This window comes from Alteromonas profundi (assembly GCF_010500865.1).
Taxonomy (GTDB): Bacteria; Pseudomonadota; Gammaproteobacteria; order Enterobacterales; family Alteromonadaceae; genus Alteromonas; species Alteromonas profundi.
This window is the reverse complement of the sequence record NZ_JAAAWN010000030.1, coordinates 1-45,987: the sequence shown is the minus strand read 5'-3', so window position 1 is coordinate 45,987 and position 45,987 is coordinate 1. Positions and strand designations below refer to the sequence as shown.

The window sequence follows — 45,987 nt, the reverse complement described above, 5'->3', positions numbered from 1 at the left end:
TTCTAATTTGATTGCAGCAGAATACGTTGCACGTTTTAATTTCGTCATTTTTTCACCCAAATTTGTATGCTTATTAGCATAACATTTCTTTCTTAATGGGTGGCCAAATTAACTATGCCACTACAATTTTGCTCTGGCTAGAGTTCAAATAGAGGAACCCTTTACAAAAGACGTTTGGCAACTGCTAAGCAGCCGCGTATATGTTGAACATGAAGCCACTTGCCGCTCAGTTTTACTCAGAGCATTGATTCATCTCGGCTCTATATCTTCCTATCATTGGGTAAAAATTGAAAAACTTTTACCAGAGTTACTGAAGAATGCAGAACCGGAAATACTAAATGAGATATCAAATATAGTCGCGTTTGACACAGCAGATCTGCCTGATGTTGTATTTTTTCTGTTAGTGAAGGAATTAGAAAATATCTCCGCTGGAGATATAGGAACCATAAATAATTTAGAGCATTTGCTAGTAAACCTGTTAGAAAGTAGACGAACAACTACTGCTGTAAGGTTGTTAGAGTCGTTTGTAATCAGTGGAGTGGCACTTACCTCATTAAATTACTTTTCAGATGAGTTATTCGACAAATATCCAGATCTTTACAGTCATATTCTCACGAAGTGGCTTTTAAGTGGGGATTCATCACTTTGTCATGCTGTCTTTGACTTGCTCAATCATAGTTCTGACTATGGCATCAACCTAACCGCAGATAGCACATTGCTAACCAATGAGCTGGAGGAGATGTTTGTTGTTCATAGAGCCATAGGTTGGCTATTCACTCTGCCGATAGCTTCCGCGAGCTTCATACTGTCAGTTTATGAGAGCGCTGCACCTGCTACTCGTGAAGAAATAGAGCAGAACCTTTACGATCCCTTGCTACTCAGTTATCCAGGAAAGCTAAAGGAGTTCTTTCGTTCTCTGATTGATAACGAAATTCAAAAACCCCTACTAGAGCGCCTTCTTAAAAGATTTCACGACTATAGTGCTGACCTCAATAGACTATCTGGACTAAAAGAATTGTCGGCTCCAAGAGAAAATGTCGATAGTTATTGGAAGCGGTTTAGTAAAGATGTAGCTGAAGCTCATGAGCAAGCATCGAAGTCTTCTTTATTTCTTCAACTTTTCAACACCGAGAAAGTACTATATGGCAACAGTTCGATTTTCTACGTCAAACGAGGTGATGGGAATGAACTGAGGCAAGAAGTAAACATGCATTCTTCTTCACATTCTTCGGAACTACCAACACTAAATGTTTTAGATCCTGAGCGTTTGGACTACAAGTTGAGATTTTATCGTCACAGGAGTAAGAAATAATGAAGTTGATATTTAAACAATACTTAGCTTCATTGAAAGAGCGGCAAGAACTAGATGCTGTTTTACCTGACCTATTAAGTAGTATGGGCATGAACGTCTTTATCTCACCTACTCGCGGAGTGAAGGAGTATGGTGTTGATATAGCAGCAGTAGGCCAGTTAAAGGATCAAGAAGAAAAGATATACTTGTTTTCTGTTAAGTCAGGAAATCTTACTAGAGAAACTTGGAACGGAAATGCAGATCAGGCCCTCAGACCATCCTTGGATGAGATTCAAGACTCTTTCATTCTTAGTCGAATTCCCCCAGAGCACAGGAGTAAAAAAATTGTTATCTGCTTATGCTTTGGTGGTGATATAAATTCTGGGATTAGACAGGAAGTCTCAGGCTACGAGAAGCGCAATACAACTGAGGATGTTAGTTTTGAAGAATGGAATGGCGATAAGCTATCAGAGTATATTCAAAACTTTTTGCTAAAAGAGGAGCTGCTACCCAGCTCAAGCCAAGCGCGACTGAGAAAATCCCTAGCTTTACTTGAAGAACCAAATAGCGCTAGCAATCATTTTTTCAAATTAATTGATGAAATACTTGCTGAGACACCCAATGCCGATTCAGTTGCATCGTCAATAACGCGAGTTAATGTTTGTTTATGGATATTGTTTTCATGGTGCCGAGAAAGTGAGAATTTAGAAGCTGCATATCTTTCAGCGGAAAGAGCACTTTTGTCAGCATGGGACAGCGTTAAAAACGATTACACAGGAAAAAACAAACCTTCAAAATCATTCCTTAGCATTCTAGATACATATCACCAAATCACCGATTGCTATGTAGATAGCTGCCTGATACCAAACGTTAATCTAAAGTACGGCCTATCCCATGCAGTGAATTCACCATGTGCTATCGATGTCAATCTAAAACTATTTGACGTACTGGGACGACTAGCTGTTAAAGGGCATTGGGTATTGGACTCGCTAGAACGAAGTTACCTTGAATCTCCGCCGACTAATGGGAATAGTGAAGACCAGGAAGCATTGATTCAGCGCTTAAACCTTGTAAAAAACACAATAAAGCTACTGGTGAAAAACAATCCATTGCTTTTGTCTCCTTATAAGGACTCGCAGGCTATAGAAATTGCATTAGCGATAACCTTGTTAGCTAGCGACTCTCAAGCGGATGAATTTGTTCGAAGTTGGCTTGTCGAAGTTGTTGAAAGCTGTATATTTGCTTTTGAAAGTAATGGTATGTATCCAGTAGTCCACAATACATACGAGCAACTGCTAGAGCACAGGCATAAAGATAAAAAAGACAGTGGTTATAAAAACAAAGCGACTCAGGCTAGCATTTTATACCCTGTATTAGCTGTCTTTAGCTCGTTATACGAGGTCGAATCTATTAGCCAGAAACTGGAAGAGTTTGCAACAGAACATCTTTCACATAGTACTTTACAGTACTGGTATCCAAACGAGTTCAGTGAAGAAGTCATGTATTCTAACTCCGATACTCACGGCTCTGCTACGACACGCTTTCCAATGAATAAAGACTTAATAATAAAGCACATAGTAGAGGAATGCGTTAACTCCGACGCATTTCGAAGAATGTCGGCCGTTATACAAGATAAGGCCCCTTTAGTGCTAACTGCCTGTAGGATTTACCGTTACCCTGTTCCATTTCACTATATCGAAGATTGGTTGAAAATTTGTGAGTAGCAAAGCCGCGCTCTGGGGGACAAAAATTTCTCAAAGCCAGTAGCTTTCTGAATAAGCACAGCAATAAAAGTGATAAAAATCAATAATGAATCACTAATCCACTTGCGTTGTGTTTTTATTTGAACATAGTTTCACTAATTATCTAGTTCTCTCGACAGTATCACAACGACTTTAATAAGAGCATCTCGCTCTTCTGACTGTTTTACCAGTCGCTCTTCTAGCTTTCTCATAATGAACCGATCTTTGCAGCCAGTCTTCACTACCTTCTCGGTTTTAAGCCAACGATAAAGAGTACTTTTCGCTATTGAACAGTCTCTAGCAACATCTGAAACAGAATGGCCGTTGATTGTGCATGTACCGGCCCATTCCGATCACCCATTTCGGTTCAATCCGATCGCCTATTTCGGCGTTATCCGATCAAAAATGACGTTTTTCCGAAATCACTGATCGGAATACCGAAATCTTCTTCTTTTTCTCACTAAATCAATTGGTAAGTTCAACTTCATCACTTTATTGAAGGAACGAGCAGCCATGGCGAGAAAGAGAACCGATATGAGAAAAATTAAAGACGTCCTGCGTCTCAAATTCGAAGTAGGATTAAGCCATCGAGACATCGGCCAATGCTTGAGTCTCGGCCCTTCAACCGTGAGTGAAATTCTCTCACGCTTTAAATCCAGTGAGCTATCGTGGCCGTTGCCGGAAGCGGTAAACGATAAAACGCTCGAAGCGCAGTTGTATAGCACTGGCCCAGCTCAGCGCCAGAAACGGCTGCCTGATTTTATGCTTATGCAGCAAGAGTTGAAGCGCAAAGGCATGACGAAGCTGTTACTGTGGGAAGAATATTGCGGCGAAGATAGTGCATCAGCTTATGGGTACACGCAGTTCTGCGAGCATTATCAGCGGTGGCTTAAAAAGCAGAAGCGCAGTATGCGTCAGCATCACATCGCGGGCGACAAGTTGTTTATTGACTACTGCGGGCCGACAGTACCTATCGTTAATCCTGATACAGGCGAAGTGCGTTATCATGCACAAATCTTCGTGGCGACCTTAGGCGCAACGAACTACACGTATGTTGAAGCGGGTCGTTCTCAACGTGAGGAAGACTGGATAATGGCGCACGTAAGAACGTTCCGCTACCTTGGCGGTGTCCCCCGTTTGCTTGTGCCGGATAACCTGAAGTCAGCCGTTACCAAAGCTCACCGTTACGCGCCCACGATGAATGAAAACTACGCCAAAATGGCGCGGCATTACGGCTGCGCTATCGTTCCGGCAAGACCTTACAAACCGAAGGATAAAGCCAAAGCTGAAAATGCGGTATTGATTGTTGAACGCTGGATACTAATGCGATTGCGACGGGAGTGCTTTTACACCTTAGCGGGCCTCAACGCACGTATCAAAGTATTAATGGAAGAGTTAAATAATCGGCCGCAGCGCTTACATCCAGGCTCTCGCCGAGAGCAGTTTGAACTGCTCGATAAACCTGCGCTAATGCCATTGCCTGGCACCACGTATGAGTACATCGACAGTAAACGAGCCAAGGTGGGGCCTGATTATCATGTGTTGTACCAAAAGCACGCTTACTCTGTACCGCACACCTTAGTAGGCAACACGGTGACCATTGAGGCAAGTGGCAGCGTGGTAAGCATCTATCATCACAACCAACTGGTGACACAGCACGCTAAATCAGCAAAAGACGGTGGCTTCTCTACTCAAAAAGAACACATGCCGGACAGCCACGTAAAACAGCGCTTCAGTGCTGAACGCTTACTGCACTGGGCTGAGAATATTGGTGTGGGTACGCGCGGTGTGGTGCAGTGGCACATCCATAGCCGTAAACATCCTGAGCAAGCGATTAAAAGCTGCCTTGCCATTTTAAACCTCACTAAACAGCATGGTGCCGCGCGGCTTGAAGCCGCTTGCCAAAAGGCGTTACTGCTAAAACGCCCGCACAGAAGCGTAGTAATGAACTTACTCAAACATCATCAAGAAAGTGTACCAAGCACGGCGGTCGAGCAAGATGAACAACCTGTTACCCACCACAACATCCGCGGCCAACATTACTATCAATAGGACAACTCATGACACAATCTCAACTACAAGAGCAACTGCGTAGCTTACGGCTTGGGCACTTCGCTCAAGCGTTACTGCAACAACAAAGCCAAGCGACAACCTTTGATGAGATGAGCTTCGAAGAACGCTTAGGATTACTGGCACAACACGAAATTCACTGTCGGCAAGACAGCAAAGTGAAGCGATTACTGCGCCAAGCAACCTTGCGCTTAGAGGCTCACGCCAGCCGATTGGAATACCGCGCAGAGCGCGGTCTACGCAAAGATAAAGTCGCCACACTGTTGGGCGGCCAATACTTACATCACGCCCATAACATTATCGTTACTGGTGCAACAGGGTGCGGTAAAACATACTTCGCTTGCGCATTAGCCAGGCAAGCCTGTGAGCAGCATCATACAGTGCGATATTACCGACTTGGGCAACTTCTTGATGAGCTGAATATCGGTCACGCCGATGGCAGTTATCGACAACAGCTTGCCCAACTCGCTAAGAAAAAACTGCTCATCCTGGATGACTGGGGAATGGAAAAACTAAATGCACGACAGGCCAATGACTTACTCGATGTAATGGAAGAGCGCTATCAAAACACCAGCACTATCATAGCGAGCCAACTACCTGTTACCGAGTGGTACAAACTCATCAGCAATCCCACTGTAGCAGATGCATTACTCGACCGTTTACTGCACAACAGTCATCGAATTGAACTGGCTGGCGAATCGATGAGAAAACTAGACCAATCCGATCACTTAAGGTAAAACTGGCAATGACGAAAAAGAAGAAGAAAAAGTGATCGGATAAAACCGAAACGACCGATCGGATTCACCGAAATACGCAGATTGTCAGCTTGCTCAGCACAGACTTTTTAAAGTCAGAGGAATAAGGCATAAAATAATACACGAATTGACACTTAGTTTTCCTAAGTATACATGATAGATTCAAACTTAGAGAATCTAAGTATTGGTTTGCTAATTATGAAACACTATTGGAATTCAAAAGTCCGCTCCCGTTACGTCTTAAAGAGGCGAGAAACAAAGCCAAAATATCTCAGGTGGAGCTGGGGATCAGAATTGGGTTGGAACCTAGCTCTGCGAGCGGGCGCATGAACCACTATGAAAAAGGCAGACACACTCCCGATTTACAGACATTATCAAGAATAGCATCTCAACTTGACGTCCCACTTAATTACTTTTTCTGTGAAACTGAGGAGTTAGCTGAGATTAACTTACTACTACACAGACTATCAGAAAATAAGATGAATTCGATTTTAACTTGGATTAAATCCCAGGGTTACCTTGATGATGATTTTTGAAGAAAGAAATCTCGATTCTCACCCAGCATCTTAAAAATTATAATACAATAAATGATCAGAGTGTTTCTAAAAAATCTCCAAAATCGAAAGTATTAAAAGTTAAAAAGGATATCTCGTAACCTGTTTAATATCCCTGCTTTTTGTACCGCACTATTTGAATCTATGTACTCATTCATTTGATGAACTATTTCTTCATCGTTTACAAATTCTTCATCAACATCAAATTCATGAAAGAAGCGATTGAGCTTACAAACACCGATTGTAAATGCTCCTTTAGCGGACTTATCGATATATACGCGTCCTTTTTTCAAAATATGTTCATCATAATCATCAAATAATGGATGGACTATTTTAAAAGCACGAGAAGATCTTGGGTATCGAATCACGTTACTGGCAAATGTATCAGTGACTCCGTTAATGACCTCCTGATTTCTTTTTATTTCATTGCAATCAGCGCAAATTACACAAAGGTTTTTAGGTTCAAACATAAAACGGGCATATAATGACTTGGGGGCTATGTGCTCGACATGTGCGTTATTTGCGGACCTTAAAGACACATTTTCTTTGCAGTAAGCACAAACTCCATACTGTTCATTCCTATAGAATCTTCTAATTCTACTTCGTATTGGCTGTAGATCTTCTCCTCCCCAATCACAATGAGAGAAGCTATCTGACTGAATTTTATCTTCGATAGTTAAATTTTCATCTTCCGTGAAAACAATTATATTATTGATGAGAGGCATAGTGGTTTACTATCTCCTCAACCGACTCAACCAATTCGTATGTTGGGTCATCACGATCTATTTCTTCACGCAATGAAACCAATTTTTTCATTTCTTGGATCTCTTTTAAACCCACTGTTTTAGTCTTCTTTAACTTGGATAACAAAGAAAATGCCAATCTAGTTACATATTCATTCCTTGAACCTGGAGCATCAAAAATCTCCGCCAATTGAAAGTCAGATGACCTTTCGTAGAAATAGGACGATGGAAAAATTTCATTATTCGATAAAGATGTAACAAAACAGTTATTTCCATCCAACTGAGATACTATCTGAGGTGAGTGTGTAGCAATAAAGAACTGACATTTGCGAAACTGAGAAAATGTTTTAATTAATAAGGGCATGAAATCTTCCTGCCACTTCGGATGCAGACTAATCTCAGGCTCATCAATAAATATAAGTGAAGAGTCATTAATATGCCCCGCTATACCTAGTATCATAACAAGCATACACTGCTCTCCCGAACTGGCACGTCGCAAAGACATATCGCCATACTCAACCTTATGAAGCTTCATGTCCATGAGGCGAATCAAGTCATAATTTAACAATATTTTAAAACTTTCTAAAATTTCAAAATTATGGAATTTCTCATTATTTACACTAAATTCATTACCATGTGAAAAATCAATATCAACTGACAAGCTTTTACCATCAATAAAATGATAATGAAGGTTTTCAACGGCAGCTCTTATCCTTCTCGCTTCAGACTCATTTATTTCTTTCAAAATATCAATAACTTTTGCGCTAAGCCTTATATTAAAATCCATTAGCCAATCAAAATCGGTCTGGTTATTCTCAAAGCTACTAAGTTGTATATTTCTAGTGCTTGCTGTTGAATTGAATATAGACTTAAATATGAGCCGAACCCGCGGGGTAAATCCCAACGTGTGGAAGACGTCGTTTAGCCTGTCGTAGCTGTCGTTTTTTAAAAACCTTTCCAAGACTCCCTCTGTCGCAGAGGATATTAATGAAATTGACGATATACTATTCATACCGCCTGATCTCATTCCAACATATCTATAATTGGTCTTTATAACGTATTCTTTGGTTCGACTCTTTGGCGGCAACATGAACTTATCAAACGGACTTGTAGATACAGCAATGATTCGCCCTCCACCTATATCGTTTGAATCAAATTCAATTAGGCTTTCATTTTGAGACAACCGTTCGGTTACCACATAATCACGAACCATGTTAGATAGTAAACGACTCTTACCTACACCGTTCTTTCCCACGATAACTGTATAAGTATTCTCACTGTAATTGCTTTCATGCGGAATGGTAAGTGGGACCCTCCTATGCTCATGCTGAAATGTCGTTATTGGAAAGTTATCCCTCGAAAATTTCTTCATCCCTTTACCTTATGCCGCTTATAGCTTCACATAAAATTATTATTAACTAAATAATGTTAACGCGGACGTACAACATAATTGATGGCATACTAGTTTTCTATAAAAATGTACTAAGAATTTATAACACAATGCCAATCAATACTTAATCACCCTCGTAGGATATAAGTATTCCATATTTTGATTTTTCAGGAGAAAACCTATTAACCTTTAACAAGTTGATTTTCGGATTCTCAAATGAATACTTTGCGTAGGAATTTATTAAAAGCTACTGTCTGTAAGTATTCTTTCAGTTACTCTTCTGAAGTCTTGCCCCAACGCTATACGTATATTTATATCATCTCCCAATTGCTCTAACTCTTGAGATACTGAATACAGCTTTGATTTAGAATCATTGCTCAAAGTAGCTTTTTTGGGGGCCCAGACACTCACCTCTAAATATTTAAAATCCGCCATCCCCAATTTATTTAAAGAATTAAGTTCTGTTGCCTGTCTAATTATTCTATTAGATTGTAATGAGAAGGTAGAGCTATCAGGATCTAGAGCGCCAAAATTAAACGCTACATTGTTACCAACATACCCGATGTTCGCTCCTTTAGCGCCTTTTCTAAATTTAAATTCACGATTGAAGTTATTTGAGAGCGACTTTCTTCTACTGAGTGTCTCTTCTCTGATTTTATTAGCCCAAATCTTCGCCTGAGATTCAGTTCTATTTTTTACTACTATTTCTTCACCATTCACATAAAGCGCTGAAAATACTGAGCAATTTTTCCTAATTTGATAGATTATTGAATCGAGGTTTTTATCAAAAGTCTCTACTGGTTTCCCAATATAGACCCCTTTTATATTTGGAGTAAAATTTTCAAATTTATTTGTCGAAATTAAATGATTCCGAAAACTCACCAAGACCATATCAGCTATTGAATGCAAGTCACTACCCTTACTACCAAAAACTTTATTCAATGCATCTAAAGGTAGTGTATTTACAACTTTTATTGTTCCATCGATAGTCCTAAAGGCTAACCCGATAGTAATACGTTCACCAGAGAAAGTAATAGGCTCAAGATATATGGGTACCCAAAGAGCTGAAAAATCATTTGAAAAATCTGGCAACCTATACCCTAAAGGAGTTGAGGTATTCCCAATTTTTGACATAATAGCTTTACCGAATAATCAATTCTTTCGTGAAGGAACTTTGCGATTTCCTTGACATTAACATCACTGTCGATCATTTTATAAAAATCGCTAGAATCTAAAGTGTCTAAGTCTACATTGTGAGCCTTACTCATTAATGCAGTCGCCTTTTTCTTCATTTCATATTTTTCATTAAGCTCTTTTTGGTGTGCGATGCTCTCGTATAGAGCATTATGCGTTTCTACCTTCGTATCATGAAGAGCCCAGTTTGGCATATAATTCCCTGTAAGTGCACTGCCATGATCTATAAGCCAGAAATCACTGTCTGCAGGTGAAAAAAGGTAGTTACACATGGTTCTGTCAGGATTTGCTATCCACTCATCGAACGCTATAACGAGATCTAAATGTTCCCATGCATCGAATAGTTCGTTTGCTTTATCATTATCAGCAATAACTAGTCGCTCAAAACTCATAACATCAGGGTCAGGACTTCCGCTGGCAAAAGCTAATATTTCGCCTCGATTCGCAAACATCGACTCCCTCTTCACCTCTTCAGGTAAATTGTCAGTGTTAACATACACTAGATAACAGTCTGGAACATTTAAACCTAATGCCTTTCCTACTTGCGCACAAGCTAACTCTGCAATTGTCTGGCGATAATTTTTAGTCAACTTGACATAAGCGTTGACCGAGCGCGGTTCCGCTCTCAGTGCAACTTTCCAAGTTTCAGCTTGTGATCCAGAATTCTCTCTGCCAAAGTATGTTGAAACAACGGTATATGGAACATTTTTCAATTTGATTTTTTTTGTCATCTAATTATGAACTCCATATTCTTATAACGCCTTTTAGTGAACGCTTTGCAGCTTAAACCATGTCGCACAAGAACTCAGATTTTTAAATACTATATCATATCAGAAGCTTACTCTATTTTTTGCTGTGCATTCCTCAGAATTTCTGGTGTGTTTCTGAAAAGTGTTCATAATTCATTTACCAAAATTTGACGATGCCTGTGTGCGATGGACGCTACGAGCCTATATACCATTTTTAAGAGGTTTATTACGGATACTTCTAGGTAATTGTAAGAGAAAAGAATAAACAGGTAGGGCCTTCGAACCCCCCCAATTTCTATCCTATCTAGTTGTTCTATAGCCGACACAGAGCTACAGTTCGACGTTTAAGTTATTAAACCAGATTTGACACATAGTCGTTCGTGAGTGGTCCCTTGAAAAATTTGACTAGAATTTAATAGCCATTCATCCATTCCAGCTATATTAGATTGGAGCTTGATTAATAAGTGTTAAATGATATTAAAATCGTTTATTACTTTCTCTTTTCACTGACCCAAATCGTTATCGTACCTTCAACAACAACATTTCCTTTTAAATCATATGCTTTTACAACAACTGGCAAATCACCTGGTTTCCAAGCACCATTGGGGACTTCTGCGACACACCTGATATCTGTGTCAGCTTTTGCCGGATATTTAACCTCCATACCTTTTGGTATCCAACGTAGATTTTTTGGGATAGATGCCTCACACATGAACCCCATTGCCATTTCGAGGCCGTTACAAATCGCTATAACATGCACCGTGCCAATGTGATTTTGTAATAATTTTCGCTTCCTGATCATCACTTCACAATGGTCAGGTCTAAGTTCTGTGATCAGGGGGGATATTGTTGAGAAATACGGCGCTCTTCGCGCTGAATACCAGCTAAAAAGCTTTCTACCAGATGGAAACTTTAGGAACTTTTTATATATATTCAGTAAATAGTTGTCGGTCATACGTGTCTCTATTTATGATATGCAGTCATGTCAACAAATGATTTGTTGACATGCAAATTTTAACTTTCACTACTTTGTTACTGCTTGATAATTTATGAATTTTTAAAACTAATCTGCTGTGGTCAACAAAATTACCCCAGATAAAACGTTGCCAATATGATTTTGCACCTTCTTGTAATTTTTCTGCCGAAAGGTTACCGACTTTAAATCTGTCTCTACAATATCAATACTTACTGTACCGGTGAGTTTCACCTTGTAACGAAACATCCATGTCAGCAGTTTCTGACGAATCCAAGTAGGGTAAGACATTGCTTTTTTAGCGAAGGCACGTAACGGATTAGCTGCGGGCATAACTCTCTTCTCTTTTGTATAATCGTTCTGGTTAGACCAGTTAGCTTAGGCTGAGCGCTCGTAGGTTGCAAGGCTTTTAGCCATTATCTAATAGTGCTTGTAGCGCAAGAGTATGAGCCTGATAGTGCCGCCAGCGACCCACGGAACGAGTATTGATTGGCTCTCTTACTTGCACTTTACTTGCGGTTGATACGGGCAACCGATTTTCTTCTACCGATAAACACTGTTCTTCCCAGGGTAAATCACAATAAGCGAGTAACGCCTTAACTTCAGACTCTGGGTGGCTAACTAAACGTTCGTAGGATTGCATATATATAGCATCTGGGTGCTGTGCACTGAACGCGCCCACCCAATTATTAAAATGCTGATAAAAGCGGCCTATCGTACCTAAGTCGTAAGCGTACGCATAGTAAGGGCTGTGTATAGAAAACAATTGCCTAAAGTTGCCCACACAGGTGTCCATGGCATCACGCTGAAGGCAAATTACCTTTGCTTTTGGTAGAGCACGGCGAATAAGATCTATATAAAAAAAGTTGAACGGGAGCTTATCAACGAAACGGGGCGAGTGTGCGCGTAAAAAAGCGGTACGTTCAATATAACGTTGCCCTATTACTCCCATATTGCTCTTATAGGCACACGTTAATGTTTTTGCATCCAGTACCCTTTGGCTTTGGGTATTAACCGTCTCTTTCACTGCTACACCAAAGTCTTGCAACTCTCCCCCTGACGCCACGTGGGAATGGTGGCTCAATATACGCTCAACAAGGGTTGTTCCACTACGTGGCATACCAACTACAAAAATAGGTGCATTATTTTCTACCCCACTAATATCCCCGTGTTTTCCTAACTGCATATGTAGAATTTCAAAAATGCTTTGGTAGTCGCGTAACGCGTTTTCACTGCGTTGACGCTGGGGTAACTTTGCATGTGTTAAAGCATTAAACGCCTTATCATAGCTGCCAAGCGCCTCATACTCTTTGGCAAGCGCATGGCCTATATGAAGCCTGCCTTCTGGATGGTTAACTAGCTGTGAAGACAGTGAAACTAAACGCGCAAGATGCGTTTGCTGGTTTTCGTGATGCCCTAGGTCGGAGAGTGCGAAGTACGCTTGATAAAAATTAGGGGCGTTTTCAATGGCAATCTCAAAGTGTTTGCGCGCTGTTTTAAACTGGCCGGCAAACTTTGCACTTACTGCATAATTGTAATGAAACTGGGCATTGTCCGGGGCAAAGTGAAGCGCGCGCTTGAAATAGTCAGCAGCCTGCTCATGTAACCCTACTCGACTGAGGGACACCCCTACAGTATCAAGGTCTAAGGCGCGTTCTAGGCTGTCTACTGGTGCCTGCTTAGCCATTTCTAAGGCTAACTGCATATCACCTTTTAATGCATAACACTTAGCTAAATAGGCATAGCAGATAGGGCGGGCAACGAGGCTATTGGCACGCTCTAACAGCTTAATTGCTTTTTCAATTTGGCCTATTTCAATATGAATGATGCCAAGCAAAAAATAAGCATGTGGATGATGCCCATGCTGCTCAATCACATTCACACACGCTTGATGAGCCTTAACGTAATTACGCTCGGATATGTATTTTGCTGCTTGCTCTAAGCCTATAATATTTTTCGTCATTATTACTTTTCAAAGTAAAAAGGCGCTTATACCCCAGCATAAGCGCCTTTTCTCGGTGATATTTTTAACTATATTACATACCGAACTGGTAGTTGAACATAAGGCCAACTGTGCGCGGTGTTAACACATAATGCCCATAGTTTCGCTGCAGCTCCGTACCGTTAGGCTGCAATTCGGTATTAAACTCGCCTAAACCAATATCTCCAACATTTCGACGGGTAGAAGTGAACGCATATTTATCGAACAGGTTATCGATATATAGCGTTACCGACCACTGTTCATCGGAAATAGAGGCATTAAGGTTGCTTACCGCATAGCCAGGCAAAGCCTCACCATCTTGGCGTAGACCCACGGTGGTATATATATCGCTTTGCGCAGTGATACCATAGTTAACGTTTAGCATTTTGTCGCCGAATACTTCTTGGCTATAGGTTACACCAAACGAAAATTGATGCTCAGCAGTGCCCGGTAAGCGGTCACCGTCTTTGCCATCATAATAATCTTGTAGTTCGGAGCCTTGTTCGGCTATAACACCAAACAGGTAGGGCGCATCGGCGGTTAATTCAGCCTGGGTAAAGGCATAAGTGGCGTAGGTCGTAATGCTATCGCCGATAATCGCGCGCATAGAGAATTCCGCCCCTTTTGACTCGGCACCTTCTGCATTTACCACTATTGGCTGCTGGCCGTTTACCGTAGCCCCCGACACCTGTGGGTCTTGCCAGTCTACATAGAACAAGGCCGTATTTAGCTGTAGCTTGTTTTTAAAGAAGCTCGTTTTTACACCTATTTCATAGTTTTGCGTGGTATCTGCCTCGTACAGCTGTTCTTCTTCTATGGCACACACTATTTGGTTATTTAGCTCATCGATATTGTCGGGACAAGCTACAACACTATTTGCACCGCCAATTCTAAAGCCTTCGCTTAGAGTGAAATAACCCATGGTACGGTTGGTAAATTGATAGCTTGTATTCAATTTAAGTAGCGTACCGCTGTCATCTGCAGACGTTTCGCCATAATCAAGCTCAATTGAATCTGAGGCGCGCCCTTTATAGACAGAGTAATAAAGCGGTAAGTCTACCGCTGAGCGTGAAAACACATCGTATTGATACGCCCTTAAACCTACGGTTACATCCCAATCGTCGGTAATTTCATAGGACAGTTCACCGAACAACGCTTTTTCGGTAGTTTGCGTTTCATCAACTGAGTAATATTCGAGATCATCAGGTCGATAGTTGCCTTCCTCTTCCCATACGTCAATCGCATACTCATCGAAGTTTGGCGTAAACTCCTTACTGGTACCATCGGTAATAACGTCGTAGTAAAACCCGCCCACAATCCATGACAAAGGGCCTGAATCTTGCGAAACCAACCTTAACTCTTGCGTGAATATATCGCGTGATTCAACTTCTTCTGTATAAGATGAAAATGCAGGAAATTCTTCGTAACTATAATCTAAGCGGATAAGAAGGTCGGTTTGATCGCGCTGTCCATTGGCGTCAAATTTCGACAATCCAGTGGCCGCCACTAATTCGGCGAAGCCTAAATCTGCTTTCATCTCTAAACTAAGTAGTTCATCTTCTTTCTCACGAGGCTCTTCATAGCGGTAGGCAGATTCATACTTCCCTATTAAATCGCTTAGCCCATTATCGCTTGAGAGTGCGTTGTAATGTGAAATTGAACGACCTTCCACATCTTGCTTTTGATAGAAGTAAGTTAGCGTACTTTCAAACTCATCGGTTGGCGCCCAGCGAAGCGCCACGCGCCCCGTTATTGTGTCTTCTCCGTTCGCATCGGCAACACTTTTTAAGTTATCTTCTATAGCATCTGCATCCGTCCAATCAGGATCGGGTAGAGACACCCCACCCTCTCGAACCACGTAGTTGTAATCTAAAAAGCCGGGGTTGTTAAAGTAATTAAGAGAAGCTCGTACCCCTAACTCACCTTCGATAATGGGAGCATTAAAAACAAAACTTGCTTCACCACCGAGTGAATCGCTTTCGCTAACACTAAACAAATCACCCGAAACTTCTCCAGACATAAAGTCTAAATCTACTTGTTTAGGTATGTAGCGAATTGCGCCGCCAAGCGTTCCCGCACCGTATAAGGTTCCCTGAGGACCAATAAGTACCTCTACACGGTCTACGTCAACTAGGCGCATATTTAAAAAGAGTGGGATATCGCCGAAATAGGTAGCGACAGTACCGCCATCCGAACTGGGCCCTGAGGAGTTAGTATTAAGGCCGCGTACAATAATGGGGGAATCTTCCCTGCCGCCCTGATCGGTAACAGTGAGACCGGGCACCCATCTAGCTACACCATCTAAATCTTCAATGTTTTGCTGATCGAGTACGTCAGATGTTAGCGCTGAAATATTAATCGGCACTTCTTGTAATGAGCCACTACGGCGAGTAGCGGTAACTTCAACGGTTTCAATTTGTTTTTCATCTATTTCTACAGTTTGTGCGAGTGCACTTTGGCTTGTGCAGGCAGCAAGTACCGCGCCTGTAACAGCAGACAAATGAAAAGGGGCGCTTTTCTTGAACATTTTATCTCTCTTTACAAAATGGATGTCCATGAATCACTAACTACCAATCCATCTGGGAGACAGAGTCCTTCTGAGGGTTACGTTTCACGAGTTTTAAGTGTTTATCCGGCTAAGTGGAAGCAACTAGATTGACTTCGCTTATCATCAACGGGGAGTTGAGCAGAAAACGTGCCGGATTTGCGTGCTATTTTACTATAAAAAAGAGAGAAAACACGCCTCTTCCTAAATATTTATTCAGAAAAAGTGAAAATACTTTCAATTTAACCAAGCATTCACAATTAGTTAAAATTCATTGCATTAGAATGAGGTTTTTAACCACATGCTCTCGCTTAGTTTTTTAAAACAAAGACCAAACAATCTCAAAAATGCACGATTAATGTGCGCGGCATTAAGAATATTTACCCGTGAAGCCCGCGTAATTTGATCGATATGTTGAAAAAAACGCGAATTAGCTGCTTACAGCTATACGATTAAAGCGCATGTACGAAAGAAGAATTTGGAGCGGGAAACGAGATTCGAACTCGCGACCCCGACCTTGGCAAGGTCGTGCTCTACCAACTGAGCTATTCCCGCATAGAGTCGATGCATGGCATCTAATGGACTTCCTAGTCTTGATACTAGGTTAAATTTGGAGCGGGAAACGAGATTCGCCAACTGGCCGACACTCGGTCGTGACCCCACGGGGGTCGCGCTTTCACGCTCACTAGTAAAAGAATAAACATTACTAGGTTTAATTTGGAGCGGGAAACGAGATTCGAACTCGCGACCCCGACCTTGGCAAGGTCGTGCTCTACCAACTGAGCTATTCCCGCAACAAAATTTAGGCACTTCGTTTGAAGTGGTGCGCATTTTACAAAAATATGTCAGTAACGCAACCATTAATTCTGTTTTTTTTCGAAGAAGCTAACGAGTGGCTAAATCGTAAACACTTTCTCTCGATAGTAGCGCATTTCTTCAATTGACTCGCGAATGTCGTCTAGCGCTAAGTGCACCCCTTTCTTTTGGAATCCATCAAGTACTTCAGGTTTCCAGCGGCGCGCGAGCTCTTTTATGGTACTTACATCGATACTACGGTAGTGAAAGTATTCTTCAAGTTCAGGCATATATTTCACCATAAAGCGTCGGTCCTGCCCTATAGTATTGCCGCACAAAGGTGATTTACCTGCATCTACCCATTGCTGCAAAAACGCAATCGTTTGCTGCGCGGCTTGCTGTTCATTAATCTTACTTTCACGACAGCGCTTGGTAAGGCCGCTTTCACCGTGCACCCGGGTACACCACTCATCCATGTTATCTAATACATCATCGCTTTGATGTACCGCGATGACGGGCCCTTCTGCCAAGATATTCAGTTGGGCATCTGTAACTATGGTAGCAATTTCCATTACCACACATGTTTCAGGATCTAACCCGGTCATTTCCATATCAATCCACACTAAATTGCTATCGTGTTTACTCATATCGTTCCTCTTAGCACTACAGACATGGCAACCATGCCCTACAAACGTTATTATTGTCACAGTATACGTGAAATTAGATAGAAATCGTGGCGAAAAAACCAAAACTTACCCATAAACAAAGACGTCAAGTTGCGGCTAACCGAAGCAAGCGACTGCAAGACAAAAATAGCCCTAGCACCAAAACAGTTGATGAAAGCCCACTCATTCGGGGCACGGTTATCGGTCGCTTTGGAAAACATGCCGATGTGGAAGACGACGCAGGGGTTGTATCCCGTTGCCATATACGCAGAACGGTAGACTCTGTGGTATGCGGCGATAAGGTATTATTCAGTAAAGGAGATGACGCGGAGTCTGGGGTTAAAGGTGTAATCGAAATTGTTAATGACCGTCATTCGGTATTAACCCGGCCAGATTTTTATGACGGCATTAAACCTATAGCGGCCAATATCGACAATATAATTGTTGTTAGCGCTATTCTTCCTAGTCTTTCTACCAATATAATCGACCGCTACCTGGTTGCTTGTGAGGATATTGGTATTACGCCTGTTGTGGTATTAAATAAAGTAGAGTTACTGTCTGATGAGCAGCGCCAAAGCATTGAGGGTCAACTGGACGTTTACAAGAAGCTAGGTTACGACGTGTTATTCACCAGCTGTAAAACTGGCGAAGGCATTGATGTACTCAATAGCTACTTAAACGACAATGTGAGCGTTTTTGTGGGGCAATCAGGGGTAGGAAAATCAAGCCTTATTAATCAGGTTTTACCGGATGCCGATGAACTTACCGGAGAAATTTCGGATAATTCTGGACTCGGCCAACACACCACTACCGCCGCTAAATTGCTTCATTTGCCCGCCGGTGGTGATCTTATAGATTCACCAGGGGTGCGTGAATTCGGCCTGTGGCATATTCCAACCGAACGGATAACATGGGGCTTTGTTGAGTTTCGCGATTATCTTGGCGGGTGTAAATTTAGAGACTGTAAGCATCTTAACGATCCTGGTTGCATTTTGCGCCAAGCGGTAGAAGAAGGCCATATCAGCGCCGACCGTTTCGCCAGCTATCACAGGATACTAACTACCATGGATGAGCAAAGGCCAAGTCACAGTCAGCCGCCCGGTAGTTAACCCCACCACGCGAATAGAAAACCTTTGCTGCCCCGCCAAGGTTTTCTAACTAGCGCGTTTTTCTACTAATTCCTTATATCAAGTTTGTTGCATACATAATCTTAAAGTTACTTGTCCCCATATAACTTAAGGTACAATTGTTTGGTTAATTTAATTGGAGCGTTTTCGTGCTGGACTGGCTTAAAATAAATCTACAATACATTACCCCTAAACACTTACTGTCTCGCGCAGTAGGTAAGTTAGCCGCTGCTGAATTAGGCGGTTTTACTACCTTCATGATTAAGCGGTTTATAAACCATTACAACGTAAACATGGATGAGGCACTTCATTCAGATCCTGAATATTACGCAAGTTTTAACGCATTCTTTACTCGTCCGTTGAAGCCTGACGCCCGTCCTATTGACCCTAATCCTTCAACCCTAGTGCATGCGGTAGATGGTGCGGTAAGCCAATACGGTGATATCCATGTCGATAGCATTTTCCAAGCAAAGGGGCACGACTACAGTTTAACCACGTTACTAGGGGGTAAACCTGAACTCGCGGCTCCTTTTAAAGACGGTCAATTTGCCACCGTGTATCTCGCGCCAAGAGACTATCATCGTATCCATATTCCGATTGACGGCACGCTTACTGATATGGTGTATGTACCCGGCGAGCTATTTTCCGTTAATCCACTTACCGCACGTAACATTCCCGGGCTATTTGCGCGCAACGAGCGGGTTGTTGCACTATTTGATACGCCAGTAGGTAAGATGGCAATGGTATTAGTTGGCGCAACTATCGTGGCCAGTATTGAAACCGTATGGGCAGGCACTGTTACTCCACCGGCAGGTAAGCATGTTCAGCATTGGACCTATGATAGAGACAGCGAAGCCAGTGTAAAACTGAAAAAAGGGGATGAATTAGGCCGCTTTAAACTTGGCTCTACCATAGTGGTGTGCTTTGAAAATGATGCTGTCGACTTTGAAGCCCTAACCGCCGGTCAGGTAACCCGTTTAGGTGAACCTATGGCCTACGTTGCAGGTAGCAACAGCGACGCCAGCTAATTTATGGATGCCGTCAAAAAAAGCCTAATTTCGCTTCATTTCACTATTGTACTTCTTGGTGGCACGGCGCTGTTTTCACGGTTAGTGCCACTAAGCGCAAGTGATATCACGCTAATGCGCTCGATTTTTGCCTGCATTGCGTTGTTTGGCTTTTTAACACTTTCTAAGCAAACTATCCGACTGGCATCTAAAAAAGACTATATGGTCGCCATAGGGCTAGGCATATTAATGGCATTGCATTGGGTTAGCTACTTCGCAGCTATGCAGTTCGCCAGTATTTCAGTAGGTATGATAGCGTTATTTACGTTTCCAGTAATTACCGTTTTAATAGAACCCTTTTTTGAAAAAACCCGTCTGGTATGGCAAGACATGGTTTCTGCGGTAACGGTTATCGTGGGGGTTTATCTTATTGTGCCTGAAACGTCACTGGAAAATGATATTACCTTGGGCGTGGTAATAGGTATTGCGTCGGCACTCCTGTATGCCTTTAGAAATCTATTGCATAGGAAGCATTTCAAGCATTATAGCGGGGCTAAGGCAATGGCATGGCAAACCTTAGTAATTGCCGTTTTATTGTTGCCAATAGGAAGTACTGAAATTAGTGCAGCGCCAATCAGCGCTTGGCTTATGCTATTGCTGCTTGGTACGGTATTCACAGCCTTGCCTCATGCCCTTATTGCGGCAAGTTTACGGCATCTTAGAGCTAAGACATTTTCTCTGATCGCCTGTATGCAGCCGTTTTATGGGGTAGTTCTAGCAGTGCTATTACTGGGTGAGCAACCCACATGGGGAACGCTTTTAGGGGGTCTTCTTATTACCTCTGCTTCTGTCTACGAAACACTTAATACACACAAAATTCATAGACAAGCAGCGAAGGAGCACGCTAAACAATGCTAATTTTCGCCCACCGAGGAGCCAGTAAAGCCCTCCCCGAGAATACGGTAGACGCATTTAAACTGGCCTTTGAAGAGGATGCCGACGGCATTGAATTTGATACCTTTCAGCACCCTGAAGGTATTATCGTTTTCCACGACAAAACCTTAAACCGAACGACGAACGGGCGCGGTTTTTTACTGTCTACGCCCCTTAGCGAACTACGCCAGTTAGACGCTGGATTAGGCACGCGGATCCCTACCCTTGTAGAAACCTTGGCTACTGTACCTAAAGGGAAATGGTGTAACATTGAGATAAAGCAATTGACCGATGCTGATAGCTGGGTGTCTGAAGTACGCCATACTGTCGCCAGTAGCGGTATCGAAGTTGAGAAGTTGCTTATTTCCTCGTTTAATCATCATTGGTTAAAACAAATCAGAGAATTATGGCCCGAGGTTAAAATTGGCGCGCTAAGTGCCAGTTACAGCTTACAGCCTTGCTACGACGCCCACATGTTACGGGCGTATTCAATGCATATTGCGTTAGATGTAGCCTCACCCGAATACGTTCAGCAGGCCTTAGCAGAAGGTTTCGACGTTTTCGTATTCACCGTTGATGAGATAGAAGATATGCAGCGGTTAGCCGCATATGGTGTAACCGGCATTTTTACTAATGTGCCAGATATTGCACGTAGCATCTTCAAATAACGAAGTATGCTGTACACAGCACCGCTCCTTGCCTAACCCAAGGGATTTTACTTAGTGTCGGTAGATAAATGCGCAGCAAAAACTGTATCTTTACAGCACTTGCACTGACGACATAAGCGCATGTTGATCCAGTGTCCTGCCACAATTAGCATCGCACCGACAGCAATGGTAAAGGGCTCGTAAGACTCCCCAAACATGTTTTTATGCCAATAAATTGCGCCGCCTGAGAACAGCAATACGAGCGGATACCAGCGACCATGGTAACGCAAGGCGCCACTCACTAATGCCACTGCACCAATTAATAATGAAATCGTAAGTATGGTGCGCTCAAACCATAGTTGAGCGAAAAATGAAGAACCAATAAGGGGTAATAGCGGCACCACAACAGGAAGCGCTAGACAATGCAACGCACATAGCCCCGATACCCAGATACCGAGCTTGTCTAATTTTGTTGGATTATCATTTACAGGATTCATTGACATTCTACACCTCACGACAGAGACGTTATAATATAACAATTATTGAGAAATTGAAATTCAACTTAATTAAATTTTTCCTGAATTGATAAATTTATTTTGGCCACCTTGGCAAATAGCCTTCGCTATTTTTTTATTCTTCGGTTGCTGAGGGGCTTAGAGAAGGGAGTTCAACGTTACTTGGTAATGGGGGGGTATAAAGAAAATCTGCCACCGAGGTTAGGCGAATACCCTGCTTTGCTAAAGTAGGCAGAGATTCGGCAAGAAAACGAAGGGTTTCAGGGTACGGGTGCGCGATAACAACGGCGCTACCTTTTTTACGAGCTAGGGCTTTCGTCTTTTCAAATTGTTGTTGTAAAAACAAACGACTTTTTTGATGATCGAGAAAAATTTGTCTGCTTACGCTTGGAACATCCAGTGCTTGGGCCATTTCGTGGCCTTTGGTGTAAACGGACGTTCTGCTATCGACAAAAAACAGGCCCTGACGTTTAATTTCTTCCATGAATGTACGCATACCATTTGCATGTCCTGTAAACACGCTGCCCATATGATTATTCACCCCTACGGCATAAGGTACACTTTTAAGCGCACGGCGAAGGGTGTCGGTAATGGTGGCTGGGTACATATCGATACTAAGGCCGAGAGGTCCCATGGCGTTGTCACTTTTAGCTTGCATTGGCATATGCAGCATAACCGTACGACCTTGTTGATGCGCACGCTGAGCAATAGCGTGGGCTAGCGGTGTTTCAGGTAAAATAGAAAAGGTAACTTCGGTGGGCAACGAAAAAGCGCTCAGATCCGTGGTACGATAGCCTAAATCATCTAAGATAATGATGATTTTTGGTTCGCCAGACAAGGGTTTTGTCATTGCAAAACAAGGTAAGGCGAAAACGATAAGTAAAATTAAGCGCAGAAGCATCGACTAAATCCATTCATTATAATTGTTCTTTTCCTGCTAATGTATTTCAGCTCATTTTTGGCAATTATTGGGCTGGTTTATTAAGCCACAATAAATTCATCTTGCGGGCATAGCCTATGCGGTTAAGCCTCGCCGCCCCCTTTAGCGTGATATCTCCCCACGCAGAGGCTATTTTCCCCTTACCGGCAAAAATACCTACAGCGTAAAGTTTGCGTAAAGAGCTTCAGTTGTGCTCAATTTGTCTGCACTTTGCCGATAAGATGTCATCGTCCAATTATTTTTTACCTGTCCTTTTAATCATTTATTTAATCATCTTTAAAGGCTCAACTATGATTTCTACAGTAAATAATGGGGCCATGCCCCCGCCACCGCCTCCACGTAATGATGGCGCTGCGTTAACTGACGAACAAAAAAGCACAGTCACCGAAATTCTGTCTTCCTATGATGCAGAAAACCTTACAGAAAGCGACGCACAAGCGATTACCGAGCAGCTTAAAAACGCCGGTATTGCGCCAAGTAAATCCCTTGAGACAGCGATGACTGAGGCAGGTTTTGACAGTAAGAGCCTGGCTGAATTGGCGGGCAAAGATAGACCGGCACCGCCCTCCTCATCAGCTAACTTGCCAGATACAGCAACGTTTTCTATAACAGTTTAATTAACCCATTAGTTAAACCATGCGGTGGGGTTAAGCGCTTTTCCTTTGTGCCTTATTTCAAAGTACAGGTTCGCGTATTCTTGCCCCCCGCTGCGCCCTACTAGCGCTAAATTTTCCCCTTCACGGACGTCATCTCCCGCTTGTTTCAGCAACGCTTGATTATGCCCATATACGCTCATGTAGCCTTCACCATGATCGACAATTGCAACTAATCCAAACCCTCTTAGCCAATCAGCATACAATACTTTTCCCGATGCGATACTGCGTACGGGGTCGCCCTCACTGCCATCAATAATTACGCCTTTCCAGCGTACCTGGCCTTGCCTACGATTACCAAAAAGCTTGCGTATTTTCCCTTCAACGGGGGGCGATAGCTTTCCCTTAAGCTTGGCTAACCCATCGAGTGTAATTTTGGCTGCAGCGGCGCGTTCTGCCGCCAGACGGGCGGCTTCTATAGCATCACGCAACGCTTTTTCATTTTCCTGCAGCCTTGCTATACGCTCGCTTTCACTGGCTATCGTTTGATTCAATTTGGCGAGGGTTTGTTGTCTATCCTGCTGCCGCGCGACAATGACCCCGCGCTGGGCTTGTTGTTTTTTGCGCAGTGCAAGTAGCGTCTTAGCCTTTTCGGATAGCCGCGCGGTAACGCTTTCTAATTGTGCTACGTTATCTTTAAACTGTGTAATCTCTTGCTGTCTAGCTTTTGCTATGTACTGATAATAGGTGATAACCCGCTCAAACGTTTTCGCGTCTTCTTGGAAAAACATCATTTTTGCGTAATCGTAGTGACCTGCCATATACGCACTTTTCAGCTGGCTTGAAAGTAAGGATTGTTGCTGACGTATCGCTTGCTTTAGCTTGCTCTGCTCTTCCTTTAAAGCCGCCTCTTCCGCATTCACCTTTTTTAACTCATCATTAGTACGTGCCATTGCAGTGGCGACTTTAGCAATTTCTAACTCAGAAGACTTTAGAACTTCGGCAAGTTCTTTGGCGTTCGCTTTACTGGTATTAAGGGCCTGCTGACGTTCGCGTAATTCAGCTTGAAGTTCAGCTAGCTTGGCTTGCTCTTCGTCCTGGCCATGTGCCAGTGGAGAATATAACCCGATAATGAGCCATGCCAACATAAAGCTGCTAAGACAAAGACGGTGCATTTCCTTCATTAACGAGACAACCTCAAACAAGTACATAGGTGCGAAATTGGTAATAGGTCAGTGTATCTGAGGGCATGGGCAAATCCCAGTCCAATTTAGCTGCAATAACAGTCATCTAAAAAAAACCAATTGAATGTGCTGTAACAGCCTCTAACTGTAGGCTGGTTTCTCGCCGAATTTTCTATATACTTTGCACTCGTTTTACGGTCTATAGACAAGGTTTTAGGGAATGGATCAGCTAATAGAGTTTGCCGGAAATAATATTGTACTTGCCGGTATTTGGGTTGCACTCGTTGCGATGTTGATATTCAGTTACGTTTCGTCACTGACTTCATCAATAAAAGAAGTTAACACCCACGAAGCTACATTAATGATAAATAAAGAAGATGCGGTGGTTGTGGATATTCGTGCTGCGAAAGAATATAAAGCAGGACATATCTTAGGTGCTAGGCAGCTAAAGCCAGAAGCGTTGCGAGAGAAAAACTTCAGCGTGCTTGAAAACAGCAAAGACAAACCCATTATTCTAGTATGCGCTATGGGTAATCAGGCTCGTAGCACCGCGAATGCCATGTCCAAAGCAGGCTTTGCAAACGTTAATGTATTAAAGGGTGGGATGAATGCGTGGCAAAGCGCGAGTCTACCCACTTCCAAATAATAGGTGAACATTGTGAGTAAAGTAGAAATTTACACCAAGGGACATTGCCCTTACTGCCACCGCGCGAAAGCACTGTTGAACGAAAAAGGTGTAGCGTTTCAGGAATACCCCATCGATGTTCAACCTGAACTAAGAGACACCATGATTGAGCGCGCCAATGGCGGCTGGACTGTGCCTCAAATTTTCATTGATGATCAGCACGTTGGTGGCTGTGACGACATGATGGCGTTAGAAGCGCAAAGCAAATTAAACCCTATGCTTGGGTTAGCATAACGCGTCAGCACATATCGCAACGCAATTAGTAAAATCTAAAAACGACAACGAAATAGGAAATACCATGGCTGACGAAAATCAGACTAGCAACAACGAAGCAACAAGCGAACAAGGCCCTCAGTTCAATATTCAGCGTATCTTTACTAAAGACATTTCTTTTGAGTCGCCTAACGCGCCGACCATTTTCACCAAAGAGTGGAAGCCTGAAATCAAGCTAGATATCGATACGAGCACCAATAAGATTGATGAAAATGTTTTCGAAGTCGTGCTATCGGTAACAGTTACCGCTACTTTAGGTGAAGAAACGGCTTTCTTGTGTGAAGTACAACAAGCCGGCATTTTTGCCATCGGCGAAATGCCTGATCAAAACAAAGCGCACATGCTGGGCTCTTACTGCCCGAACATGCTGTTCCCTTATGCTCGTGAAACTATTTCAAACCTAGTTAACCGTGGCACTTTCCCTCCTCTTAATTTAGCGCCAGTAAACTTTGACGCTATTTTTGCGGCTTACATGCAAAAGCGTGCACAGCAAGCGCAGGGCGAAGCGCCTAAGATGGACGCGTAAGTTAGGTGAACATGAACCCTCAATCGGTTTCAGTGCTAGGGGCGGGGTCGTATGGCACCGCACTGGCGTTTTGTCTAGCCCGCAACGGTAACCCTACCTTGTTATGGGGGCGAGATGCGCAGCACATCGCTGAGCTTAAAGCCGACCGTGAAAATGCTCGTTACCTACCCGGAGCGAAATTTCCTGATGCGCTGGAAGTAAATGCAGATCTCGCAGAGGTCGTTCAAGCGAGTAAAGATATTCTGATTGTGGTGCCAAGCCATGGCTTCGCGGCCATACTTAACAGTATAAAGCCGCTGTTAAAACCACATCATCGCATTATCTGGGCAACGAAAGGTTTAGAACCGAAAACAGGACGACTATTGCGTGAGGTTGCAGAAGAGACCCTAGGCAATGCGTATCCGCTGGCGGTGCTATCAGGGCCTACGTTTGCCAAAGAAATGGTGGCAGGGTTACCTACCGCAATATCGCTGTCATCCACAGATGATACGCTAAGTGATGAATTTGCCGCTAAGCTACATTGTGCAAAGTCGTTTAGGGTGTATAAGAATGCCGATTTTACCGGCGTTCAGTTAGGTGGCGCAGTAAAAAATGTTATCGCTATAGGTGCCGGTTTAGCCGATGGGTTGGGGTTTGGCGCAAATGCCCGTACCGCGTTAATTACACGTGGCCTTGCTGAGCTGACCCGCCTAGGCGTAAAGCTTGGCGCTCAGCCAGAAACGTTTATGGGTATGGCTGGCTTAGGCGATTTAGTTTTAACCTGTACCGATAATCAATCGCGTAACCGACGTTTTGGCCTAGCGTTAGGGCAAGGTAAGAGCGTAGAGCAGGCGATGGAAGAAATTGGCCAAGTGGTGGAAGGCTACCGCAATACCCAAGAAGTTCATGTGCTATCTGCAAATGTTGGCGTTGAAATGCCAATTTGTGAACAGATATACGCTGTGCTTTACCACAAAAAGTCTCCTAAAGAAGCGGCATTAAGCTTACTAGGGCGCGATTTGAAAAATGAAGGTTAACCCGTAATTTCTGCCCAAACTTATATGACTAAAAAGGCGCTAAGGCGCCTTTTTATTAACTTTTTTCCGTGTTAGCGAGCGCCGTCATAACCCAACTGGCGCCAACTCTCATAAACAAACACTGAAACAGCATTTGATAGGTTCATACTTCGGCTATCGGGCAACATTGGAATGCGGACCCGCTGCTCTGGAGGAAGTGATTCGATAAAGTCGTTTGGCAGCCCGCGGGTTTCTGGGCCAAACATCAAAGCATCGCCTTTTTGATAAGTAACATCACTATGAAACGCCTTGCCTTTAGTGGTGCAGGCAAATACCCGCTTAGGTTTTGCATATTGCATATAGGCATCTAAGTTTGCATGGCGCTTAACGTGGGCAAACTCGTGATAGTCTAACCCCGCCCGACGTACCCGTTTATCATCCCATGCAAACCCTAAAGGCTCAATAAGATGTAAATTAAACCCGCTATTGGCACATAACCGAATAATATTACCTGTATTGGGCGGGATTTCAGGTTGGTATAACACTATATCTAGCATCTTTTTTACGTCTCGTTAAAGGCTATAGTTACAGGGCATCAAAGCATAGTGGCTCGCTGCAGAATCGGCAAGGCCTAATAGTTTACCTTAACACTATAGCGTTGAAGCTGTGCACACGCCTATATCCATCACTTGCAGCACGCGCTTAAAATGCCTTGCAATATTCGGCTACTTTGCCGGCGGGTGGTCGGCCAAAAAATCACACACCATGGTTAACGCTTTGTTTCTAATATCATCACGCTCGGTAAAAACTTCATGATAAGCATCAGCGATACGTTCAAGCTTAGAGTGAGGCATGGCATTTACCACTTTTTGTTGGCGTTTATTATCGATAATACTATCGTCTTGGGCACTAAGCACTAAACAAGGTGTGGTTATACGAGGCGCGTTTTTCTCAATGAAATTCATAGCGCGGTGTGCCGCGCTAAGCCATTCGGTGGTTACACCGCCTAACTGAATACGGCGTTCTTCATCGTACAATTGACGAAACAAAGCGTAACGAGATCTACTGTGCGTCAGTTTATTTAGGGCGTAAGGAAACGGGATATAGGACGTTTGCCCGAAAAAATATCCCGAGGGTTGCTTTCTTATCCGATTAAAACTTAACCCTATTTGAATTAAACCATTGGCCAGCCAATTAGGTAATGCCGGTTTAATACCAAACATCGGCGATGCCAAAACAGCCTTATCAAAAAGGTCAGGCTCACGGTGTAAGGTTAGCGCTCCGATAGCACCGCCCATAGAATGACATAATAAGCGTAAGGGCCCTTGCTGCAAAGGTTTTACAATCTCTTGCACAAAGGAAACTAAATCATCGATGTAATCGTTGAAGTCAGCTACATAACCATGTTGAGGGTCGTGGGTCATCCGCCCAGAAAGCCCCTGCCCTCGATGATCTAATATAAATACCGCAAAATTATTTTGATAAAGATCGAAAATTAGCTCTTTATACTTTAGATAAGATTCTATTCTACCTGAACTTATCACTACCGAAGCAATGGGTTTTTCTGGTATACACCACGCATAATGCACTTCTACATTATCTTTACCGGTGAAATGGCCGCGGGTGACAGCCGACTGCCAAAATGGATTAATGGTAGTGGCAAAAGTGGTAGCAAGTTCTTGCTCCGTAGTAAACTTCCAACTCATTGGCAACGTCCTATATGATGAGTCTTTCAAGTCCAAGTACGAGCAATCTAGGTTTTATCTAGGCGTTATTTAAACTGCGAGGGAATGATAGTGTAACCACTAACCCGTTATTTTGCCCGCGCTTGGCGCTAATGTTGCCATGATGCAACTCTACAGCCGCTTTTGCAATTGAAAGCCCTAGCCCTACGCCACCAGACTCGCGTTCACGGGCTAATGAGGCGCGATAAAATGGCGAGAATACACGCTCACATTCTTGCGCGGATAAACCGGGCCCATCGTCTGCAATGATCACAGACCAATAATCTTCACTAACATCAAATGCAACCTCTATCGCGTGTTCACTATGGCGAATGGCATTTCTCAATACGTTCTCTACCGCCCGACACAACATAGTATGCTCTGCCTGAACCGTTAATTTTGGAATGTCAGCGATATCTAACACACGATTTTTGTTAGCCGCTTCAAATTGACCATCGGTAAAAACATCGTGAAACAAAGCCGATAGGGTATGAGATGAAAAAGTTGTCACCCCTGCCTCTGCCTTACTTAAGACAAGCAACTGCCCGATAAGCGCATCCATCCTTTCCGCTTCACGCTCTATACGTACCAAGGTTGTTGGGTCTACATCTTGTTGGTGTGCTAAACCTAACGCCATTTGAAGTCGAGCCAAAGGAGAGCGTAATTCATGGGATATGTCTGCGAGTAAGCGTTTTTGCCCAGTCCACATTGCATCTAGTTGCGTTGCCATACGATTGAAATCACGCCCTAGTTGGCCAAGTTCATCTTGACGCTTTTCTGCGTTGTTCACTCGAGTATTCCATTTACCATTAGCTAATGAACGGGCAGAGGTTTGGATTTGTAAAATGGGGCGGGTGAGTGAGCGGGCAAATAACCACGACAACAAGGATGTGGTACCTATAGCAATACACAATAGTAGTACGAAAGGCGGTGTTGATTTAGTGGGCATTTCCATATTCATAACGAACAAAGCGTAGCGGTTGTCGTCACGGTTGAAAAATACCGGCCCGGTTACTTTTAGCGCTCCTCGGGTAATGGAAATGGGTGATGTTTGTTCCAATAGGTTTACAATATCCCGTTCTTCCTTTTCACGCATTGGCGGACCACCAGCCGTGATCACCTGCTGAGTTTTGAGGTCAACGGCGACCATACGCCCCCTAAACGGCGGAACGCTGCGTTGTAACGCCATTCTAAGTGGCCCACGCTCACCTCTTTCACTGTTTAATTTTTCTAACCCTCGTGTTAACACGGTTAACTGGCGCGGTGATGCCGCATTCACTTCTAGGTCTTCAAAAAATAACCGCGTACTCCAAACCGCCAATACTGCCGTAACGATAAAGGTTGCCCAAAACCAGAAAAATAGCCGGCCCATAATGGCCCGGGTAGGATTGAGATGCCGGAACCACTTCATTAGTGAGGCATCAACATATAACCGACACCGCGAATAGTTTTTATCTTTTCTTGCGGCGTAATAGCCGCCATTTTTTTACGTAAGTTACTCACATGCATATCAATACTGCGATCAAATGGCTGTAGTGGCTTACCTAATACTTTCAAACTAATCTCTTCTTTGGTTACGCGGTTGCCTGCATTTAACATTAACAGTCGTAAAGTGGAAAACTCGGTACTGGTGAGGGTAACTTCCACATCATCTACTTTTGCCACCTGAGCACTAGGGCTCAAGAAAATGCTATTAACCAATAAGTCTTGCTCTATAGCTCCACCATTGCTTACTAATGTTAAACGTCTAAAGATGGCCTTTATACGCGCCATCAGTTCTCTATGGTTAAAAGGTTTCCCTAAGTAGTCATCAGCGCCTAGTTCTAAGCCGAGAATTCGATCGTAGTCATCACCTCTTGCGGTGAGCATAAGCACAGGGGTTGCATGACTTACCCGTAACTTTTTAAGTACGTCAAACCCATCCATTTTTGGCATCATCACATCAAGTAAAATGAGATCGTAGTGTCCACCAGAAACCGCTTCGGCCAAACCCGATTGACCGTCATTACACACTTTAACGCGATACTCTGCGGTGCCTAAATAAGCCGCCAACATTTCAGTTAGTTCAGTATCATCATCAATGATTAAAATAGACTTTAAGTGGATATTTGCACCCATGGTGTTTGACTCGGCTAAAGCTTGATTCATTGGTAATTTACTCTGATATGTTACACCTTGCTAAACTGCTTATATACAAAACAGCATGCACTTTTTCGCGCTCCGCCCTATTCAGTTTATAAATAAAGGGAGAAATGGCCTTTTTTGTGGTGTCTTGCTTAAAAATTAAAATACTGATTAGTACTACTATAATGGGTTCGACCCTGTGAATCATATTTGGGTTCCGACTTTACAAAAGCTTTACAGTACCTTGACTGCTTTTGTGGATTCACGGGCTACTATTCAGGTGTCTGATTAATAGGAGACGACCATGAAAGTGATGATTATTGCTACCCTCGTAGCTAGCACTGTTGCTCTAAGCCAACCGGCTGAAGCAAACCCGCGCGGGCACCATAAGCGCAATCATTCTCCGATAGAGGGGCTTGTTCACCAGTTACATGATTTATCACTTAGTTCTGTGCAAAAGGCAGAGATAAAATCGTTAATTGAAGACTTTAAAGAGGCACAGCCACGCCCCGAAAAACCCGAGCGCCCCGCTCTGACTACGTTGCGCTCAGCGTCAGCAGAAAGTATTCGCGCACAGGCCGAAGAAAAAGTTAGTGAACGAGAAACCCAAGGGTTGAAAATTGCAGAGCTTCGCAGCCAAGTGTTTGCAGTGTTGACGGCCGAGCAACAATCCACACTATTAGCACGTGCTGAGGATTTCAAAGACAAGCGCAATGCTAAGCGCGCCAATTTCAGTGATAAAAAGGGCCAAGGTAAAAAGCCACGCAGCCCGTTTAGAGGCAATCCATTTAGAGGCATAGATTTGTCAGATGAACAACGCGAAAGCTTAAGAACGCTTAGCGCTTCATTTAAAGAAACCATGGATGCTCATAAAGCGAATATGGAGGCATTTCGTGAAGCACAAGCTGATTTAGTGCAAAGCGGTAGCTTTTCTAGCGATGCTTTTGAAGCGTTATCTCTTCGCTATCACGATGCAATGGTAAGTGCTGAAGTTGACAAAGCATTTAATCAACAAGCAATGCTAGCGGTACTTACCGATGAACAAATTGCTGAACTTGAAGTGCAAAACGAAGAGCGTTCGTTTTTCCAAAAGCTGCTAAAACGGGGTTAAGCCCCCCTTTATTAAAACGTGAAAAGCGCCAACTGAACTGCCCACCAATAGTTGGACTATCCAATTGTTGGGGATCACTTCAAAGCTAGTTGGCGCTTTTTGGCTCAACCGGCGCCACAATATCATATAATTGCAGGGCCGATTCTGCACCGCTCACCGTTACCACACTAACCTCATCACCAAGGTGAGAAATTGCTAACTGCTCGTTTTCAACCGGTAGAATTACACTTTTAGTGGGTGACATTAGTACAGGCAACGACTGCTGTTTGTACAACTGAAAGCTATCGGCCATTGTTACGCCGTGAGTGGCGCCCATATCGACTACATACTGCTGGTTATATACATTCACAATGCGTGCAAAGGTTGGTTCGCAGGTAATCGCAGCAGATACATCGGATACTGCGGCATTGACGGTATTTAGCACCATTCGGCCATAGTCGCTGCGCCAAAAAAGACTATTGCTTGTATCAACAATATAGTGGCTATCAAACGGCCAGTCAGCTTCGCTATGATAACTTTCGTCAAAAACTACACGTTGGCGAAAGGTGTCTAGCACAAAAACCTGCAAGGTAAAATTACGCCGTAACGCGACTTCATCGCTACTAAATAACTCATCACTTTGCGACACTTGCTCGAATAAACTGATATCTCTGATGTAACCATATAGCGCAAACTGCTGCCCATAGGTATCACGCAAATAGGTGGCCTTCGTTTGTAGCTCAGCGCCGCTTAGGGTATCGGCTGCCCACATGTTGGCATGGGTGAGTGTTTCAGGAATTTGCATTACATCGGGCGCCTCTAAGGTCCCCTCGAACTGCTGGGCAAACCGCTGAGTAATATGGGTTCCCAGGTTATATACACCGCCTGTGGCAGCCTGTCTTGGGTCGAGAAGGGCAAAGTGGGTAACCAACAAACGTTTTTGAAAACGTTGTGGCTGACAATCAAATAATGGCGTTAAATTGACATTCACCACCACGGTAAGCACATTTTCTTTTACTGTCTCACTAAGTATTTCCACGCGCTGTATTCGCCCCGCCGTGGTTAGCTCTGCTTTACTGCTTAACACTAAGCCGTTAATGAGCACATCTTCTGCCGCAATCACGCTACCACTTTTATAGGATGCATCAGCAATGGCGTTTTTTATCACCGTTGCCCGTACCGATGCTAAGTCTGCGCCAGAGAAGTCTAGACTGGCTTCTCCTTGCACCCATTCGGCATAAGCGCCACTAGGAAGCAAAGCCGCCGCAAAGGTAATCGAAACAAGTAATCGGTTAAAACGAGCCATGGTATAGTTATCCGAAAATGGCGAAAAGTTTATCGATAACAGAGCGTTTTTGGGTATCTTGTAACTCACCCGTACCACTGTATTCAATTAGCGCGTTACCCACTTTTGACGACATCACTGTATTGCTTTCATCAACATCTTCTTTTCTCACCTCACCTGAAAAGCGAATGTATTCTTTACCTCGGTTCATTGTTATCCACTTTTCGCCCGTTACCAGTAAGTTACCCGCCGGTGTAATGCCGGTAACGTAAACGGTAATACTGCCTTGCATAGAGTTAGACTGTTTGGTTTGGGCCGAACTGTTAAATTCGCTTTCTTGCCCATGATCCACTTCTAAATCGTTGTCCTCAACTTGAATCCCTCCTACTCGCAAGGTAAGTGGGTCTATATCAAAAGAGCTACTCTTGTCGGTATTAAAATCGAGAGACTTCTCCGACAGTGTTTCCTCATCAAGCTTTACCAGGATCATGTCGCCCACTTTGTAGTGTGTATGTCGTTCATACAGGCCCATAGCCATATCTGGATTAAATAGCGAGCCCGTTGGAGTGCGTACGTTTTCCACGGGATAAGCGCGTACCGGGGTATAATCCGGATGTCCCGGACGCGGTACTTCTTCTGTTATAGATATTGCGCGTTGTTCGACTTGCGGGTTGGTTGGGCTACTCGCTACCACTTCCTCTTCTTCAGAGACGGTTTGCGCACAGCCGCCCAGTGTAAAGATGGCGTAAAGCGAGAATAGTTGGCATCGTTTTTTCATAATTCTTTCTGACGGTTAAAGAGTTAAGAGCACATAAAAGCGCCATCCATGACGAAAGCAGGAGCAAGTTTAAAGCAATAATTTCACTGCGAAATAAAAACTCACTGAATTTGCAAAACCTTTACAAAACAAATAGATGCCTGCGGGCAAGGGGAAGTTATGGCCTTAGAAATGTCTACTCAGGGAAGCATTAACAGTTTACTTTCATCGGTAGCAGCACCCGCTACCAACACACAAGCCCAAGCGGCAACGCAAACCGAGGATACGGCAACTCAAGGTCAAGACTTGCCGTCAATGTTTGCCGCCTTGTTCGCGCAAATGCCAAATACCGACGAAACAGATACCGAACAAGATGCTACAGCGTCAGCATCTACGCAAAGTACCGCGGGTTTAAATACCAATATGCTTTCGGCATTAACCTCTGACGATGCAATCAGCGTTATGCAGAACTCACTTCTTAGCGCTTTGCAAAATAATGTATTCGCTGGTCTTACTGAAAGTGCCTCGGCAACCTCGCTGGCAGACACTGAAAGTACTACGCAGACGAGCAATATCGATGGTGCTCAGGCAAACGGTGCCGCAGAAGGCATGTTTGATCAGCTTTATACCTCGGCGTTTGGTGAAGACGGGTTAGGCTTACAAGATGGGTTCGATACGTTGAATATTGTTAATCATCTGCCTATTGTTTCAGACATTTATGAAGCAACAACATCCACACATATAGATGCCGCTGCAAGTCTGGCCGGCGGATTCCTTTATGGAGGCGTAGCCGGCATGTTATATACGGATGCCGACTTAACAGTGGAGAAAATGACAGGGGAAAGTATATCCACAAACTTGTGGGACTACGGGAAGCAAACGTTTTCCAACCTTGTTGGCAGTGAAGGCAGCACAACGGATGAGCCCACAAGTGAACTGGATGTTGCCAGTACACTAACTGATAACGCTTATCAATTTGTACAGCGAAACATTGGCGGCTAGCCCGCCATCGTATTTATCTAAGCGCCCTTTAAGGGCACCTACCCGCTGAGCTACTAAAAGCTGGGTTTAATGGGTTTGTACTCAGAAGATAAAAACCACGGTGAGGTGACGACTAAATCAGCGGTAGCTGGGGTACATGCCACAGGGACATTCCACACAGAGCAAAGACGAAGTAAGGCTTTAACGTCAGGGTCGTGTGGTGCGGCGTTAAGTGGGTCCCAAAAAAAGAATAGCGCATCGAGTTTGTTTTCCGCGATTAAGGCACCAATTTGTTGATCGCCGCCTAGCGGGCCGCTTTTATAACGGGTGACCGTAAGCCCGGTTTCACTGTTAATAAGGCCACCAGTAGTGCCTGTTGCCACTAAATCACATTGGCGCAAGGTGTCGATATGCTGCTGCACCCATGCCAATAATTCAGGTTTTTTATGATCATGGGCGACTAGCGCCACTGTCAGTTTACTCATGCTGTCCTAATTCCCTTGCATGTAGACCACGTTAATAGTCGAAGTCTACATAATAACCCTCAAAATTGAACATAAATATTCATCGCTCTGTGCTTTATTGTCAACTTTCTGTCATTACTTACTTGATATTATAAGGCGAGAAAGGAAAAACCAACAAAACAAATATTTATACATTTTTATTGCATAAATATTCCAAATGCGTAAACTAGTCGTCGGATAAGGCATTATACTCGTGATTGAGTTGATATAAGTACAGGAAGCAACAATGACACAATCGGCCCATATTCATGGTCATTTGCTAACTAATGTTAATGAATTTACACCTCCCCTGGCTGGCTACACATTGCGCAGCCTACGACGATATGCCTGTCTGTAGGTAAGCTTTTGCGGTAGCACACTTTTTACCTTTGTAATGTGGTCACGTTTGGAATACAAATGTACGCCAAACCAGTATACAAAGGTAAAAAGTGATTTTTTTCCTCTTTTATTGAAAATTTAATTATGTATAACGTCTCAATTATTGGTGCCAGTGGTTACACTGGAGCACAACTCGTTCAATTGGTGCAGCAACATCCTGCACTCACCTTAAAAGGTACCTTTGTATCAGAAAATAGTACTGATGCGGGTAAACCTATTGGTAGCCTGCATGGCAACTTAGCGCACCTTAGTTACACCCTTACGCCTATTAGCGACAGTGCGCTTACCCAGATGGCTGAGGACATGGACTTTGTTTTACTTGCTACACCACATGAGGCAAGTCATGACTGGATGCAAACGCTAAGCAGTAAAAAGGCCAAGGTACTTGACCTTTCGGGTGCGTTTAGACTCAAAGACACCGATATATTTGCTCAGTTCTACGGTTTTCCCCATACCGCTTCTGACTGCTTGAATAAAGCGGTATACGGGCTTGCTGAATGGTACAGCGATGATATAACTTCTGCGGATATCATCGCCGTTCCCGGGTGCTATCCCACCGCCAGCCTTTCTGCTCTTAAACCGCTGGCACAAAATGGTTTACTAGACTCACAGGTCCGCCCGGTAATTAACGCGGTTTCTGGTGTGTCTGGGGCGGGTCGAAAAGCCAATTTAACCACCAGCTATTACGAAGTAAGTTTACAGGCCTACGGCGTGCTGGGTCATAGACATACCCCTGAAATAGAGGCTTATCTTGGTACCAAGGTGATATTTACTCCTCATTTAGGTAACTTTAAACGTGGCATACTCGCCACTGTTACTGTGAAAGTAACGCCTGGAACAACGCAAGCGCAGTTGGCCGAGGCCTTTACGTCAAGCTATCAGCATTGTCCGCTCGTTCGCCTACGCAATAGTTTCCCAAAAGTGGATGATGTAGCGCATACGCCATTTGTCGATTTACACTTTAAATTAGACGAAGATTCTTGCTATGCCGTTATTACTGCAGCCATTGATAATGTAATGAAAGGTGCAGCCTCTCAAGCAATTCAATGTGTGAATTTAATGACAAATCAACCTATTGAAACAGGATTAGTCCTTTCATGAGTCGTTCTCCTATTGTTATAAAAGTAGGCGGCGCCTTACTTGAAGATAGTGCCGCCATGTCTCGCTTGTTTAGCAGTATTAAAGAGGTGAAAAAAAGCCGCCCAGTAGTGGTGGTACATGGCGGCGGGCCATTAGTTGAAACACTGATGGCAAGCTTAGGACTATCTAGCAACAAATTAGACGGCCTACGTGTAACGCCAGATGAGCATATGCCCTATATTTGTGGCGCTTTAGCGGGAACAGCCAACAAACAATTGTGTGCCGCCGCTATTGCTACTGGTTTATCCCCAGTGGGTTTATCTTTGTTAGATGGTGATATGGTGACGTGTGAACCTATGGCCGAACAATATGGTGCCGTAGGCGTGCCTACAAGCGCCAACGCTGGCTTCTTAAAAAGCGTGCTCGCGCAATCAAGTTTACCCATTGTCAGCTCTATAGGCAGTAGCCCCCAAGGGCGCCTGTTAAATATAAATGCTGATCAAGCGGCCACAGTTATTGCTGAATTACTCGATGCTGAGTTATTGTTGCTGTCCAACGTAGAAGGCGTACTAGATGGTGATAAACAGCTTATCAGCGAGCTAACTGAAACACACATTCACACCTTATCTCAACAAGGCGTAATTATTGATGGTATGAAAGTTAAAGTAGACGCTGCCATGCAATCGGCGCTTTCATTGTCCCGTGCCGTCTATATCGCCAGTTGGAGTGCTGACGTTATGGATATTCTAAATAAAAAAACCGGCACACGGATTTTACCAACGCCACCACCTGCACAAACAGGCGCATCAGGAGACACAGAATGAAACAGGATCTTTTAACCTTTGCTGACTGGACACCAGAAGCAATGGAAAACTTATTACAGCTTGCGATTGAAATTAAGCAAGCGCCCGCAAGCTACAGCAATGTATTGGCCGGAAAGTCTGTTGTGGCACTATTTGAAAAACCGTCGTTGCGTACGCGGGTAAGCTTCGATATTGGCATCAATAAATTAGGCGGCCATATGGTTTACCTTGATGTGCAATCGGGCAAACTCGCTGGGCGCGAAGATTCTGTTGATACTGCTGCCAATATTGCCTGCTGGGCAGATGCCATTGTGGCTCGGGTATTTTCCCATGATACCCTTACCACCTTCGCCAACGCCGCGAACATTCCGGTAGTAAATGCGTTGTGTGATAAATACCACCCCTGCCAGGGGCTAGCTGATTACATCACTATGTTTGAACGCTTTGGCAAAACCAAAGGTTTAACCATGGCGTATGTCGGCGATGGTAACAATGTTACCCATTCGTTGTTGATTGTAGGCGCACTACTTGGTTGTAATCAGGTAGTGATCACGCCACAAGGTCATGAAGCTGACGCCAGTGTTGTGGCCCACGCTAAGACCCTCGCTGCGCAAACCGGCGCAAGCATTGTAGAAAGCACCGAATTGAATGCCGCAAAGGGCGCAGATGTCATCTACACTGATACATGGCTGTCGATGGGTGATGAAACGCCACTTGCCACCATCAAAGAAAAGTTCATGCCTTATCAGGTAAATGAAGCCTTGATGGAAAGCTCAGGTGCCCGCTATGTAATGCATTGCCAACCAGCCCACCGGGATTTAGAAATTACCGGCTCGCTGATTGATAGCGATAAGTCGTTACTCATGCAGCAAGCCGAAAATAGAATGCACGGCCAAAACGCCATCCTTACTCAATTACTTAGTGCCTAAGAGGATTTACTTAGATGCAAAATGTTAAAAAAATCGTGCTTGCCTATTCAGGCGGGCTTGATACTTCAGCTATTATTCCATGGCTAAAAGAAAACTATGGCTGTGAAGTCGTTGCCTTTGCTGCCGATGTAGGTCAAGGTGATGAAGAATTAGAAGGACTTCACGAAAAAGCGATTGCCTCTGGCGCAAGCGAATGCCACATCGTTGATTTAAAAGAAGAATTTGTTAGCGAGTATATTTACCCTACCATTACCACCGGCGCAGTCTACGAAGGTGAATACCTGTTAGGTACGTCGATGGCACGCCCCGTTATTGCCAAAGCACAAGTAGAAATAGCCCGCAAAGTTGGCGCTGATGCTTTATGCCACGGCTGTACCGGTAAAGGTAATGACCAAGTGCGCTTTGAAAGCACCTTTGCAGCCCTCGCCCCCGACTTAACGGTGATCGCGCCATGGCGTGAATGGGATATGGTAAGCCGTGAAGATCTTTTGGCCTACTTAGCAGAAAGAAACATCGCTACCACTGCATCAGCTACTAAAATATACAGCCGCGATGCTAATGCTTGGCACATTTCTCACGAAGGCGGCGAGCTTGAAGATCCTTGGCAAGAGCCAACGAAACAAGTGTGGACGATGACAGTCGACCCAGAAGATGCGCCTGACACGCCAGAGCGCGTTACCTTGTCATTTAACGAAGGTAAGCTTACCCATGTTGATGGCGAAGCACTTTCACCTTATCAAGCTTTGGTAAAACTAAACGACGTTGCAGGTGCACACGGCGTGGGCCGTATCGATATCGTAGAAAACCGTTTAGTAGGTATGAAATCACGTGGTTGCTATGAAACGCCAGGAGGCACTGTACTGCTTAAAGCTTACAAAGCCCTTGAAACTATGGTGTTGGACAAAGCTGCACTTAAATACCGTGAACAAATTGGCCTTGAGTTCTCGCATGTAATGTATGACGGCCGTTGGTTTACCGCGCTGAATGACGCCTTACTTGCTGGCGCAGCATCGTTTGCCAAAAAAGTTACCGGCGACATCGTGGTTAAGCTGTACAAAGGACAAGCCACGGTTACTCAGCGTCGTTCACCTAATAGCTTGTACTCGGAAGACTTTGCCACCTTTGGTGCCGATGATGTTTACGACCAGAAGCATGCTGAAGGCTTTATCCGCCTATTCAGCCTTTCAAGTCGTATCGAAGCGTTAAAAAACCAAGGTTAATGGCCAAAATTTAAGGAGTATCACATGGCGTTGTGGGGTGGCCGGTTTGAATCCGGTGCAAGTAGTATGTTTAAACAGGTTAACGACTCGTTACCTTTCGACCAAGTAATGGCGAGCCAAGATATTCAAGGCTCTATTAGTTGGTCTCGAGCGCTTGCTAAAGCTGGAGTGTTAACCGAAGACGAACAACAGCAACTAGAATCGGCGCTAAGCGAGTTAAAGGCAAAGGCTGACGCTGGTGAATTAGATTTCGCTGCCTCTAGCGAAGAAGATATTCACAGCTTCGTAGAAGCCGCGCTTATCGACAAGCTTGGCGACATTGGCCGTAAGCTACACACAGGGCGAAGCCGCAACGATCAGGTTGCTACCGACTTCCGCTTATGGGTTCGTGAGCATATTACGTCACTGCACGCAGATGTTTTGGCTGTGATTAAATCTTTACTTAACGCAGCCAGCCGCCATCAAGAAGCGATTATTCCTGGTTACACCCACTTACAACGCGCTCAGCCCATTCATTTTGCACATTGGTGTTTGGCTTACGTGGAAATGTTTAAGCGCGATTTGAGCCGCTTGGACGACCTAAAAGTTCGTATGAACCAGTGTCCATTAGGTTCAGGCGCACTTGCCGGTACTACGTTCCCAGTGGACCGCCACGCCATTGCAGAAGAACTGGGCTTTGATTCTCCGTGCCTAAACAGTTTGGATGCTGTATCAGACAGAGACTTTGTTCTAGAACTATTGTTTGTGGCCAGCACAAGCATGATGCACCTATCTCGTGTTGCAGAAGATATGATTTTCTACAACTCCGGCGAAGCAGGCTTTTTGCAGCTTGGTGACAGTGTGACCTCAGGGTCGTCACTGATGCCACAGAAGAAAAACCCTGATGCATTAGAGCTTATGCGGGGCAAATGTGGCCGAGTGTTTGGCTCGCTACAGTCGTTGTTGGTTACCATGAAAGGCCTACCCCTTGCGTATAACAAAGATATGCAAGAAGACAAAGAAGGCGCTATCGATACGGTAAACCAGTGGCATATTTGCTTATGTATCGCCACTGAAGTGCTTGATTCATTGCAACTGAACGAGGCCCGCTGCCGGGAAGCCGCGGCCCAAGGTTTCTCTAACGCAACGGAACTGGCAGACTACCTAGTAGGCAAAGGTGTGCCGTTTAGAACGGGCCATGACATTGCAGGGCGTGTAGTGCTTCAAGCAATCGATAAAGGCTGTGCCATTGAAGACTTGCCGCTTAGTGACTTACAAGCCATTAGCGACAAAATTGAAGAGGATGTTTATCCTGTTCTGCAATTAGAGTTTGGTGTGAATCAGCGTAATATTTTAGGCGGAACCAGCAAAGAAACAGTGACTAAAGCACTGTATCAAGAGTTGGAAAACCTAGACAAACAAGGGTAAATGTATGGTGTTAGCGCATCATGATGGGATTAAATTATTTCGCAGTTCACTGCCCTATATTAATGCTCATCAGGGAAAAACCTTTGTTTTGATGTTCGGTGGCGAAGCCATCGAACACCCTAATTTCCCCAATATTATCCATGATATTGCATTGCTCAATAGCGTGGGTGTACGGGTTGTATTGGTTCATGGTGCCCGCCCGCAAATAGACCAGCGTGTTGCTTTGCGCAATATTGAAGGTCGATTTGAAAAAGGGGTGCGTATTACCGACAAGCAAACCTTAGAATGTGTTAAGGATGCCGCCGGCTCAGTTCGTTCTCAGGTTGAAGCCTTACTGACTATGGGGCTACCTAACTCCCCGATGCATGGCGCCCAAATACGTGTGTGCTCAGGTAACCTTGTGGTGGCAAAACCCATGGGGGTTCGTAACGGCGTTGACTTTGAAAACACAGGCTTAGTGCGCCGCATTGATATTACTGGTATTAACGATCATCTAAATGACGGCTCTATTGTCCTTCTTTCACCTATGGGGTATTCCTCTACCGGTGAAGTGTTCAACCTATCGCATGAAGATGTTGCCACGCAGGCTGCTATTGCCTTAAAAGCCGATAAGCTTATCGTATTTTCCAATTACGATGGTGTGTACAACAATGACAATCGCTTACTGCGTACTATTGAACGTCCGCAGTTAGAACAGTTGATCATGAACGGCGATATTACCACTGAGTCTACAGTGTTAAGTGCTCTCACCACTAGCGTAGCCGCAGGTGTCCCTCGCGCCCATTGTATTAGTTACGAAAAAGACGGTGCATTGCTTCAAGAGCTATTTACCCGTGATGGTACAGGCTCTTTAGTGATGGAACATCATTACGAGCAACTTCGAGGTGCGACTATTGAAGATGTGGGAGGAATTTTAAAGTTAATTAAGCCGCTGGAAGAAAGTGGCGTATTGGTTAAACGTTCCCGCGAGCGACTGGAAAATGAGATAAACCAATTTATCGTTATTGTTCGCGACGGCATGATTATCGCCTGCGCAGCTTTATACCTTTATCCAGAAGATGATTGTGCTGAATTAGCCTGTGTTGCAACCCACCAAGACTACCGGGGTAAAAACCGTGGCGAACGCATTCTTGAAGAAGTACGTGCACGGGCAAGAGAAGCCAACATTCATACTATTTTTGTACTAACCACTGTTACCGCACACTGGTTTTTAGAGCAAGGTTTTCAGCCCGCTGATATCAGTGCGCTGCCTGCCGTGAAAAAAGAACTGTATAACTTTCAACGAAAATCTAAGGTGTTCACCTTACCGGTATAACCCCCTCCATACTGGTTTTTACTAAACCAGTATGGAAACAATAGCGAGTAAGAAACAAACAAAAAAGGGCACTTCATATAATGAAGCACCCTTTTTTTTGCTTATATCGTTAGCGCGTTCTGTCAGCTACCGCTTGTTTAACCCGTTCTGCGTACTCTTTGTCAGCCTGCTCGTATTTGGCGTACATCGCTTGCTGAACGTCTTCACTAGCCTGGCTTAAGCCATCGGCAATATTGTTTGCCAACTGGTTTTTCTGATCCTCACTCATTAGCCTAAATAAAGCGCCTGCTTGACTGAAGTTATCTTCATCACGGGTATCATATATATCTAGCCATGCATCCTGCTCTAACGGCATAGGTGGCTCCGCCGCAGCTACCACTTCTGCCGGTTCACCTTGGTTAGCTCGGTTGTTCGGATAGAAGTTAGCCCCTGCACCAGCAAGCGCAGGGTTAATGCCAGCGAACGCACCATCACGCTGGTAATTATGTACCGGACAACGAGGAGCATTAACCGGCACTTGGTTATAATTCGCTCCTACACGATAGCGCTGCGCGTCCTGATAGGCCAATAACCGTGCCTGTAACATTCTATCGGGCGATGCACCTATACCAGGAACTAAATTGCTTGGCGCAAATGCAGCTTGTTCAGTTTCAGCAAAGTAGTTATCTACGTTCTTATTTAGCTCAAGCTGACCTATCTCCATTAATGGGAAGTCGCTGTGCGGCCAGACTTTAGTCAGATCAAAAGGGTTGATAGCATAAGTTTTAGCTTCCTCTTCTGACATAAGCTGAACCTTAACGGTCCACGACGGGAAGTCGCCGTTATCTATACTTTCAATCAAGTCTTGCTGAGCACCAAAAGCAGGCATCTTCGCCGCTTGTTCATTCGTTAGCGTCTTAATTCCTTGGTTTGTTTTAAAGTGCCACTTCACCCAATAGCGCTCACCGGCTTTGTTCCAGAAACTTAAGGTGTGCGAGCTATAACCGTTAACGTGACGGTATGATAAAGGAATACCTCTGTCTGACATCAAGATAGTTGACTGGTGCAATGATTGCGGGTTGTTCGCCCAAAACTCATACACTGCCTGAGGGTCTGGCAAATTTGTACGCGGGTTCTTTTTCTGGCTGTGAATGAAGTCAGGAAACTTAATTCCATCGCGTAAAAAGAAAACCGGAGTATTATTACCTACCATATCCCAGTTGCCTTGCTGCGTATAAAACTTTACCGCAAAGCCACGGGGATCTCGGGCATAGTCACTGGAGTCTTGACCGCCACCTACCGTGGAAAAACGCAAGAATATATTCGTTTGCTGACCTTCCTGCTGCAGAAAATCAGCAATAGTAAATTCAGATAAACTTTTAGTTAGGGTAAATGTGCCATAGGCAGCGCTACCACGCGCATGTACCACCCGCTCTGGAATGCGCTCGCGATTAAAGTGCGCTAGCTTTTCAAATAAATAGTGGTTATCGAAAGTGACTGGACCGCGGGCGCCTGCCGTACGGCTCTGGTTATCGTTTGCAACAGGGGCCCCATTGCTGGCGGTTAAAGGCGTGCTCATTGCACCTGAAAATGGGCATTTACTCATGACTGGCGTCCTCATCGTATTTATACATTCACCAAACGCTCGTTTGGATGAGCGCTTAGTAAAGCTAAGCGAGTTAACTTGAGATAGAGGATAGTTAATTAAATAAACCGAATCTAATGAGCAATATCAATCGTATTAATTGATTTTTATAATAAGATACAATAGCCTTAATTGAATAACTCGATACATACCATGCTATGGGCCACTGACTTACGTAAGTATAGTCGGCCGCTTACCTCAGTTGAATGGAGCTCGCCATGCATTGAGGAGGTAAGTAGCCAATAGTTTATGGGCTTAGCTGCGTGCGTTACCTTGCGAACAGTTTACCTGTTGGCTTGCTCAAGAGCCTGGTCAATATCTTTTGCACTGTGCCTGTTTTCAAGCTGTCCATCTTCGCCCCAGGTACGATTAACGATGCTACCCCGGCGCACCGCAGGCCGCTCAGCAATTGCTTTCGCCCATCTTACTAAATGCGTGTATTCGTGCACTTGTAAAAAGGTTGCCGCGTCATAGAGCTTACCGAGTGCTAGGTTGCCATACCAGGGCCATACCGCAATATCGGCAATGGAATATTCATCACCTGCTAAGTAGGTATGTTTCGCTAAATGCTTATCTAGAACATCAAGCTGGCGCTTCGTTTCCATGGTAAATCGGTTGATTGGATATTTCATCGGATACGGAGCGTAGCTATAAAAGTGGCCGAACCCTCCGCCGAGAAAAGGAGCCGAGCCTACTTGCCAAAACAACCAATTGTAGCACTCTACCTTTGCCGCAGGATCGCTAGGGATAAACCGATTAAACTTCTCCGCTAGATAGTGAAGAATGGATCCCGACTCGAACAGTTTGGTTTCTGGCGTGGTGGTAGTATCCACTAAAGCGGGAATTTTTGAATTTGGGTTAACATCCACAAAACCAGAAGAAAACTGATCGCCTTCGCCTATATTAACTAACCAAGCATCGTATTCTGCCTCCTTTACCCCGGCAGCTAGCAGCTCCTCAAGCATAATGGTAGCTTTTTGGCCATTAGGCGTAGCCAGCGAATACAACTGCAATGCATGCTCACCCACCTGACGCTCTTGCTCATGGGTGGCACCGGAAACTGGGCGATTAATGCTGGCCCATTTATTTCCGTCGTTCTCATCTTCTGTCCATACCTTCGGGGGCGTGTAATCTGTCTCACTGCTCATAAAGCGCTCCTAATGTGAATGTAGCCTTTGAATAAATGGAGTGGGTATATTGTTATAAATAACAAGGGGCCTTTGCTTTTAAATAGCGCAATTCGCCTCGTTATACTATTCGCAGAACCTGTGTTTACGATAGGCAACACTGGAAGAAAGACAAACAGCGGGGGAAGCGATTGTTCCCCCAAAGAAGAAAAGGCGGGCAGTCCATTGCCCGCAAACTGGTACTACTCTATTGGCATAGAGAAGGTCGCATGTGTCACTAATTGCAACCTAGACATAGTGTCTTAAAGAATATTTGCATCAATACACCAAGCTAATACAATGATTATGCCAAACCGTATTAACCAATACATTTCAACACGTTAGATAGACATAAGAGTGCCAACTCTAAATTTCAGGATGAAGATGTTGCTCACTAGCAACACTTATTTACATTCCAATAAGTAAAACGAAGCTTTTTTAGACAGTCACAATAACGAAGCCTTTTAAGAAGCTTTTTAAGACAGTCACAATAATACGCCACATAAACAAACTTATTGAGACAGGCACAAAACACGGCACCAAAACTATACTTCAGTACACTTTCTTTAACCTTGTTAGCCATTCACACTGTTAAAGGAGTAAATTAACGTTTGAACGCCCCATGCCTAAAGCCAGAAAGTCGCAAATTAGTTTATTGGATACACCGTATTATCACTGCGTTTCGCGCTGTGTACGCCGCGCGTTTTT

General features: G+C 44.1%; 43 protein-coding genes and 2 tRNA genes. 22 read left to right on the top strand and 23 right to left on the bottom strand.

Features of this window, described 5'->3' with window-relative positions; translation table 11 throughout:
- Window positions 1-244: 244 nt before the first annotated feature.
- The 5 genes from GTH32_RS17070 to GTH32_RS17050 all read left to right on the top strand — a co-directional run bounded on the left by GTH32_RS17070 (window position 245) and on the right by GTH32_RS17050 (window position 6,394).
- Window positions 245-1,312 (top strand): hypothetical protein, encoded by a 1,068-nt coding sequence (locus GTH32_RS17070; RefSeq protein WP_163088021.1) that lies wholly within the window; start codon window positions 245-247, stop codon window positions 1,310-1,312.
- Window positions 1,312-3,015 (top strand): hypothetical protein, encoded by a 1,704-nt coding sequence (locus GTH32_RS17065; RefSeq protein WP_163088019.1) that lies wholly within the window; start codon window positions 1,312-1,314, stop codon window positions 3,013-3,015. Before GTH32_RS17070 ends, GTH32_RS17065 begins: the two co-directional genes overlap by 1 nt.
- Before the next feature lie 531 nt (window positions 3,016-3,546).
- Entirely contained in the window at window positions 3,547-5,085 is a 1,539-nt protein-coding gene (gene istA / locus GTH32_RS17060; RefSeq protein ID WP_246223305.1) for an IS21 family transposase, read from the top strand.
- A gap of 8 nt (window positions 5,086-5,093) precedes the next feature.
- Window positions 5,094-5,840, top strand: coding sequence for an IS21-like element helper ATPase IstB (gene istB, locus GTH32_RS17055; RefSeq protein ID WP_163088017.1), 747 nt, complete (start codon window positions 5,094-5,096; stop codon window positions 5,838-5,840).
- A gap of 227 nt (window positions 5,841-6,067) precedes the next feature.
- Window positions 6,068-6,394 (top strand): helix-turn-helix domain-containing protein, encoded by a 327-nt coding sequence (locus GTH32_RS17050; protein WP_163088015.1) that lies wholly within the window; start codon window positions 6,068-6,070, stop codon window positions 6,392-6,394.
- Between the two features lie 92 nt (window positions 6,395-6,486).
- Here GTH32_RS17050 and GTH32_RS17045 read toward each other — a convergent pair whose 3' ends face one another.
- The 11 genes from GTH32_RS17045 to orn all read right to left on the bottom strand — a co-directional run bounded on the left by GTH32_RS17045 (window position 6,487) and on the right by orn (window position 17,429).
- The gene (locus GTH32_RS17045) at window positions 6,487-7,137 is read right to left on the bottom strand and encodes an HNH endonuclease (protein ID WP_163088013.1); all 651 of its coding nucleotides are present in this window, start codon (window positions 7,135-7,137) and stop codon (window positions 6,487-6,489) included.
- On the bottom strand, window positions 7,121-8,527 hold the full coding sequence (locus GTH32_RS17040) for an AAA family ATPase (protein WP_163088011.1): 1,407 nt from the start codon (window positions 8,525-8,527) through the stop codon (window positions 7,121-7,123). Before GTH32_RS17040 ends, GTH32_RS17045 begins: the two co-directional genes overlap by 17 nt.
- 258 nt (window positions 8,528-8,785) lie before the next feature.
- The gene (locus tag GTH32_RS17035; RefSeq protein ID WP_163088009.1) at window positions 8,786-9,679 is read right to left on the bottom strand and encodes a hypothetical protein; all 894 of its coding nucleotides are present in this window, start codon (window positions 9,677-9,679) and stop codon (window positions 8,786-8,788) included.
- Window positions 9,646-10,470 carry a HipA family kinase gene (locus tag GTH32_RS17030; RefSeq protein ID WP_163088007.1) on the bottom strand — a complete coding sequence of 275 codons (825 nt, stop codon included), beginning with the start codon at window positions 10,468-10,470 and terminating at the stop codon, window positions 9,646-9,648. Before GTH32_RS17030 ends, GTH32_RS17035 begins: the two co-directional genes overlap by 34 nt.
- A 508-nt stretch (window positions 10,471-10,978) precedes the next feature.
- On the bottom strand, window positions 10,979-11,443 hold the full coding sequence (locus GTH32_RS17025) for a hotdog fold domain-containing protein (RefSeq protein WP_163088005.1): 465 nt from the start codon (window positions 11,441-11,443) through the stop codon (window positions 10,979-10,981).
- A gap of 108 nt (window positions 11,444-11,551) precedes the next feature.
- Window positions 11,552-11,794 carry a hypothetical protein gene (locus tag GTH32_RS17020; protein WP_203565538.1) on the bottom strand — a complete coding sequence of 81 codons (243 nt, stop codon included), beginning with the start codon at window positions 11,792-11,794 and terminating at the stop codon, window positions 11,552-11,554.
- Between the two features lie 76 nt (window positions 11,795-11,870).
- Window positions 11,871-13,424, bottom strand: a complete 1,554-nt coding sequence (locus GTH32_RS17015; protein WP_163088003.1) for a tetratricopeptide repeat-containing sulfotransferase family protein — start codon at window positions 13,422-13,424, stop codon at window positions 11,871-11,873.
- 73 nt (window positions 13,425-13,497) lie between these two features.
- Entirely contained in the window at window positions 13,498-15,969 is a 2,472-nt protein-coding gene (locus GTH32_RS17010) for a TonB-dependent receptor (protein WP_163087995.1), read from the bottom strand.
- Between the two features lie 497 nt (window positions 15,970-16,466).
- Window positions 16,467-16,542 (bottom strand) — tRNA-Gly (locus tag GTH32_RS17005).
- 163 nt (window positions 16,543-16,705) lie between these two features.
- Window positions 16,706-16,781, bottom strand: a tRNA-Gly gene (locus GTH32_RS17000).
- Window positions 16,782-16,883: 102 nt separating this feature from the next.
- Window positions 16,884-17,429, bottom strand: a complete 546-nt coding sequence (gene orn, locus GTH32_RS16995) for an oligoribonuclease (protein WP_163087993.1) — start codon at window positions 17,427-17,429, stop codon at window positions 16,884-16,886.
- Between the two features lie 86 nt (window positions 17,430-17,515).
- Between orn and rsgA the strand changes: the two genes are divergently transcribed.
- From rsgA to GTH32_RS16975, 4 genes are all read left to right on the top strand, one after another.
- Window positions 17,516-18,556: a small ribosomal subunit biogenesis GTPase RsgA gene (gene rsgA, locus GTH32_RS16990; RefSeq protein ID WP_163087991.1), complete on the top strand. Its 1,041-nt coding sequence runs from the start codon at window positions 17,516-17,518 to the stop codon at window positions 18,554-18,556.
- 167 nt (window positions 18,557-18,723) lie between these two features.
- Window positions 18,724-19,602 carry an archaetidylserine decarboxylase gene (asd, locus tag GTH32_RS16985; RefSeq protein WP_163087989.1) on the top strand — a complete coding sequence of 293 codons (879 nt, stop codon included), beginning with the start codon at window positions 18,724-18,726 and terminating at the stop codon, window positions 19,600-19,602.
- A gap of 3 nt (window positions 19,603-19,605) precedes the next feature.
- Complete coding sequence (locus tag GTH32_RS16980; protein WP_163087987.1) at window positions 19,606-20,499, top strand: DMT family transporter; 894 nt, start codon at window positions 19,606-19,608, stop codon at window positions 20,497-20,499.
- A complete protein-coding gene (locus GTH32_RS16975) occupies window positions 20,493-21,182 on the top strand; it encodes a glycerophosphodiester phosphodiesterase (protein ID WP_163087985.1) in 690 nt (229 codons plus the stop codon). Before GTH32_RS16980 ends, GTH32_RS16975 begins: the two co-directional genes overlap by 7 nt.
- 47 nt (window positions 21,183-21,229) lie before the next feature.
- Here the strand turns inward: GTH32_RS16975 and GTH32_RS16970 are convergent, their stop codons facing one another.
- Together GTH32_RS16970 and GTH32_RS16965 are read right to left on the bottom strand one after the other, a co-directional pair.
- Window positions 21,230-21,658 carry a MerC domain-containing protein gene (locus GTH32_RS16970; protein ID WP_163087983.1) on the bottom strand — a complete coding sequence of 143 codons (429 nt, stop codon included), beginning with the start codon at window positions 21,656-21,658 and terminating at the stop codon, window positions 21,230-21,232.
- 133 nt (window positions 21,659-21,791) lie between these two features.
- Window positions 21,792-22,577, bottom strand: coding sequence for a divergent polysaccharide deacetylase family protein (locus GTH32_RS16965; RefSeq protein ID WP_163087981.1), 786 nt, complete (start codon window positions 22,575-22,577; stop codon window positions 21,792-21,794).
- Between the two features lie 329 nt (window positions 22,578-22,906).
- Here GTH32_RS16965 and GTH32_RS16960 point away from each other — a divergent pair, with 329 nt between their 5' ends.
- Complete coding sequence (locus GTH32_RS16960) at window positions 22,907-23,233, top strand: hypothetical protein (RefSeq protein WP_163087979.1); 327 nt, start codon at window positions 22,907-22,909, stop codon at window positions 23,231-23,233.
- An 8-nt stretch (window positions 23,234-23,241) separates the two neighbouring features.
- On the opposite strand, the gene GTH32_RS16955 is transcribed toward GTH32_RS16960, so the two are convergent.
- A complete protein-coding gene (locus GTH32_RS16955; RefSeq protein ID WP_163087977.1) occupies window positions 23,242-24,393 on the bottom strand; it encodes a murein hydrolase activator EnvC family protein in 1,152 nt (383 codons plus the stop codon).
- Between the two features lie 220 nt (window positions 24,394-24,613).
- Between GTH32_RS16955 and GTH32_RS16950 the strand changes: the two genes are divergently transcribed.
- From GTH32_RS16950 to gpsA, 4 genes are all read left to right on the top strand, one after another.
- Window positions 24,614-25,039, top strand: coding sequence for a rhodanese-like domain-containing protein (locus GTH32_RS16950; protein ID WP_163087975.1), 426 nt, complete (start codon window positions 24,614-24,616; stop codon window positions 25,037-25,039).
- Window positions 25,040-25,051: 12 nt separating this feature from the next.
- Entirely contained in the window at window positions 25,052-25,312 is a 261-nt protein-coding gene (grxC, locus tag GTH32_RS16945; RefSeq protein ID WP_163087973.1) for a glutaredoxin 3, read from the top strand.
- A gap of 64 nt (window positions 25,313-25,376) precedes the next feature.
- Window positions 25,377-25,877 (top strand): protein-export chaperone SecB, encoded by a 501-nt coding sequence (secB, locus tag GTH32_RS16940; protein ID WP_163087971.1) that lies wholly within the window; start codon window positions 25,377-25,379, stop codon window positions 25,875-25,877.
- A gap of 11 nt (window positions 25,878-25,888) precedes the next feature.
- The gene (gene gpsA / locus GTH32_RS16935; protein WP_163087969.1) at window positions 25,889-26,893 is read left to right on the top strand and encodes an NAD(P)H-dependent glycerol-3-phosphate dehydrogenase; all 1,005 of its coding nucleotides are present in this window, start codon (window positions 25,889-25,891) and stop codon (window positions 26,891-26,893) included.
- Window positions 26,894-26,964: 71 nt separating this feature from the next.
- On the opposite strand, the gene trmL is transcribed toward gpsA, so the two are convergent.
- The 4 genes from trmL to GTH32_RS16915 all read right to left on the bottom strand — a co-directional run bounded on the left by trmL (window position 26,965) and on the right by GTH32_RS16915 (window position 30,744).
- A complete protein-coding gene (gene trmL, locus GTH32_RS16930; RefSeq protein ID WP_163087967.1) occupies window positions 26,965-27,429 on the bottom strand; it encodes a tRNA (uridine(34)/cytosine(34)/5-carboxymethylaminomethyluridine(34)-2'-O)-methyltransferase TrmL in 465 nt (154 codons plus the stop codon).
- A 168-nt stretch (window positions 27,430-27,597) separates the two neighbouring features.
- The gene (locus GTH32_RS16925) at window positions 27,598-28,578 is read right to left on the bottom strand and encodes an alpha/beta fold hydrolase (protein ID WP_163087965.1); all 981 of its coding nucleotides are present in this window, start codon (window positions 28,576-28,578) and stop codon (window positions 27,598-27,600) included.
- A gap of 58 nt (window positions 28,579-28,636) precedes the next feature.
- Window positions 28,637-30,007 carry an ATP-binding protein gene (locus GTH32_RS16920; protein WP_163087963.1) on the bottom strand — a complete coding sequence of 457 codons (1,371 nt, stop codon included), beginning with the start codon at window positions 30,005-30,007 and terminating at the stop codon, window positions 28,637-28,639.
- Window positions 30,007-30,744, bottom strand: a complete 738-nt coding sequence (locus GTH32_RS16915) for a response regulator transcription factor (protein ID WP_203565537.1) — start codon at window positions 30,742-30,744, stop codon at window positions 30,007-30,009. Before GTH32_RS16915 ends, GTH32_RS16920 begins: the two co-directional genes overlap by 1 nt.
- Window positions 30,745-31,024: 280 nt before the next feature.
- Between GTH32_RS16915 and GTH32_RS16910 the strand changes: the two genes are divergently transcribed.
- Window positions 31,025-31,831, top strand: a complete 807-nt coding sequence (locus tag GTH32_RS16910; protein WP_163087961.1) for a Spy/CpxP family protein refolding chaperone — start codon at window positions 31,025-31,027, stop codon at window positions 31,829-31,831.
- An 85-nt stretch (window positions 31,832-31,916) separates the two neighbouring features.
- On the opposite strand, the gene GTH32_RS16905 is transcribed toward GTH32_RS16910, so the two are convergent.
- Both GTH32_RS16905 and GTH32_RS16900 read right to left on the bottom strand, forming a co-directional pair.
- Entirely contained in the window at window positions 31,917-33,116 is a 1,200-nt protein-coding gene (locus GTH32_RS16905) for a flagellar assembly protein T N-terminal domain-containing protein (RefSeq protein ID WP_163087959.1), read from the bottom strand.
- A 7-nt stretch (window positions 33,117-33,123) separates the two neighbouring features.
- Window positions 33,124-33,873 carry a flagellar basal body L-ring protein FlgH gene (locus GTH32_RS16900; RefSeq protein WP_163087957.1) on the bottom strand — a complete coding sequence of 250 codons (750 nt, stop codon included), beginning with the start codon at window positions 33,871-33,873 and terminating at the stop codon, window positions 33,124-33,126.
- 159 nt (window positions 33,874-34,032) lie between these two features.
- Between GTH32_RS16900 and GTH32_RS16895 the strand changes: the two genes are divergently transcribed.
- Window positions 34,033-34,854, top strand: a complete 822-nt coding sequence (locus GTH32_RS16895) for a hypothetical protein (RefSeq protein ID WP_163087955.1) — start codon at window positions 34,033-34,035, stop codon at window positions 34,852-34,854.
- A 53-nt stretch (window positions 34,855-34,907) separates the two neighbouring features.
- Here the strand turns inward: GTH32_RS16895 and GTH32_RS16890 are convergent, their stop codons facing one another.
- A complete protein-coding gene (locus tag GTH32_RS16890; protein ID WP_163087953.1) occupies window positions 34,908-35,318 on the bottom strand; it encodes a methylglyoxal synthase in 411 nt (136 codons plus the stop codon).
- A gap of 501 nt (window positions 35,319-35,819) precedes the next feature.
- Between GTH32_RS16890 and argC the strand changes: the two genes are divergently transcribed.
- Genes argC through argA form a run of 6 tightly spaced genes read left to right on the top strand, consistent with a single transcriptional unit; the run spans window position 35,820 to window position 42,489 of the window.
- Window positions 35,820-36,836 (top strand): N-acetyl-gamma-glutamyl-phosphate reductase, encoded by a 1,017-nt coding sequence (gene argC / locus GTH32_RS16885; protein WP_163087951.1) that lies wholly within the window; start codon window positions 35,820-35,822, stop codon window positions 36,834-36,836.
- Window positions 36,833-37,639, top strand: a complete 807-nt coding sequence (argB, locus tag GTH32_RS16880) for an acetylglutamate kinase (RefSeq protein ID WP_163087949.1) — start codon at window positions 36,833-36,835, stop codon at window positions 37,637-37,639. The genes argC and argB overlap by 4 nt, the downstream gene beginning before the upstream one ends.
- Window positions 37,636-38,547, top strand: a complete 912-nt coding sequence (locus GTH32_RS16875; RefSeq protein ID WP_163087947.1) for an ornithine carbamoyltransferase — start codon at window positions 37,636-37,638, stop codon at window positions 38,545-38,547. The genes argB and GTH32_RS16875 overlap by 4 nt, the downstream gene beginning before the upstream one ends.
- Before the next feature lie 14 nt (window positions 38,548-38,561).
- Window positions 38,562-39,767 carry an argininosuccinate synthase gene (locus GTH32_RS16870; protein WP_163087945.1) on the top strand — a complete coding sequence of 402 codons (1,206 nt, stop codon included), beginning with the start codon at window positions 38,562-38,564 and terminating at the stop codon, window positions 39,765-39,767.
- 24 nt (window positions 39,768-39,791) lie between these two features.
- Entirely contained in the window at window positions 39,792-41,174 is a 1,383-nt protein-coding gene (argH, locus tag GTH32_RS16865) for an argininosuccinate lyase (RefSeq protein WP_163087943.1), read from the top strand.
- Window positions 41,175-41,178: 4 nt separating this feature from the next.
- Window positions 41,179-42,489 (top strand): amino-acid N-acetyltransferase, encoded by a 1,311-nt coding sequence (gene argA, locus GTH32_RS16860; RefSeq protein WP_163087941.1) that lies wholly within the window; start codon window positions 41,179-41,181, stop codon window positions 42,487-42,489.
- 109 nt (window positions 42,490-42,598) lie between these two features.
- Here the strand turns inward: argA and GTH32_RS16855 are convergent, their stop codons facing one another.
- Window positions 42,599-44,074, bottom strand: coding sequence for a catalase (locus GTH32_RS16855; protein ID WP_163087939.1), 1,476 nt, complete (start codon window positions 44,072-44,074; stop codon window positions 42,599-42,601).
- A 323-nt stretch (window positions 44,075-44,397) separates the two neighbouring features.
- Window positions 44,398-45,261 (bottom strand): glutathione-dependent disulfide-bond oxidoreductase, encoded by an 864-nt coding sequence (gene yghU / locus GTH32_RS16850; protein ID WP_163087937.1) that lies wholly within the window; start codon window positions 45,259-45,261, stop codon window positions 44,398-44,400.
- Between the last annotated feature and the right edge of the window lie 726 nt (window positions 45,262-45,987).

What these genes read in the sequence shown, in the direction of transcription:
- GTH32_RS17015 (WP_163088003.1), bottom strand. Translation starts at nt 13,424, where the DNA reads ATGACGAAAAATATTATAGGCTTAGAGCAAGCAGCAAAATACATATCC.
- GTH32_RS16975 (WP_163087985.1), top strand. Translation starts at nt 20,493, where the DNA reads ATGCTAATTTTCGCCCACCGAGGAGCCAGTAAAGCCCTCCCCGAGAAT.
- argB (WP_163087949.1), top strand. Translation starts at nt 36,833, where the DNA reads ATGAGTCGTTCTCCTATTGTTATAAAAGTAGGCGGCGCCTTACTTGAA.
- gpsA (WP_163087969.1), top strand. Translation starts at nt 25,889, where the DNA reads ATGAACCCTCAATCGGTTTCAGTGCTAGGGGCGGGGTCGTATGGCACC.
- orn (WP_163087993.1), bottom strand. Translation starts at nt 17,429, where the DNA reads ATGAGTAAACACGATAGCAATTTAGTGTGGATTGATATGGAAATGACC.
- argC (WP_163087951.1), top strand. Translation starts at nt 35,820, where the DNA reads ATGTATAACGTCTCAATTATTGGTGCCAGTGGTTACACTGGAGCACAA.
- GTH32_RS17010 (WP_163087995.1), bottom strand. Translation starts at nt 15,969, where the DNA reads ATGTTCAAGAAAAGCGCCCCTTTTCATTTGTCTGCTGTTACAGGCGCG.
- GTH32_RS16955 (WP_163087977.1), bottom strand. Translation starts at nt 24,393, where the DNA reads ATGAAGGAAATGCACCGTCTTTGTCTTAGCAGCTTTATGTTGGCATGG.
- GTH32_RS16895 (WP_163087955.1), top strand. Translation starts at nt 34,033, where the DNA reads ATGGCCTTAGAAATGTCTACTCAGGGAAGCATTAACAGTTTACTTTCA.
- GTH32_RS16890 (WP_163087953.1), bottom strand. Translation starts at nt 35,318, where the DNA reads ATGAGTAAACTGACAGTGGCGCTAGTCGCCCATGATCATAAAAAACCT.
- secB (WP_163087971.1), top strand. Translation starts at nt 25,377, where the DNA reads ATGGCTGACGAAAATCAGACTAGCAACAACGAAGCAACAAGCGAACAA.
- GTH32_RS16965 (WP_163087981.1), bottom strand. Translation starts at nt 22,577, where the DNA reads ATGCTTCTGCGCTTAATTTTACTTATCGTTTTCGCCTTACCTTGTTTT.
- GTH32_RS17035 (WP_163088009.1), bottom strand. Translation starts at nt 9,679, where the DNA reads ATGTCAAAAATTGGGAATACCTCAACTCCTTTAGGGTATAGGTTGCCA.
- istB (WP_163088017.1), top strand. Translation starts at nt 5,094, where the DNA reads ATGACACAATCTCAACTACAAGAGCAACTGCGTAGCTTACGGCTTGGG.
- yghU (WP_163087937.1), bottom strand. Translation starts at nt 45,261, where the DNA reads ATGAGCAGTGAGACAGATTACACGCCCCCGAAGGTATGGACAGAAGAT.
- GTH32_RS16920 (WP_163087963.1), bottom strand. Translation starts at nt 30,007, where the DNA reads ATGAAGTGGTTCCGGCATCTCAATCCTACCCGGGCCATTATGGGCCGG.
- GTH32_RS16925 (WP_163087965.1), bottom strand. Translation starts at nt 28,578, where the DNA reads ATGAGTTGGAAGTTTACTACGGAGCAAGAACTTGCTACCACTTTTGCC.
- GTH32_RS16970 (WP_163087983.1), bottom strand. Translation starts at nt 21,658, where the DNA reads ATGAATCCTGTAAATGATAATCCAACAAAATTAGACAAGCTCGGTATC.
- GTH32_RS16915 (WP_203565537.1), bottom strand. Translation starts at nt 30,744, where the DNA reads ATGAATCAAGCTTTAGCCGAGTCAAACACCATGGGTGCAAATATCCAC.
- GTH32_RS17065 (WP_163088019.1), top strand. Translation starts at nt 1,312, where the DNA reads ATGAAGTTGATATTTAAACAATACTTAGCTTCATTGAAAGAGCGGCAA.
- GTH32_RS16870 (WP_163087945.1), top strand. Translation starts at nt 38,562, where the DNA reads ATGCAAAATGTTAAAAAAATCGTGCTTGCCTATTCAGGCGGGCTTGAT.
- GTH32_RS16950 (WP_163087975.1), top strand. Translation starts at nt 24,614, where the DNA reads ATGGATCAGCTAATAGAGTTTGCCGGAAATAATATTGTACTTGCCGGT.
- argA (WP_163087941.1), top strand. Translation starts at nt 41,179, where the DNA reads ATGGTGTTAGCGCATCATGATGGGATTAAATTATTTCGCAGTTCACTG.
- GTH32_RS16905 (WP_163087959.1), bottom strand. Translation starts at nt 33,116, where the DNA reads ATGGCTCGTTTTAACCGATTACTTGTTTCGATTACCTTTGCGGCGGCT.
- GTH32_RS17020 (WP_203565538.1), bottom strand. Translation starts at nt 11,794, where the DNA reads ATGCCCGCAGCTAATCCGTTACGTGCCTTCGCTAAAAAAGCAATGTCT.
- GTH32_RS17030 (WP_163088007.1), bottom strand. Translation starts at nt 10,470, where the DNA reads ATGACAAAAAAAATCAAATTGAAAAATGTTCCATATACCGTTGTTTCA.
- GTH32_RS16980 (WP_163087987.1), top strand. Translation starts at nt 19,606, where the DNA reads ATGGATGCCGTCAAAAAAAGCCTAATTTCGCTTCATTTCACTATTGTA.
- trmL (WP_163087967.1), bottom strand. Translation starts at nt 27,429, where the DNA reads ATGCTAGATATAGTGTTATACCAACCTGAAATCCCGCCCAATACAGGT.
- istA (WP_246223305.1), top strand. Translation starts at nt 3,547, where the DNA reads ATGGCGAGAAAGAGAACCGATATGAGAAAAATTAAAGACGTCCTGCGT.
- GTH32_RS16855 (WP_163087939.1), bottom strand. Translation starts at nt 44,074, where the DNA reads ATGAGTAAATGCCCATTTTCAGGTGCAATGAGCACGCCTTTAACCGCC.
- GTH32_RS17025 (WP_163088005.1), bottom strand. Translation starts at nt 11,443, where the DNA reads ATGACCGACAACTATTTACTGAATATATATAAAAAGTTCCTAAAGTTT.
- GTH32_RS16900 (WP_163087957.1), bottom strand. Translation starts at nt 33,873, where the DNA reads ATGAAAAAACGATGCCAACTATTCTCGCTTTACGCCATCTTTACACTG.
- GTH32_RS16875 (WP_163087947.1), top strand. Translation starts at nt 37,636, where the DNA reads ATGAAACAGGATCTTTTAACCTTTGCTGACTGGACACCAGAAGCAATG.
- GTH32_RS17045 (WP_163088013.1), bottom strand. Translation starts at nt 7,137, where the DNA reads ATGCCTCTCATCAATAATATAATTGTTTTCACGGAAGATGAAAATTTA.
- GTH32_RS16910 (WP_163087961.1), top strand. Translation starts at nt 31,025, where the DNA reads ATGAAAGTGATGATTATTGCTACCCTCGTAGCTAGCACTGTTGCTCTA.
- GTH32_RS16960 (WP_163087979.1), top strand. Translation starts at nt 22,907, where the DNA reads ATGATTTCTACAGTAAATAATGGGGCCATGCCCCCGCCACCGCCTCCA.
- GTH32_RS17040 (WP_163088011.1), bottom strand. Translation starts at nt 8,527, where the DNA reads ATGAAGAAATTTTCGAGGGATAACTTTCCAATAACGACATTTCAGCAT.
- argH (WP_163087943.1), top strand. Translation starts at nt 39,792, where the DNA reads ATGGCGTTGTGGGGTGGCCGGTTTGAATCCGGTGCAAGTAGTATGTTT.